At 63.1% G+C, this 56203-nt stretch carries 53 protein-coding genes and 1 pseudogene (2 of these 54 running past the window's edge); 31 read left to right on the forward strand and 23 right to left on the reverse strand.

The genetic code is table 11. The features are described from left to right. Window positions 1-148: 148 nt before the first annotated feature. A complete protein-coding gene (locus tag ACIPZ8_RS20110) occupies window positions 149-1369 on the reverse strand; it encodes a CaiB/BaiF CoA transferase family protein (RefSeq protein ID WP_400726668.1) in 1221 nt (406 codons plus the stop codon). A 14-nt stretch (window positions 1370-1383) separates the two neighbouring features. Then, complete coding sequence (locus ACIPZ8_RS20115; RefSeq protein ID WP_085676655.1) at window positions 1384-2565, reverse strand: acyl-CoA dehydrogenase; 1182 nt, start codon at window positions 2563-2565, stop codon at window positions 1384-1386. 162 nt (window positions 2566-2727) lie between these two features. Between ACIPZ8_RS20115 and ACIPZ8_RS20120 the strand changes: the two genes are divergently transcribed. The 10 genes from ACIPZ8_RS20120 to ACIPZ8_RS20165 all read left to right on the forward strand — a co-directional run bounded on the left by ACIPZ8_RS20120 (window position 2728) and on the right by ACIPZ8_RS20165 (window position 12511). Further along, window positions 2728-3654, forward strand: coding sequence for a LysR family transcriptional regulator (locus ACIPZ8_RS20120; protein ID WP_400726672.1), 927 nt, complete (start codon window positions 2728-2730; stop codon window positions 3652-3654). 410 nt (window positions 3655-4064) lie between these two features. Continuing rightward, window positions 4065-5186: a Re/Si-specific NAD(P)(+) transhydrogenase subunit alpha gene (locus tag ACIPZ8_RS20125; protein ID WP_015268506.1), complete on the forward strand. Its 1122-nt coding sequence runs from the start codon at window positions 4065-4067 to the stop codon at window positions 5184-5186. An 11-nt stretch (window positions 5187-5197) separates the two neighbouring features. Beyond that, complete coding sequence (locus tag ACIPZ8_RS20130; RefSeq protein WP_003256966.1) at window positions 5198-5512, forward strand: NAD(P) transhydrogenase subunit alpha; 315 nt, start codon at window positions 5198-5200, stop codon at window positions 5510-5512. Window positions 5513-5514: 2 nt separating this feature from the next. Next, on the forward strand, window positions 5515-6951 hold the full coding sequence (locus ACIPZ8_RS20135) for an NAD(P)(+) transhydrogenase (Re/Si-specific) subunit beta (RefSeq protein WP_103448296.1): 1437 nt from the start codon (window positions 5515-5517) through the stop codon (window positions 6949-6951). Window positions 6952-7137: 186 nt separating this feature from the next. Beyond that, entirely contained in the window at window positions 7138-8631 is a 1494-nt protein-coding gene (locus tag ACIPZ8_RS20140) for an acetyl-CoA hydrolase/transferase family protein (RefSeq protein ID WP_346646476.1), read from the forward strand. Between the two features lie 352 nt (window positions 8632-8983). Beyond that, the gene (locus tag ACIPZ8_RS20145; protein WP_054884336.1) at window positions 8984-9199 is read left to right on the forward strand and encodes a DUF1127 domain-containing protein; all 216 of its coding nucleotides are present in this window, start codon (window positions 8984-8986) and stop codon (window positions 9197-9199) included. Between the two features lie 299 nt (window positions 9200-9498). Further along, window positions 9499-9816 (forward strand): DUF2388 domain-containing protein, encoded by a 318-nt coding sequence (locus tag ACIPZ8_RS20150; RefSeq protein WP_400726676.1) that lies wholly within the window; start codon window positions 9499-9501, stop codon window positions 9814-9816. An 89-nt stretch (window positions 9817-9905) separates the two neighbouring features. Then, window positions 9906-10199: a DUF2388 domain-containing protein gene (locus ACIPZ8_RS20155; RefSeq protein WP_400726679.1), complete on the forward strand. Its 294-nt coding sequence runs from the start codon at window positions 9906-9908 to the stop codon at window positions 10197-10199. A 36-nt stretch (window positions 10200-10235) separates the two neighbouring features. Beyond that, window positions 10236-10556 (forward strand): DUF2388 domain-containing protein, encoded by a 321-nt coding sequence (locus ACIPZ8_RS20160; protein WP_103448300.1) that lies wholly within the window; start codon window positions 10236-10238, stop codon window positions 10554-10556. Continuing rightward, window positions 10553-12511, forward strand: coding sequence for a DUF4105 domain-containing protein (locus tag ACIPZ8_RS20165; protein ID WP_400726681.1), 1959 nt, complete (start codon window positions 10553-10555; stop codon window positions 12509-12511). The genes ACIPZ8_RS20160 and ACIPZ8_RS20165 overlap by 4 nt, the downstream gene beginning before the upstream one ends. 103 nt (window positions 12512-12614) lie before the next feature. Here the strand turns inward: ACIPZ8_RS20165 and ACIPZ8_RS20170 are convergent, their stop codons facing one another. Next, entirely contained in the window at window positions 12615-13016 is a 402-nt protein-coding gene (locus tag ACIPZ8_RS20170) for a GFA family protein (RefSeq protein WP_400726684.1), read from the reverse strand. A 265-nt stretch (window positions 13017-13281) separates the two neighbouring features. Here ACIPZ8_RS20170 and ACIPZ8_RS20175 point away from each other — a divergent pair, with 265 nt between their 5' ends. The 9 genes from ACIPZ8_RS20175 (at window position 13282) to ACIPZ8_RS20215 (ending at window position 23423) form a co-directional block, all read left to right on the forward strand. Further along, window positions 13282-14589 (forward strand): CitMHS family transporter, encoded by a 1308-nt coding sequence (locus ACIPZ8_RS20175; RefSeq protein WP_400726687.1) that lies wholly within the window; start codon window positions 13282-13284, stop codon window positions 14587-14589. A 70-nt stretch (window positions 14590-14659) separates the two neighbouring features. Continuing rightward, complete coding sequence (locus tag ACIPZ8_RS20180) at window positions 14660-15430, forward strand: TerC family protein (protein ID WP_400726689.1); 771 nt, start codon at window positions 14660-14662, stop codon at window positions 15428-15430. Window positions 15431-15658: 228 nt separating this feature from the next. Further along, window positions 15659-17317 carry a Na/Pi cotransporter family protein gene (locus ACIPZ8_RS20185; protein WP_400726692.1) on the forward strand — a complete coding sequence of 553 codons (1659 nt, stop codon included), beginning with the start codon at window positions 15659-15661 and terminating at the stop codon, window positions 17315-17317. A gap of 30 nt (window positions 17318-17347) precedes the next feature. Then, on the forward strand, window positions 17348-18754 hold the full coding sequence (locus tag ACIPZ8_RS20190) for a M16 family metallopeptidase (protein WP_400726695.1): 1407 nt from the start codon (window positions 17348-17350) through the stop codon (window positions 18752-18754). A 76-nt stretch (window positions 18755-18830) separates the two neighbouring features. Continuing rightward, on the forward strand, window positions 18831-19853 hold the full coding sequence (locus tag ACIPZ8_RS20195) for a DUF5924 family protein (RefSeq protein WP_400726696.1): 1023 nt from the start codon (window positions 18831-18833) through the stop codon (window positions 19851-19853). 80 nt (window positions 19854-19933) lie between these two features. Beyond that, the gene (locus tag ACIPZ8_RS20200) at window positions 19934-21067 is read left to right on the forward strand and encodes an ABC transporter permease (RefSeq protein ID WP_400726699.1); all 1134 of its coding nucleotides are present in this window, start codon (window positions 19934-19936) and stop codon (window positions 21065-21067) included. Next, on the forward strand, window positions 21064-21855 hold the full coding sequence (locus tag ACIPZ8_RS20205; protein WP_400726702.1) for an ABC transporter ATP-binding protein: 792 nt from the start codon (window positions 21064-21066) through the stop codon (window positions 21853-21855). The genes ACIPZ8_RS20200 and ACIPZ8_RS20205 overlap by 4 nt, the downstream gene beginning before the upstream one ends. A 3-nt stretch (window positions 21856-21858) precedes the next feature. Continuing rightward, a complete protein-coding gene (locus tag ACIPZ8_RS20210) occupies window positions 21859-22797 on the forward strand; it encodes an MlaD family protein (protein WP_400726705.1) in 939 nt (312 codons plus the stop codon). Next, the gene (locus ACIPZ8_RS20215) at window positions 22794-23423 is read left to right on the forward strand and encodes an ABC-type transport auxiliary lipoprotein family protein (RefSeq protein WP_400726708.1); all 630 of its coding nucleotides are present in this window, start codon (window positions 22794-22796) and stop codon (window positions 23421-23423) included. Before ACIPZ8_RS20210 ends, ACIPZ8_RS20215 begins: the two co-directional genes overlap by 4 nt. On the opposite strand, the gene ACIPZ8_RS20220 is transcribed toward ACIPZ8_RS20215, so the two are convergent. The 5 genes from ACIPZ8_RS20220 to ACIPZ8_RS20240 form a co-directional block, all read right to left on the reverse strand. Beyond that, a complete protein-coding gene (locus ACIPZ8_RS20220) occupies window positions 23405-24634 on the reverse strand; it encodes a nucleoside recognition domain-containing protein (protein ID WP_400726711.1) in 1230 nt (409 codons plus the stop codon). The two genes, ACIPZ8_RS20215 and ACIPZ8_RS20220, sit on opposite strands and share 19 nt — an antisense overlap. A gap of 224 nt (window positions 24635-24858) precedes the next feature. Continuing rightward, window positions 24859-26187, reverse strand: a complete 1329-nt coding sequence (gltP, locus tag ACIPZ8_RS20225; RefSeq protein ID WP_400726714.1) for a glutamate/aspartate:proton symporter GltP — start codon at window positions 26185-26187, stop codon at window positions 24859-24861. A gap of 729 nt (window positions 26188-26916) precedes the next feature. After that, the gene (locus tag ACIPZ8_RS20230) at window positions 26917-27390 is read right to left on the reverse strand and encodes an inhibitor of vertebrate lysozyme family protein (protein ID WP_400726717.1); all 474 of its coding nucleotides are present in this window, start codon (window positions 27388-27390) and stop codon (window positions 26917-26919) included. A gap of 2 nt (window positions 27391-27392) precedes the next feature. After that, window positions 27393-27554 carry a DUF1328 domain-containing protein gene (locus tag ACIPZ8_RS20235; RefSeq protein ID WP_003252966.1) on the reverse strand — a complete coding sequence of 54 codons (162 nt, stop codon included), beginning with the start codon at window positions 27552-27554 and terminating at the stop codon, window positions 27393-27395. Window positions 27555-27596: 42 nt separating this feature from the next. After that, on the reverse strand, window positions 27597-27890 hold the full coding sequence (locus ACIPZ8_RS20240) for a hypothetical protein (protein WP_400726720.1): 294 nt from the start codon (window positions 27888-27890) through the stop codon (window positions 27597-27599). Window positions 27891-28322: 432 nt separating this feature from the next. Here ACIPZ8_RS20240 and algB point away from each other — a divergent pair, with 432 nt between their 5' ends. Both algB and ACIPZ8_RS20250 read left to right on the forward strand, forming a co-directional pair. Then, window positions 28323-29669: a sigma-54-dependent response regulator transcription factor AlgB gene (gene algB, locus ACIPZ8_RS20245; protein WP_400726723.1), complete on the forward strand. Its 1347-nt coding sequence runs from the start codon at window positions 28323-28325 to the stop codon at window positions 29667-29669. A gap of 8 nt (window positions 29670-29677) precedes the next feature. Next, complete coding sequence (locus ACIPZ8_RS20250; RefSeq protein ID WP_400727095.1) at window positions 29678-31444, forward strand: KinB sensor domain-containing domain; 1767 nt, start codon at window positions 29678-29680, stop codon at window positions 31442-31444. A gap of 12 nt (window positions 31445-31456) precedes the next feature. On the opposite strand, the gene ACIPZ8_RS20255 is transcribed toward ACIPZ8_RS20250, so the two are convergent. From ACIPZ8_RS20255 to ACIPZ8_RS20285, 7 genes and pseudogenes are all read right to left on the reverse strand, one after another. Then, a complete protein-coding gene (locus ACIPZ8_RS20255) occupies window positions 31457-33076 on the reverse strand; it encodes an EAL domain-containing protein (protein WP_400726726.1) in 1620 nt (539 codons plus the stop codon). 82 nt (window positions 33077-33158) lie between these two features. Then, entirely contained in the window at window positions 33159-33935 is a 777-nt protein-coding gene (locus tag ACIPZ8_RS20260; protein ID WP_400726728.1) for an N-acetylmuramoyl-L-alanine amidase, read from the reverse strand. A gap of 59 nt (window positions 33936-33994) precedes the next feature. Further along, entirely contained in the window at window positions 33995-35941 is a 1947-nt protein-coding gene (locus ACIPZ8_RS20265; RefSeq protein ID WP_400726731.1) for a diguanylate cyclase, read from the reverse strand. A gap of 98 nt (window positions 35942-36039) precedes the next feature. After that, window positions 36040-36872 (reverse strand): annotated as a pseudogene (locus tag ACIPZ8_RS20270) (endonuclease/exonuclease/phosphatase family protein). A gap of 34 nt (window positions 36873-36906) precedes the next feature. Beyond that, complete coding sequence (dsbA, locus tag ACIPZ8_RS20275; RefSeq protein ID WP_400726733.1) at window positions 36907-37542, reverse strand: thiol:disulfide interchange protein DsbA; 636 nt, start codon at window positions 37540-37542, stop codon at window positions 36907-36909. Window positions 37543-37695: 153 nt separating this feature from the next. Beyond that, entirely contained in the window at window positions 37696-38313 is a 618-nt protein-coding gene (locus ACIPZ8_RS20280) for a cytochrome c (RefSeq protein WP_079230207.1), read from the reverse strand. A gap of 31 nt (window positions 38314-38344) precedes the next feature. Then, window positions 38345-38647 carry a cytochrome c5 family protein gene (locus ACIPZ8_RS20285; protein ID WP_027917189.1) on the reverse strand — a complete coding sequence of 101 codons (303 nt, stop codon included), beginning with the start codon at window positions 38645-38647 and terminating at the stop codon, window positions 38345-38347. 193 nt (window positions 38648-38840) lie between these two features. On the opposite strand from ACIPZ8_RS20285, the gene yihA reads away from it, so the two are divergent. Continuing rightward, complete coding sequence (yihA, locus tag ACIPZ8_RS20290) at window positions 38841-39473, forward strand: ribosome biogenesis GTP-binding protein YihA/YsxC (RefSeq protein WP_103448325.1); 633 nt, start codon at window positions 38841-38843, stop codon at window positions 39471-39473. 334 nt (window positions 39474-39807) lie between these two features. On the opposite strand, the gene polA is transcribed toward yihA, so the two are convergent. Continuing rightward, the gene (gene polA / locus ACIPZ8_RS20295; RefSeq protein WP_400726737.1) at window positions 39808-42555 is read right to left on the reverse strand and encodes a DNA polymerase I; all 2748 of its coding nucleotides are present in this window, start codon (window positions 42553-42555) and stop codon (window positions 39808-39810) included. A gap of 74 nt (window positions 42556-42629) precedes the next feature. On the opposite strand from polA, the gene ACIPZ8_RS20300 reads away from it, so the two are divergent. Together ACIPZ8_RS20300 and ACIPZ8_RS20305 are read left to right on the forward strand one after the other, a co-directional pair. Continuing rightward, complete coding sequence (locus tag ACIPZ8_RS20300; RefSeq protein WP_015268476.1) at window positions 42630-42917, forward strand: DUF2782 domain-containing protein; 288 nt, start codon at window positions 42630-42632, stop codon at window positions 42915-42917. Between the two features lie 71 nt (window positions 42918-42988). After that, window positions 42989-43939, forward strand: a complete 951-nt coding sequence (locus ACIPZ8_RS20305; protein ID WP_400726739.1) for a homoserine kinase — start codon at window positions 42989-42991, stop codon at window positions 43937-43939. A gap of 151 nt (window positions 43940-44090) precedes the next feature. On the opposite strand, the gene ACIPZ8_RS20310 is transcribed toward ACIPZ8_RS20305, so the two are convergent. Next, window positions 44091-45047 carry a zinc ABC transporter substrate-binding protein gene (locus tag ACIPZ8_RS20310; RefSeq protein ID WP_400726741.1) on the reverse strand — a complete coding sequence of 319 codons (957 nt, stop codon included), beginning with the start codon at window positions 45045-45047 and terminating at the stop codon, window positions 44091-44093. Between the two features lie 18 nt (window positions 45048-45065). On the opposite strand from ACIPZ8_RS20310, the gene zur reads away from it, so the two are divergent. The 4 genes from zur to ACIPZ8_RS20330 all read left to right on the forward strand — a co-directional run bounded on the left by zur (window position 45066) and on the right by ACIPZ8_RS20330 (window position 47931). Then, window positions 45066-45551: a zinc uptake transcriptional repressor Zur gene (gene zur / locus ACIPZ8_RS20315; protein ID WP_400726744.1), complete on the forward strand. Its 486-nt coding sequence runs from the start codon at window positions 45066-45068 to the stop codon at window positions 45549-45551. Beyond that, on the forward strand, window positions 45548-46321 hold the full coding sequence (gene znuC / locus ACIPZ8_RS20320; protein ID WP_085676619.1) for a zinc ABC transporter ATP-binding protein ZnuC: 774 nt from the start codon (window positions 45548-45550) through the stop codon (window positions 46319-46321). The genes zur and znuC overlap by 4 nt, the downstream gene beginning before the upstream one ends. Beyond that, entirely contained in the window at window positions 46314-47096 is a 783-nt protein-coding gene (znuB, locus tag ACIPZ8_RS20325; protein WP_400726748.1) for a zinc ABC transporter permease subunit ZnuB, read from the forward strand. The genes znuC and znuB overlap by 8 nt, the downstream gene beginning before the upstream one ends. Before the next feature lie 127 nt (window positions 47097-47223). Continuing rightward, window positions 47224-47931 carry a PA5502 family lipoprotein gene (locus tag ACIPZ8_RS20330; RefSeq protein WP_400726751.1) on the forward strand — a complete coding sequence of 236 codons (708 nt, stop codon included), beginning with the start codon at window positions 47224-47226 and terminating at the stop codon, window positions 47929-47931. 110 nt (window positions 47932-48041) lie between these two features. Here ACIPZ8_RS20330 and katE read toward each other — a convergent pair whose 3' ends face one another. Beyond that, window positions 48042-50171 carry a catalase HPII gene (gene katE, locus ACIPZ8_RS20335; RefSeq protein WP_400726754.1) on the reverse strand — a complete coding sequence of 710 codons (2130 nt, stop codon included), beginning with the start codon at window positions 50169-50171 and terminating at the stop codon, window positions 48042-48044. A gap of 226 nt (window positions 50172-50397) precedes the next feature. Here katE and ACIPZ8_RS20340 point away from each other — a divergent pair, with 226 nt between their 5' ends. The 3 genes from ACIPZ8_RS20340 to ACIPZ8_RS20350 all read left to right on the forward strand — a co-directional run bounded on the left by ACIPZ8_RS20340 (window position 50398) and on the right by ACIPZ8_RS20350 (window position 52914). Beyond that, on the forward strand, window positions 50398-51405 hold the full coding sequence (locus tag ACIPZ8_RS20340; RefSeq protein ID WP_400726757.1) for a methionine ABC transporter ATP-binding protein: 1008 nt from the start codon (window positions 50398-50400) through the stop codon (window positions 51403-51405). Further along, the gene (locus tag ACIPZ8_RS20345) at window positions 51405-52076 is read left to right on the forward strand and encodes a methionine ABC transporter permease (protein WP_010951513.1); all 672 of its coding nucleotides are present in this window, start codon (window positions 51405-51407) and stop codon (window positions 52074-52076) included. The genes ACIPZ8_RS20340 and ACIPZ8_RS20345 overlap by 1 nt, the downstream gene beginning before the upstream one ends. Window positions 52077-52140: 64 nt before the next feature. After that, on the forward strand, window positions 52141-52914 hold the full coding sequence (locus tag ACIPZ8_RS20350; RefSeq protein WP_400726760.1) for a MetQ/NlpA family ABC transporter substrate-binding protein: 774 nt from the start codon (window positions 52141-52143) through the stop codon (window positions 52912-52914). Between the two features lie 124 nt (window positions 52915-53038). On the opposite strand, the gene ACIPZ8_RS20355 is transcribed toward ACIPZ8_RS20350, so the two are convergent. Then, window positions 53039-53671: an SCO family protein gene (locus tag ACIPZ8_RS20355; RefSeq protein WP_400726763.1), complete on the reverse strand. Its 633-nt coding sequence runs from the start codon at window positions 53669-53671 to the stop codon at window positions 53039-53041. Next, window positions 53668-54561: a heme o synthase gene (cyoE, locus tag ACIPZ8_RS20360; RefSeq protein ID WP_400726766.1), complete on the reverse strand. Its 894-nt coding sequence runs from the start codon at window positions 54559-54561 to the stop codon at window positions 53668-53670. Before cyoE ends, ACIPZ8_RS20355 begins: the two co-directional genes overlap by 4 nt. After that, complete coding sequence (locus tag ACIPZ8_RS20365) at window positions 54546-55625, reverse strand: heme A synthase (RefSeq protein ID WP_400726769.1); 1080 nt, start codon at window positions 55623-55625, stop codon at window positions 54546-54548. Before ACIPZ8_RS20365 ends, cyoE begins: the two co-directional genes overlap by 16 nt. Before the next feature lie 9 nt (window positions 55626-55634). Continuing rightward, window positions 55635-56203, reverse strand: the 3' portion of a protein-coding gene (locus ACIPZ8_RS20370) for a hypothetical protein (RefSeq protein ID WP_400726771.1). 13 nt of this gene lie beyond the right edge of the window; only the last 569 of its 582 coding nucleotides appear in the window; its start codon lies beyond the right edge, outside the window; its stop codon occupies window positions 55635-55637. After that, on the reverse strand, window positions 56185-56203 hold the final stretch of the coding sequence (locus ACIPZ8_RS20375) for an SURF1 family protein (protein ID WP_400726774.1). It continues 719 nt past the right edge of the window; the window shows 19 of its 738 coding nt (coding positions 720-738); its start codon lies beyond the right edge, outside the window; it ends in the stop codon at window positions 56185-56187. The genes ACIPZ8_RS20370 and ACIPZ8_RS20375 overlap by 32 nt, the downstream gene beginning before the upstream one ends.

A 56203-nucleotide genomic window follows, 5' to 3' on the forward strand; every position in this document is an offset into this window, starting at 1 on the left:
TTGTCGTTCCGATGTCGCTGGAAGTGGGGCGCATTATAAGGGGATTCGAAAGCGCGTCAACCCTTAATTTCAAGAAACTTTAATATCGCTGAAAAGCAAAGCGGGGAGGCCTGACGGCCTCCCCGCTTTTCAATTGCTCTATATAGCATCAAAGAACGCCAGCGCTGCGCAGCCGCCCTATAGCATCGGCATCCAGCCCCAGGACATCGCCCAGCACCGCCTCGGTATGCTCGCCCAACAGCGGCGGCGCCCGCCGATACTCCACAGGCGTTTCGGACAGCCGAATCGGGCTGGCCACCTGCGGCACACTTCCCGCCAGCCCATGGGGCATGGTTACCGCCAACCCCCGAGCCAGCACCTGTGGATCCTGGAACATCTGCGCCAGATCGTTGATCGGCCCGCACGGCACCCCGGCAGCCTCCAGCTGGCTCACCCATTCAGCAGTGGTCTTGAATACCGTCGCCTGGCGAATCAACGGGATCAGCTCGGCGCGGTTCGCCACCCGCTGCTTGTTAGTAGCGAAACGTGGGTCATCCGCCCACTGCGGCTGCCCAGCCACCTCCGCGAACTTGCGGAACTGGCCATCGTTACCCACGGTAAGGATGAAATCGCCATCCGCCGTCGGGAAGTCCTGGTAGGGGACGATATTCGGGTGAGCATTGCCCAGCCGCCGCGGTGGATTACCCGTAGTCAGGTAGTTCATTGCCTGGTTGGCCAGGCAAGCCACCTGCACATCGAGCAGCGCCATGTCGATGTGCTGACCAACGCCATGCTGATCGCGGTAGGCGAGGGCAGCCAGAATCGCTACGGTCGAGTAGAGCCCGGTGAGAATGTCGGTCAGGGCAACACCTACCTTCACCGGCCCGGCACCTTCTTCTCCATCCGGGCGCCCCGTCAGGCTCATCAGCCCACCCAAGCCCTGGATCATGAAGTCATACCCCGCGCGCTTGGCGTACGGCCCCGTCTGGCCGAAGCCAGTTATCGAGCAATAGATAAGCTTGGGGTTGATCGCCTTCAGGCTCAGGTAATCCAGCCCATAAGCCGCCAGCCCACCGACCTTGAAGTTCTCGATGACAATATCCGACCTGGCCGCCAGCTCGCGCACCAGGCGCTGGCCTTCAGGCTGGGTGAAGTCGATGGTCACCGAGCGCTTGTTGCGGTTTGCCGACAGGTAATAAGCCGCTTCGCTGGTGTTCTCACCCTCGGCATCCCTGAGGAAGGGCGGCCCCCAGGAGCGTGTGTCGTCGCCGCTGCCAGGGCGCTCGACCTTGATCACGTCAGCCCCCAGGTCCGCCAGGATCTGGCCCGACCAAGGCCCCGCCAGCACACGGGAGAGGTCCAGCACCCGCAGATGAGATAGCGCGCCCATGGACTGGCTCCTTATCAGTAGAAGGCCTGGATGCCGGTTTGTGCACGCCCGAGGATCAGCGCATGCACGTCATGGGTACCCTCATAGGTGTTGACCACCTCAAGGTTGACCAGGTGGCGCGCCACGCCGAACTCGTCGGAGATGCCGTTGCCACCCAGCATGTCGCGGGCCATGCGGGCAATATCGAGGGCCTTGCCGCAGGAGTTGCGCTTCATGATCGAGGTGATTTCCACCGCCGCAGTGCCTTCATCCTTCATGCGGCCCAGGCGCAGGCAGCCTTGCAGGGCCAGGGTGATCTCGGTCTGCATGTCTGCCAGTTTCTTCTGGATCAGCTGATTGGCAGCCAGTGGGCGACCGAACTGCTGACGATCCAGGGTGTACTGGCGAGCGGTGTGCCAGCAGGCTTCGGCCGCACCCAGCGCACCCCAGGAGATGCCATAACGCGCCGAGTTCAGGCAGGTGAACGGGCCCTTGAGGCCACGCACATCCGGGAAGATGTTCTCTTCCGGGACGAACACGTTGTCCATGACGATTTCACCGGTGATGGATGCCCGCAGGCCAACCTTGCCGTGGATCGCCGGGGCGCTGAGGCCTTGCCAGCCTTTCTCCAGCACAAACCCGCGGATATCGCCGGCATCATCCTTGGCCCAGACCACGAACACATCGGCGATCGGGCTGTTGGTGATCCACATCTTGCTGCCGCTCAGGCGGTAGCCGCCATCGACCTTCCTGGCACGGGTGATCATCGAGCCCGGGTCGGAGCCATGGTTAGGCTCGGTCAGGCCAAAGCAGCCAATCCACTCACCAGAAGCCAGCTTGGGCAGGTATTTCTGCTTCTGCGCTTCGGTACCGAATTCGTTGATCGGCACCATCACCAGCGAAGACTGCACGCTCATCATCGAACGGTAGCCGGAGTCGATGCGCTCCACTTCACGAGCAATCAGGCCGTAGCACACATAGTTCAGGCCACTGCCACCGTATTGCTCGGGGATGGTCGCACCGAGCAGGCCGACTTCACCCATCTCGCGGAAGATCGCCGGGTCGGTCTGTTCGTGACGGAAAGCTTCCAGCACGCGCGGGGCCAGCTTGTCCTGGGCGAACTGATAAGCGCTGTCACGCACCATGCGCTCTTCTTCAGTGAGCTGCTGATCCAGCAGCAGCGGGTCGATCCAGTTGAAGCTTGCTTTACCGGCCATGAGCGAAATCCTCGAAATAGGGGAGCGGTTTCTTGTGCCATTGATCCTAGGCCTGATCTGGCACCACGACAAACGAGGATTGCGCACGCATCAGTGATATTTTATCACTTCGATATGCTCGAAAACGCCATATTCAAGCCACCATCAGTGAGGTTGCCGTACATGCGCCGCAAGATCCCCAGCACCACCGCACTGGTCTGCTTCGAAGCGGCCGCACGCCACGAGAGCTTTACCAAGGCCGCCCAGGAGCTGGCCCTGACCCAGGGCGCCGTCTGTCGCCAGATCGGTGGGCTGGAAGCCTTCCTCAACGTCGAACTGTTCAGGCGCTCACGTCGCGGCGTGAAGCTTACTGAGGCCGGACTGTCCTATAGCCGCCAGGTGGCCACGCAACTGGATGCGGTGGAGCGCGACACGCTGTCGGTGATGCGCCAGCAGGGCGCCAACGTAATCGAACTCGCCGTGGTGCCGACCTTCGGCACTCAATGGCTGTTGCCACGGCTCAAGGACTTCCAGCAACGTCACCCCGAGGTCACCGTCAACCTGACCAACCGCACCCGCCCATTCCTGTTCGCCGACACCCCGTTCGATGCCGCCATCTACTTTGGTGATGCCGACTGGTCCGGCACCCAGTCCCATCGCCTGATGGGCGAGAACCCCGTGCCGGTGTGCAGCCCGGTGTTGCTGGACGGGCAGGGCATGCTCGATGCCCAGCGCATCGCCAGCCTGCCATTGCTACAGCAGACCACCCGGCCTTATGCCTGGCGCCAGTGGTTCAATGGCCTGGGCCTGAATATCGCGGGCGACATGACAGGCCCGCGCTATGAACTATTCTCCATGCTGGCTCAGGCGGCCATGCACGAGATGGGCATCGCGCTGATCCCGCCATTCCTGATCCAGCGCGAGCTGGAGGAGGGGAGGCTGGTAGTCGCTAACAGGTACGCGCTCTCCAGCGACAAGGCCTACTATCTGATGATTCCCGAACGCAAGGTGGAATCCGCCTCGCTCCGGGCCTTCCGTGACTGGCTGGTGGGGCAGGCGCAGCTCTATACCGCCTCACACAAGGGCGAAAGCGCTGACCTACCCTTGTAGTCAATTATTTTAAACACCTACAGATGTAAGTTTTTGTCGCCTCAACGAAAACTGTTCAGGTGAATCGAAAAACCCCATCGAGACCGCTAAACACGCGGCTTTCAGAGGGTTTTACGACATTCACGAGCCCATCCGCGAAATCATCGCAAAAAATTTCGATTTTTCCCCTAATCTGCGAATAGCCCATGGTTGACGGGCTGTAGCCCACTGCTTGCGACATACGGTCACAGGGTGACTTGTAGTTTTAACTTCGTTTCGCTCCAGAACCGGTTGAAGGCCCCTGGGTTCGTCTGCAAAATGCTTCGCCCGCCCTGGATTCGGCGGGCCCGGCGCTCAACAGCCGCCCCAGCGCGCCATCCGCAGTGTGCTGGCTCTTACAAAGACAAAAGGTCACCGCAGGAGAAATAGTCGTGCACATTGGTGTTCCTCTCGAGACGCAGACCGGTGAGACAAGGGTCGCTGCGACCCCGGAAACCATCAAGAAACTGATTGGCCAGGGCCATCAGGTCACCGTCCAACGGGGGGCAGGGCTCAACGCCAGCATTCCGGACAGTGCCTATGAGGCTGTGGGGGCTTCCCTGGGAAGCGCAGCCGATGCCTACGGCGCCCAATTGGTGCTAAAGGTGGTCGCTCCCAACGACCAGGAACTGGCCCTGATCAACAGTGGCAGCCTCCTGGTAGGCATGCTCAACCCCTTCAACAGCGAGCTCATCGGCAAGATGGCCGAACGCGGTATCACCGCATTCGCCCTGGAAGCCGCGCCACGTACCTCGCGGGCCCAGAGCCTGGACGTGCTGTCGTCGCAGGCCAACATCGCCGGTTACAAAGCCGTGCTGCTGGCGGCCCACCACTATCCTCGCTTCATGCCCATGCTGATGACCGCCGCCGGTACCGTCAAAGCCGCGCGCGTACTGATCCTGGGGGCGGGCGTTGCCGGCCTGCAGGCCATCGCCACGGCCAAGCGCCTGGGTGCGGTGATCGAGGCGTCCGACGTACGCCCGGCAGTGAAGGAGCAGATCGAGTCGCTGGGCGCCAAGTTCATCGACGTGCCCTACGAGACCGACGAAGAGCGTGAGTGCGCCGAAGGTGTCGGCGGCTATGCCCGGCCAATGCCAGCCAGCTGGATGCAACGCCAGGCCCAGGCCGTGCACGAGCGCGCCAAGCAGGCGGATATCGTCATCACCACCGCGCTGATCCCCGGCCGCAAGGCACCGACCCTGCTCAGCGCCGAGACCGTGGCGCAGATGAAGCCCGGCTCGGTGGTCATCGACCTCGCGGCAGCCCAGGGCGGCAACTGCCCGCTGACCGTGGCCGACCAGGTGGTACAGGAGAACGGCGTGATCATCGTCGGCCCGACCAACCTGCCAGCCCAGGTGGGTGCCGATGCCTCGGCGCTGTATGCACGCAACCTGCTGGACTTCATGAAGCTGCTGTTCGACAAGGACGGCGCGCTGGTCATCAACCTCGAAGACGACATCGTCGCGGCCTGCCTGATGTGCCGCGACGGCCAGGTCGTCCGCAAGAACGGCTAAGGAGCACGACAATGGAAGACATGCTGATTTCCCATGGCATCTACAACCTGATCATCTTCGTGCTGGCCATCTATGTGGGCTACCACGTGGTGTGGAACGTCACCCCGGCGCTGCACACGCCGCTGATGGCGGTTACCAACGCCATTTCGGCGATCGTCATCGTCGGCGCCATGCTGGCGGCGGCCCTGACCGTGACCCCGGCCGGCAAGCTGATGGGCACCCTGGCGGTGGCCCTGGCTGCGGTCAACGTGTTCGGTGGCTTCCTGGTCACCCGTCGCATGCTTGAGATGTTCAAGAAGAAAACCAAGAACGAGGCGCAGAAGTAAGCATGAGCATGAATCTGGTAACGCTCCTCTACCTCGTCGCCTCGGTGTGTTTCATCCAGGCGCTCAAGGGCCTGTCGCACCCGACCACCTCGCGGCGCGGCAACCTGTTCGGCATGATCGGCATGGGGATCGCCATCCTCACCACGGTTGGCCTCATCTATAAGCTGGGGGCTGAGCTGGCCACGGCCGGTATCGGCTATGTGATCGTCGGCCTGCTGGTCGGTGGTACCGCTGGCTCGATCATGGCCAAGCGCGTCGAGATGACCAAGATGCCCGAGCTGGTCGCCTTCATGCACAGCATGATCGGCCTGGCAGCGGTGTTCATCGCCATTGCCGCCGTGCTCGAGCCGCAGTCGATGGGCATCGTCGCCGCCATCAGCGACCCGATCCCCACCGGCAACCGCCTGGAACTGTTCCTGGGTGCAGCCATCGGCGCCATCACCTTCTCCGGTTCCGTGATCGCCTTCGGCAAGCTGTCGGGCAAGTACAAGTTCCGCCTGTTCCAGGGAGCACCGGTACAGTTTGCCGGTCAGCACAAGCTGAACCTGATCCTCGGCCTGACCACCATCGCCCTGGGCCTGCTGTTCACCTTCACCGGCCACTACAGTGCCTTCACCCTGATGCTGGTCCTGGCCTTCATCATGGGCGTGCTGATCATTATTCCGATCGGGGGGGCCGACATGCCGGTGGTGGTGTCGATGCTCAACAGCTATTCGGGCTGGGCAGCGGCCGGTATCGGCTTCTCGCTGAACAACTCGATGCTGATCATTGCAGGCTCCCTGGTCGGTTCGTCCGGTGCCATCCTCTCGTACATCATGTGCAAGGCGATGAACCGCTCGTTCTTCAATGTGATCCTCGGCGGCTTCGGCGGCGACACCGATGCCGGCGCAGCACAAGGCTCTAAAGAGCAGCGCCCGGTGAAGTCCGGCTCGGCCGACGACGCCACCTTCCTGCTGAGCAACGCCGACAGCGTGATCATCGTCCCGGGTTACGGCCTGGCGGTGGCTCGTGCCCAGCACGCGCTGAAGGAACTGACCGAGAAGCTGAGCCACAACGGCGTGACCGTGAAGTACGCGATCCACCCGGTGGCAGGGCGCATGCCTGGCCACATGAACGTACTGCTGGCCGAAGCCGAAGTGCCGTACGACCAGGTGTTCGAGATGGAAGACATCAACGCCGAGTTCGGCCAGGCTGACGTGGTGCTGGTGCTGGGTGCCAACGACGTGGTCAACCCGGCGGCGAAGAACGATCCGAAGTCGCCCATCGCCGGCATGCCGATCCTCGAAGCCTTCAAGGCCAAGACCATCATCGTCAACAAGCGCTCGATGGCCAGCGGCTATGCCGGCCTGGACAACGAACTGTTCTACCTGGACAAGACCATGATGGTGTTCGGTGACGCGAAGAAGGTCATCGAAGACATGGTGAAGGCGGTGGAGTGACAACCGCCGCTGCAAACCCGCTGATATAAAGGAAGCCCCGGTCAGAATCTGCCGGGGCTTTTCTTTTGTTGATCCGGATCAACGGCTCTATTTCAGTGCTTCTCATACGACCATGGTCGTGGGACGGCAATGGGCGAAATCTCTAGACTGCGCTTCAGTAGTTTCAGTAGCCCGAGATAACAATCCATGTACCGTGATCGTATCCGCTTGTCCTCCCTGCACAGCAAGGTAATGAGTGCGGCTGATGCCGCTGGCCTGATCGAGGACGGCATGACCGTCGGCATGAGCGGTTTCACCCGCGCCGGCGAAGCCAAGGCTGTGCCGCATGCCCTGGCCGAACGCGCCAAGCAGTCGCCACTGAAAATCAGCCTGATGACCGGCGCCAGCCTGGGCAACGACCTCGACAAGCAGCTGACCGAAGCCGGCGTGCTGGCCCGCCGCATGCCGTTCCAGGTCGACAGCACCCTGCGCAAGGCCATCAACGACGGCCAGGTGATGTTCATCGACCAGCACCTGTCGGAAACCGTCGAGCAGCTGCGCAACCAGCAGCTCAAGCTGCCGGATATCGCGGTCATCGAAGCCGTGGCCATCACCGAGCAGGGCCACATCGTGCCAACCACCTCGGTAGGTAACTCGGCCAGCTTTGCGATCTTCGCCAAACAAGTGATCGTCGAGATCAACCTGTCGCACAACGCCAACCTCGAAGGCCTGCACGACATCTATATCCCGACCTATCGCCCAACCCGCACGCCAATCCCGCTGGTCAAGGTCGACGACCGCATTGGCAGCACCGCGATCCCGATCGACCCGGCCAAAATCGTCGGTATCGTCATCAGCGACCAGCCGGATTCGCCATCCACCGTGCTGCCGCCGGATGACGAAACCCAGGGCATCGCCGACCACCTGATCAACTTCCTGAAGCAGGAAGTGGAAGCTGGCCGCATGACCAACAAGCTCGGCCCGCTGCAGGCAGGTATCGGCAGCATCGCCAACGCGGTGATGTGTGGCCTGATCGAGTCGCCGTTCGAAGACCTGACCATGTACTCCGAAGTGCTGCAGGACTCGACCTTCGACCTGATCGACGCCGGCAAGCTGAGCTTTGCCTCGGGCAGCTCGATCACCCTGTCGACCCGTCGCAATGCCGACGTGTTCGGCAACCTGGAGCGCTACAAGGACAAGTTGGTCCTGCGCCCGCAGGAGATCTCCAACCACCCCGAAGTGGTCCGCCGCCTGGGCATCATCGGCATCAACACGGCGCTGGAGTTCGACATCTACGGCAACGTCAACTCGACCCACGTCTGTGGCACCAAGATGATGAACGGCATCGGCGGTTCGGGTGACTTCGCCCGCAACGCCCACCTGGCGGTATTCGTCACCAAGTCGATCGCCAAAGGCGGTGCGATTTCCAGCGTGGTGCCAATGGTCAGCCACGTTGACCATACCGAACACGACGTCGACATCCTGGTCACCGAGCAAGGCCTGGCCGACTTGCGTGGCCTGGCACCGCGTGAGCGGGCGCGGGCGATCATCGACAACTGTGTGCACCCGGACTACCGCGCAGCGCTGAACGATTACTTCGATCGCGCCTGCCAGCGTGGTGGCCACACCCCGCACATCCTGCGTGAAGCCCTGAGCTGGCACGAAAATCTCGAAGAAACCGGGCGCATGCTCGCCAGCTGATCCTGCCGCCTCAACTGTTCTGGCCCGGTCGTCGCCACGCCGCCGACCGGGCCAGAACAGTCAAACCACCCCGCCTGAACACTTCTCTCAATTTGCCGATTAAAACTGTACTACTGTACTGCTAGTTTCAGACCTTCCTGACCTTCAAATCTCCGAAGCCGAGCAAAAATGCACCACCACAGTGCAGACCGGTACAGTTGTGCCGATTTCGAGTGCAACAGTAGGGTTAAACAGTTAACTGGCCTATCGCATTACTGTTGAACTGTATCTACTGTTATGGACAGCAGAGGAGGATCATTGGCATCAGTTAAATCACTACCTAATCCCGCCATAAGCGGAAGGATGAAGCATCATGGAACGTACCCTCAGTTCCGGTCTGGTTTTTGAAAGCAACGCCCAGCAGTCCCAGGCTTCCCTGCCACTGCGCGCTATCTCCACCCTGCTGCTGTGGCAGCGTCGCATGGCCAGCCGCCGTCAACTGGCTCGCCTGGATGCCCGCCTGCTGGCCGACGCCGGTATCAGCGAGTCGCAGCGTTACGAAGAGCTGAGCAAGCCGTTCTGGCGCTAAGCTCCGGTTCGCCGGCTGCGGCCGGCACCGCGAATTCCCAACCCGTTGCGGGCGACTGCAGCGGGTTTTTTATTGCCTGCAAGGTGCGTCCCAGAGCCGCTTCACGAAAGACCTGTACAGTTATTTAAAATCAAATATCGACCACAACAGTTACCCGCTTCCGCTCTCATTAACATCCAGAAACAGCAGCGCGTGATACGCTTCGCTCAGCAGTCTGGTAGAACCCGTTGTCAAATACGTACCGCGACGAACTGTGCAAGCGTCCGATAAAGCAGAACCCTATCCAGGAGTCCAAGAACATGTCCCGTAAATACCTGATTGGTGCCGCCCTGCTGCTCGGCCTGGCCAGCACCGCCCAAGCGAGCAGTTTTGTTGTCACTACCGATGCCGTGGTACGCGCCTTCGCCGCCTCCACCGACGCCACCTCCGACCTGACCTCATCGTTCCGCGATGACAAGATCGTACAGGCCGCACGTGATGACGCCGCCAGCTTCGTCGGCACCCAAGGCGCCATTCGTGGTGCGCGACTGGAAAGTGCCTTCCTGCACATCCGTTCGAACATGCCGCAGCTGCAAGCCAGTGATGCACAGCTGGCCCAGGCCATTCTGGCAATCTGATCAAGGCCATGCACAGCAGGTGCGTTGGCTAGCGGCCTCGCACCTGAGGTAGCCTTCGCCGTTCACTTCCCCTGCCGTCAAGAAAGCTCATGCGTTATCTGTTGCCGTTGCTGTTCAGCGCCACTGCCATGGCCAGTGCCCACGCCATGGACACCACCACACAAGGCCTGGTCATCACGGGCTACGTTACCAGCCAGGTCACCGCCGCCCCCTTCGACCGCAAACTGGTCAGGCAGGCCCGCGACGATGCGGCGGCATACGTTGCCAGCGATGGCGTGATTCGCGGTGCACGCCTGGAAGCGGCACTCGACTCGCTGCGCCACAACTGCGCACGGCACTCCGTCGGCGACCTTGAACTGGCAGAAGCAATTCTCGTCCAATAACTACATCTGACTCCCTGTATTTTTCGGAGATGCTCCATGCGTAAACCGCTGATTGCCGCTTCCCTCGGCATGTTGCTGCTGGCCGACCTGGCCCATGCACAGACCCTGGTGGCCACCAGCAACATCATCGTGCGCGCCTTTGGCCGTTCGATCGATTTCACCTCTGACACCACCACTTCGATCCGCGACGCCAAAGTGGTGCGCGAAGCCCATGACGACGCCGCCAGCTTCGTCGCCAGCAATGGCGATATCCGTGGCGCGCAACTCGAAGCCGCGTTCAGCACCCTGCGCGAGCGCGTACCCGAAGCGCGTGACGCCAGCGACCAAGTACTGGCCGAAGCCATCCTCGCGCTGTGAACCACGTGCGTGCCTGGCTGCTCGGCTGCGCCCTGACGCTGCTGGGTACGCCCGCCCTGGCCGACCTGCAGCTCGAACTGCAGGCGGCAGGCCTCGACCCGCAACAGACCCAAGCCAGCCAGGCCCTGCTCGACGAGGCCATGGCCAAGCTGCCGCCACGCTTCAAGCAACGGCTGGACCGGCGCGTCACGGTCAGCTGGAGCGACAAGATGCCGGCCGATGCCTATGGCCAGGCTTCGCTGGTATCGACCCTCGAACTCAACCGTCGCCTGCTGCCCAGCCTGGCTGACGGCAGTGCTGCCAACGAGCGCACCAACCGCCCCCATGGCACGGTGCGAGAAGAGCTGCTGGCCACCGTCCTGCACGAGCTCACCCATATTTATGACCGTGCCCGCCTGTGGCCCAGCACCGAGCGCTCGCTGATTGCCCGCTGCGCGCGCCAGCAGGGCACGCTGGGCAAGATCGGCCAGCTGGAAGCGTGCCGCGGTCAAACCGAACGCCGCTTTACCCTCAGCGACGACCCGCGCCTGCTCGACCTGGCTGGCTGGCCACAATACGTCGGTCGCCGCGGCGAACGTGAGCAACACAACGCCCAACTCATGCGCAGCCCCGACAGTTACGAGCTGAGCAGTCCCAAGGAATACATCGCGGTCAACATGGAGTATTTCCTCCTCGACCCGAGCTACGGCTGCCGTCGACCGGCGCTCAACCAGTACCTGCGCGACCATTTCGGCTGGGCGCCGCCGCAGAACACCTGCGCCAAAGGCCTGCCATTCATCAATGCCGGCAGCGACTTCGCCCGCCAGCCACTGGGCGAGATCGACCCCGAACGGGTCTACGAAGTCGACTTCCTGCTGGCTGAGGCCAACCAGAACCTGGTCAGCCGCTGGGGCCACAGCATGCTGCGCCTGGTGATCTGCAAACCCGGCCGTCCACGAGGCCCGGACTGCCGCCTGGACCTCGACCAGAGCCTGGTGCTGTCTTACCGTGCGTTCGTCAACGACGTGCAGCTGTCCAGCTGGGACGGCCTGGTCGGCGTCTACCCCTCACGGCTGTTCGTGCTGCCGCTGGGCCAGGTGATCGATGAATACACCAAGACCGAACTGCGCAGCCTGGCCTCGGTGCCGCTCAAGCTCAACCGCGACGAAATTGAAAACCTGGTGCGCCAGGCCGCCGAGATGCACTGGAGCTACGACGGCAACTATTGGTTCCTGTCCAACAACTGCGCGGTGGAATCGTTGAAGCTGCTGCGCAGCGGCACTGCCAACCCACGCCTGAATGACCTCGACAGCATCATGCCCAATGGTTTGCTGGCTGTGCTCAAGGGCAGGGGGCTGGCCGATACCAGCGTGCTCGACGACCCGCGAGAGGCCCTGCGCCTGGGTTACCGCTTCGACTCCTATCGCGACCGTTACCAGGCCATGTTCGATGTACTGAGGAAGCAACTGCCGATCAAGCAGACCGCGGTCGAGGACTGGCTGGCGCTGGATGCAGAGCAAAGGCGCCCCTGGTTCGACAAGGCCGACCTGCGCACCAGCGCGGCCTTGCTGCTGCTCGAGCAGGCCAGCCTGCGCCGGCAGTTGCTGCTGGCTCAGGACGAAGTGAAACAGCGCTACCTGAACGCTGCCGCGCTGAAGGACGGTAGCATCAACAAAGCCGACGAAACCCTGAAGCAGATGCTCGCCAACAGCGGCTTCCTCAGCCGCCCGGCCGAGTTGCTCGACGCCAAGGGCTATGGGCTACCACAGCCAGAGGAGCGCAAGCAGCTGGAGCAGGTCAGTACCGAGCGGCAGGCCAAGCTGCTGCGTCTGAGCAGCGACCTGGACAAGGAGGTGAGGGCACTGCTGGAGCCGTCGCGGGCCAGGGAAATTGCGGCGGTCGAGGCCAACGTGAAGCAGATTGGTGTGCATTTGCGGGCCCTGCACAAGGCAGCGGGCGGCCTGCAATTGCCTTGATACCTGCACCGGCCTCATCGCGGCTAAAGCCGCTCCTACAGACGGCGCGATCCCTGTAGGAGCGGCTTCAGCCGCGATGAGGCCGGTACAGGCAACACAAGGCTTACAGACTTTCCTCCGCCTCCCCAGGCAACTCCTCATCCAGATGCAACCAAGGCAACCGGCTGCCAATCCAGATATGCCGCCTGGCCGGCACCCGTTCCGGGTGGTCCAGCGTCGCCACGGTCACATCGATGCTTCCCGGGCTATGTTCGGTCACCAGTGCCACATGCGCCCCGCATTCCCCACAGAAATACCGCTTGCAACTGGCCGGTGCCACATAGCACTGAGGCCTTCCAGCCATCCAGCGGAAACCCGAACGCGGCAGCGTGACCCAGGTCACCACCAGCCCGCCGCTGACCCGCCGGCAGATCGAACAATGGCAATGGGCGACATCCGTCAGGTCACCCTGCAGCCGATAGCGCAGGGCGCCGCAATGGCAGCCACCCTCGATTACATCCTGCATCACCTACCTCCCGTCGCCGTTTTTCCGGCGAAAGCTGGCTGAAAGCTTGCCCCACTAGGATAGCCGCCACTACCGGCACAAGACCGGTCAGCCAGGGCACCCGGAAATCTCCGCGCCCGGCCCATCAACAACAACAATGGTGATTCTGATGTATTCCTGCGCCCGCCTTTCCGTACCCCCGTTCCGCATGCTCCCCGTGCAGCGCCCCACGCGCTGATCCGCCGAATAGTCATTCCTTTCGCTGCGCCACGCCTGGAGTATTGCCATGCTGACCTTCCTCGGCTTTGCCATGGTCATCACCTTCATGTACCTGATCATGACCAAGCGCCTGTCGGCCTTGATCGCGCTGATCCTGGTACCGATCCTGTTCGCCCTGTTCGGCGGTTTTTCCGCCAAGATCGGCCCAATGATGCTCGAAGGCATCAGCAAGCTCGCGCCCACCGGCGTGATGCTGATGTTCGCCATCCTCTACTTCGCCCTGATGATCGACTCCGGCCTGTTCGACCCGGCCGTGCGCAAGATCCTCAAGCTGGTCAAGGGCGACCCGCTGAAAGTCTCGGTGGGTACCGCGGTGCTGGCCCTGGTGGTCTCGCTCGACGGTGACGGCGCCACCACCTACATGATCTGCTGCGCCGCCATGCTGCCGCTGTACAGCCGCCTGGGCATGAGCCCGCGGATCATGGCCGGCCTGATCATCCTCGCCGGCGGGGTGATGAACATGACCCCGTGGGGTGGCCCGACCGCTCGTGCTGCCAGCGCCCTGCACGTAGACCCGTCGGACATCTTCGTGCCGATGATCCCGGCCATGGCCATCGGCGTGCTGGCGATCCTCGCCATTGCCTATATGTACGGCAAGCGCGAACGTGCCCGACTGGGCGAACTGCACCTGCCGACCGATGACATCGACCACAGCGAAATCAGCGTTTCGCAGTTCCCAGAAGCACGCCGCCCCAAGCTGATCTACTTCAACGGTGCCCTGACCGCCGGCCTGATGGTCGCGCTGATCGCCGGCGTGCTGCCGCTGCCGGTACTGTTCATGATCGCCTTCAGCATCGCCATGATCGTCAACTACCCCTGCCTGCAGCAGCAGAAAGACCGCATCGCCGCTCACGCCGGCAGCGTGCTGGCCGTAACCGGGCTGATCTTCGCCGCGGGCATCTTCACCGGCATCCTGTCCGGCACCGGCATGGTCGAAGCCATGTCCAAGAGCCTGCTGGCGGTCATCCCGGAAGCATTGGGCCCGTACCTTGCGGTAATCACTGCGATCGTGAGCATGCCGTTCACTTTCTTCATGTCCAACGACGCCTTCTACTACGGCGTGCTGCCGGTGCTGTCGGAAGCGGCCAGCCATTACGGCATCAGCCCAGTGGAAATGGCCCGTGCCTCGATCGTCGGGCAGCCGGTACACCTGCTCAGCCCGCTGGTACCTTCGACCTACCTGCTGGTGGCCCTGGCCGGAATCGAGTTCGGCGATCATCAGCGCTTCACGCTCAGGTGGGCAGTGCTGGTATGCCTATGCATAATGCTCGCCGCGCTGCTGATGGGCATTTTCCCGCTGTTCAGTAGTCTTTAATTAACACGCATCACCCAACGCGATGCGCCCCTGCAGGGGTGCATCGCCTTTATCGTTTGAAGGAATACACATGGAATGGCTGACCAGCCCGGAAATCTGGGTTGCCTTTTTTACCCTCACAGCGCTTGAGATTGTCCTCGGGATCGACAACATCATCATGATCTCGATCCTGGTCAGCCGCATGCCCAAGCACATGCAGCCACGCACCCGGATCTTCGGCCTGGCCCTGGCCATGGTCACCCGCATCATGCTGCTGCTGTCGATCACCTGGGTCATGCGCCTGACCGCCGACCTGTTCGTGGTGTTCGGCCAGGGTATCTCCGGCCGCGACCTGATCCTGTTCTGCGGTGGCCTGTTCCTGCTGTGGAAAAGCTCGCAAGAGATCTACCACGGCCTGGAAGGCGAGGACGAAAGCGCAGACGAACCCAAGGGCGCTGGCGGCAAGTTCTTCTACACCATCATCCAGATCGCCATCATCGACATCGTGTTCTCGCTGGACTCGGTAATCACTGCCGTCGGCATGGTCTCGCACGTGCCGGTGATGATTGCCGCCATCGTCGTCGCAGTGCTGGTGATGATGGCCTGCGCCGGGGCCATCAGCGACTTCATCGACAAACACCCGTCGCTGAAGATGCTTGCACTTTCCTTCCTGATCGTCGTCGGTACCGTGCTGATCGCCGAATCTTTCGATGTGCACGTGCCGAAGGGCTATGTCTACTTCGCCATGGCCTTCTCGCTGGCCGTGGAGGCGATCAACATCCGCATGCGCACCGCCATGGCGCGCAAGCAGGGCAAGGAACATGAGCCGGTGAAACTGCGCAAGGACATTCCGGGTCAATAACATCAGGACGCGCAGCAGAAAGGGCCCTCCGGGGCCCTTTTTCATGTGCAAGCTTTCATGACACAAACATTTCAAATGCCTGCAGAGCGTGCCAAGCTGGCGCGAGGTCCGCAAAACAACTAAAGCTTGAGTAAGCACTGGATCAAAACACCCACCCCCGGGCCAGGCTTACGGCTTCACACAATTTGGCTCCGCTGCTGGAGCCCGAGAACAAAGGGGGGCTCGACCATGCTGACCCTGCTCAACCTGCTTTCCGCCGTGGCCTTGCTGGTGTGGGGCACGCATATCGTCCGTACCGGCATCCTCAGGGTGTTCGGCTCCAACCTGCGCCGCGTGCTCAGCCAGAACATGAACCGCCGCCCGCTGGCATTCATTGCCGGTATCGTAGTGACTGCCGTGGTGCAAAGCAGCAACGCCACCGCCATGCTGGTCACCTCCTTCGTCGGCCAGGGCCTGATGGCCATGACGCCGGCGCTGGCGATCATGCTCGGTGCCGACGTGGGTACAGCGCTGATGGCCAGGGTGCTGACCTTCGACCTGTCGTGGCTGTCGCCACTGCTGCTGTTCCTCGGCGTGATCTTCTTCCTCTCACGCAAGCAGACCCGCGCCGGGCAACTGGGCCGCGTGGCAATCGGCCTGGGCCTGATCATCCTGGCCCTGCAACTGATCGTGCAGGCGGCAGCGCCGATCACCCACGCACAAGGCGTGAAGGTGCTGTTCGCATCCTTGACCGGCGACATCATGCTCGACGCGCTGGTCGGCGCGCTGTTCGCCATGGTTTCGTATTCCAGCCTGGCTGCCGTGCTGCTCACTGCCACCCTGGCCGGCGCCGAAGTGATCAGCCTGCCGGTGGCCATCGGCCTGGTGGTTGGCGCCAACATCGGCAGCGGCCTGCTGGCCTTCATCAGCACCAGCATGCAGAACTCCGCAGGGCGCCGCGTGGCCCTGGGCAGCCTGCTGTACAAGCTGATCGGCCTGGTGCTGATCATCCCTGTGCTGCACCCACTGGTGGAGTGGATGGACAGCCTGAGCTTCAGCCCACAGGAGCTGGTGATCGGTTTCCACCTGCTCTACAACACCCTGCGTTGCCTGATCATGCTGCCGACGGTCAAACCCATGGGCCGCCTGTGCAATACGCTGCTGCCCGAACGCGAAACGGGCAATGGCCAGGTACGCCCGCGTCATCTCGATGCCTCGGCGCTGACCACGCCCAGCCTGGCCCTGGCCAATGCTGCCCGTGAAACCCTGCGCCTGGGCGACATCGTCGACAGCCTGCTGGAAGCCATGCTCGGCGCCCTGCGCGGCACCCAGGCCGCCATGCCACAGCAGGTGCGGGCCTTGAGCGAGGATGCCGAAGCACTGTACAGCGCGATCAAGCTGTACCTGGCGCAGATGCCACGGGAAGACCTCAGCGACCAGGACAACCGGCGCTGGGCCGAAATCATCGAACTGGCGATCAACCTGAAGCTGGCCAGCGACCTGATCGAGCGCATGCTGCGCAAGGTGCAGCAACAGAAAACCAGCCAGCGCCGGGAGTTTTCCCAGGTCGGCCTGGAAGAACTCACCGGGCTGCAGGAGCAGCTGCTGGCCAACCTGCGCCTGGGGCTGTCGGTGTTCCTCAGTGCCGATCCGGAAAGCGCGCGCCTGCTACTGCGCGAAAAGCGTCGCTTCCGCGCCCAGGAACGGCGCCTGGCGCATGCCCATGTCAGCCGTTTGCAGCGTAAGGTTGTGCAAAGTATCGAGACGAGTTCGCTACACTTGGAGCTGATCGCCGACATGAAGCGGTTGAACTCTTTGTTCTGCAGCAGTGCCTATGTGGTACTGGGTGGCTCGGACACTGGCGGGCTGCTGCTCGACAGCGTCCCGGAAGACGCCCACCTGTCCTGATCTCGCACACCTGGAGACCGTCGCTCGCCCATGCGTTGCCTGATGTTCGTTTGCCTGCTGATCTGCAGCCTGCCCTCATTTGCCCTCGATCGCTCGCGGGTCGAGGGTTACCTGTTGCCCAACGGCCTGCAGGTGATCCTGAAGTCCGGTTACGAGCGCGACCATGTGGCGATCCGCCTGGTGGTGGGCGTGGGCCTGGATGACTTCGACTGCGATCAGAAGGAGTTGCCGCACCTGCTCGAACACCTGCTGTTCACCGGGATCGACGAGACCGGTGAAGGCGGCCTTGAAGAACGCCTGCAGAGCCTGGGGGGCGAGTGGAATGCCTTCACCAGCAGCGCCGACACCACCTTTGTCATCGAGGCCCCGGCACGCAACCAGCGCAAGGTGCTCGACCTGTTGCTGGCAATCGTCCGCGACACGCGCATCGACGCCAAGGCCCTGGCCACGGCCAAGCGCATCATCGAGCGCGAGGATGGCGGCCACTATGGCCACCTGCAGCGCTGGCTCGACCGCCAGGACATCGGCCACCCGGCCAGCGACCAGCTGGCCACCGAGCTGGGCTTGAAATGCCCCGAACGCTCCAATGTCGCGGCGATGACCCTGGAGCAGGTGAAAACCCTGCGCGATCACTGGTACGCCGCCAACAACATGACCCTGATCGTCGTCGGCGGCCTGGATCGCCTGCTGCCGGCCTATCTGGAGCGCACCTTCGGCGAACTGCCTGCCACCGAGCCGGAAGAACGGCGCACCCTCGAAAGCATCAGCCAACAGGCCGAGCAGCGCCGTGACCTGACCCGCGGCCTGCTGGGCGACAGCGTCAAGTTGCACTGGCTGTTCATCGAGCCGGTGCTGGACAGTGAACATCAGCAGACCCTTGACCTGCTGTCGCGCTACCTCGACTGGGCCGTATACGACCAGCTGCGCCTGCGCAACGGCCTGTCGTACGGGCCATCGGTACAACGCGAGAGCTTTGGCGACAGCGGCATGCTCAGCCTCAATGCCGACCTTGAGCGCGATGACATCGACCAAGCCGTGAAGGTGATGCAGCAGCTGTTCGATCATTTGCGCAAGGAAGGCCTCGATCCGGATACCTTCGCCCGCATCAAGGATGCCGCCGTTGCCAAGGAAAGCTGGAGCACCCAGGGCAACAGTGCGCTGGCCGATTTTTATTGGGGGGCGCTGAACGATTACAACAACGGCCGCTTTGCCGACCCGGCGCGCACGTTGCGCCAGGTGACGCTGGAAGAGGCCAACGCGGCCCTGAAGGAATTGCTCAAGGATCAGGGCTACCTGCGGATCGAGAAGCCGTTCCTCGGGTATGACGAGCTTTATGGCCTGGTTGCCTTGCTGCTGGGGCTGATACTGGCGCTGGGGCTGCTGCGCTGGCGGCGACATAAGCCACAACGGCCCGGTGGTGCTACACGGCAGCAGTGAATCGGCGGTATCCTTTTGCCAGTACCGGCCCCGCGAAGAGGCTGGCACAGCCACTTCATATTCTCGTTGCAGACCCATGCCCCCAATACCCCACTTCGTCCAGCGCGTCATCGAGCTGCTCAAACGCTACCCCGGCGTCATTGCACTCGGTGGTTTCCTTTCCGGCATCGGCAGCTTCATCCTGGTCGACCGCCAGGCCAGCCTGGCCAGCTGGATCGCCATCCTCATGCTGGTCAGCTGGGTCTGGCTGATGCTGGAAAACACCCTGACCGGCCTGTTCGCGCGCACCTTCAACCGCGAGATCCCGCAGCCGCTGCTGCGCTACGCGACACAGATGATCCACCAGGAAAGTCTGTTCTTCGTCTTGCCGTTCTTCTTCATCACCACCACCTGGAACAGCGGCCAGCTGGTGTTCACCGGCCTGCTTGGCGCCGCCGGGCTCATCTCGATCATCGACCCGCTTTACTACAAGTGGCTGGCGCCACGGCGCTGGCTGTTCCTCGCGCTGCACACCCTGACGCTGTTCGCCGCGCTGCTCACCGCGCTGCCGATCATCCTGCACCTGACCACCGCACAGAGCTTCAAGCTGGCGTTGATTGCCGCCATGGCGCTGTCGTTCCCAAGCCTGCTCAGCAGCTTCCCGGTCAATACCTGGCGCCGCGGCGTGGCACTGGTGCTGGTTACCCTGGCTGTAGGCGGTAGCGGCTGGTTGCTACGTTCCTGGGTGCCACCGGCAACGCTGTGGATGACGGACGTGGCAGTCAGCACCGAAGTACTCAATCGTCAGCCCGGCGAATCGCTGGAGGAGATTGCCGCCAGCCGCATTCGCAGCAATGGCCTGTACGCCTACACTGCGATCAACGCACCACGGGGCCTGGACGAGCGCATCTACCACGTATGGCAGAAGGACGGCCAGGAAGTCGATCGCATCGCCCTGGACATCCACGGCGGGCGCAAGGAAGGCTATCGTGCCTGGACCCACAAGCAGAACTTCCCGCCCAACCCGGTGGGCAAGTGGCAGGTCCGGGTGCTGACCGAGGATGGCCAGGTGATCGGTGTGCTGCGCTTCAAGGTGGTGGACGACGCGCCTGCGCCGTGACATCGGCGCAGGACAGCACATATTCAACAAACCGCTCCAGGCCTGCTGCGCTATGATCAGCCTCTAGCCCAGCCGGATGCATGGAGCCTATGACCACCCCCAGCGCCACCCTGGACACCAACTGCCAGCCGGCCTGCCTGCGGATCGCCGGTGACTGGACCCTGGCTCACTACGCCAGCCTCAGGCGCGACAGCGAGCGCCTGCGCACACAGTACGGCGCCGATACCGCCGTCGACCTCAGCCAGCTGGGCCGCCTGGACACCGCCGGCGCCTCGCTGCTGGCCGAACTGCTCGGCTCCGAGCGCCTCTCGCACTGCACCAACGGCCTGCCTGAAGCCAGCCGCGCCCTGCTCAAGAATGTCTACTGTTCGGTGCAGGACTACTGCATCCCGGTCAAGGAGCCCGAGCGCAACGTGTTGCTGGTGCTGCTGGAGCGCATCGGTTGCGCGGTCGGCACGCTGTGGCAGGACACCATGCAGCTGCTCGGCTTCCTCGGCCTGATCATCGAGACCCTGCTGCGCCGCCTGCTACAGCCACACCGCTGGCGCGTCACCCCGGTGATCGCGCACATCGAGCAGACCGGGCTGGACGCCGCCCCCATCATCGCCTTGCTGACCTTCCTGGTGGGCGCCGTGGTGGCCTTTCTCGGTGCCACGGTGCTGGCCAATTTTGGTGCAACGGTGTTCACCGTCGACCTGGTGGCCTTCTCGTTCCTGCGCGAATTCGCAGTGCTGCTGACCGCCATTCTCATGGCCGGGCGCACCGCCAGTGCCTTCACCGCGCAGATCGGCTCGATGAAGGCCAATGAAGAGATCGACGCCATCCGCACCCTTGGCCTCAACCCGATCGAACTGCTGGTGGTGCCGCGGGTACTGGCGCTGCTGATCTCACTGCCGCTGCTGACCTTCGTCGCGATGATCTGCGGCATCGTCGGCGGTGCGGTGGTTTGCGCCCTGACACTGGGCATCTCGCCGGCGATGTTCCTGTCGCTGCTGCAAAGCGACATCGGTGTGCAGCACTTTCTGGTCGGCCTGGCCAAGGCGCCGGTTTTTGCCTTCCTGATCGCCGCCATCGGCTGCCTCGAAGGCTTCAAGGTCAGTGGCAGCGCCGAATCGGTCGGCGCCCACACCACCTCCAGCGTGGTGCAATCGATTTTCGTGGTCATCGTGCTGGATGCGGTGGCGGCGCTGTTCTGCATGGAGATGGGCTGGTGAGTGGCCGGGGAGCGGTGATCGAGGCGCGGGGCATCTGCAATCGCTTCGGCAGCCAGGTGGTGCACAAGGACCTCGACCTCGACCTGTACCGCGGCGAAATCCTCGCGGTGGTCGGTGGGTCGGGCAGCGGCAAGTCGGTACTGCTGCGCAGCATCATCGGCCTACGCCGCCCCAACGAGGGGCAGATCAAAGTGTTTGGCGAAGACCTGGCCGGTTTGGCCGAGGAACAGCGTTCGCGGGTCGAACGCCGCTTTGGCGTGCTGTTTCAGAAAGGCGCGCTGTTTTCGTCACTGACCGTCACCGAAAACGTCGCCCTGCCGCTGATCGAGCATGCCGGCCTGTCGCGCGCCGATGCCGAGCACCTGGCCGGGGTCAAGCTGGCCTTGGCCGGCCTGCCGATCTCCGCCGCCGACAAATACCCGGCCTCGCTCTCCGGCGGCATGATCAAGCGCGCAGCCCTGGCGCGCGCCTTGGCGCTGGACCCGGACATCCTGTTTCTCGACGAACCCACAGCCGGCCTCGACCCGATCGGTGCCGCCGCCTTCGACCAGCTGATCCTGACCCTGCGCGATGCCCTGGGCCTGAGCGTGTTCCTGATCACCCACGATCTCGACACCCTCTACACCATCACCGATCGCATCGCTGTGTTGTCACAGAAGAAGGTACTGGTCGCCGGCCCCCTGGCCGAGGTCGAGCAGACCAACGACCCGTGGATCCACGAATACTTTCACGGCCCACGCGGGCGCGCAGCCGAACAGGCCGCCGCCAGCGCCGGGCAGGAGCGCTGAACAATGGAAACCCGAGCTCATCACGTCCTGATTGGCCTGGTCACCGTCCTGGTGGTGGCCGGCGCCATGCTGTTCGGCCTGTGGCTGACCAAGTCCAGCGTCGACGACGCCTTCAAGGATTACGAAGTGATCTTCAACGAAGCGGTCTCGGGCCTGTCCCGCGGCAGCCCGGTGCAATACAACGGCATCAAGGTCGGCGATGTCACCAGCCTGCGCCTGGACCCGAAGGACCCACGCCGGGTGCTGGCCCGGGTGCGCCTGAGCGGTGACACCCCGGTCAAGGAAGACACCCAGGCCAAACTGACCCTGGCCGGGGTCACCGGCAACTCGTTCATCCAGCTCACCGGCGGCACGCCCCACAGCCCCGAACTCAAGGGCAAGGACGGCAAGCTGCCGGTGATCGTCGCTTCACCGTCGCCGATCTCACGCCTGCTCAACGACAGCAGCGACCTGGTGACCAACATCAACCTGCTGCTGCACAACGCCACGCAGATGTTCTCGGACAGCAACATCGAGCACCTGAGCAACACCCTGGCCAACCTCGACCAGACCACGAGCGCCTTCGCCAACCAGAATGGCGGTATCAGCGAGGCGATCGCCCAGCTGGCCCAGGTCGGCAAACAGGCCAACGCCACCCTGGCCGAAACCCAGGCACTGATGCGCAATGCCAACGGCCTGCTCGGCACCCAGGGCAAACAGGCCATCGGCAGCGCCGAGCAGGCCATGCAGTCGCTGGCCGAAAGCGCCACGACCCTCAACAGCCTGCTGCAGGACAACCGCCAGTCCATCGACGACGGCGCCCAAGGGCTCAACCAGCTGTCTCCGGCCATCCGCGAGCTGCGCGAAACCCTCAACTCGCTCAAGGGTATTTCCCGGCGCCTGGAGGCCGACCCGAGCGGCTACCTGCTGGGCCGTGACAACAACAAGGAGTTCCAGCCATGACCCCATCGCTGCGCCTGCTGGCCCTGGCAGCCACCCTGAGCCTGGCCAGCGCCTGCTCGATCCTGCCGCAGAGCGAGCCGGTGGATACCTACCGCCTGCCAGTCAACCAGGCCAGCCACAGCGTCACCCCGGTGGACTGGTCGTTGCGCCTGAACAAGCCGCTGGCCAGCGAAGTGCTGGCCGGGCCACGTATCGCCGTGATTCCTCAAGGCGATGTGATCAGCAGCTACAAGGGCGCCCGCTGGAGCGACCCGGCGCCATTGCTGGTGCGCAACCGCCTGCTCGATGGTTTCCAGCGTGACGGCCGGGTACAGCGGCTGAGCGCTGACGACAGCAACCTGCAGGCCGACTACGAGCTGAGCGGCGAGCTCCAGGCGTTCCAGAGTGAATACCAGCCGGGGGGCAAGGTGGAAGTGGTGATCCGCTACGACGCACGCCTGGTGCAAGGCCGCAGCCAGCGCATCCTCAGCAGCAAGCGCTTCGAAGTGCGCCAGCCACTGGCAGATACCCAGGTGTCAGCCGTGGTCGCCGGCTTTGGCGCGGCCAGCGATCAGCTGGCCGGGCAGGTGGTGAACTGGACCGTGGCGCAAAGCGGCCAGGCTCAGGCTCAGGCGAAGAACCAGTAGCAGACGCAAATGGCGGCGATCACACCGGCCAGTTCAGCCAGCAGGGCGCAACCAACGGCGTGGCGCACCCGCTGGATGCCGACTGCGCCGAAATACACCGCCACCACGTAGAAGGTGGTTTCGGTGCTGCCCTGAATGGTCGCGGCCACCAAGGCTGGGAAACTGTCGACGCCATGGGTCTGCATGGTCTCGATCAGCATGGCCCGTGCCGCGCTGCCGGAGAACGGCTTGACCAGCGCGGTGGGCAGGCCCTCGACGAAGCGGGTATCCAGGCCCATCCAGTTGACCGCGTGGCGAATGCCGTCCAGGGCCAGTTCGAGTGCGCCCGAAGCGCGCAGCACGCCTACCGCCACCAGCATCGCCACCAGGTAGGGCAGCAGGCTCTTGGCCACATCGAAACCTTCCTTGGCCCCTTCGACGAAGGTTTCGTACACCTGCACCCGCTTCAGCGCGCCGATCACCAGGAACAGGATGATCACCCCGAACAACGTCAGGTTGCCGAGGATCGACGACAGGCTGGCCAGTGCAGCGGCCGACAGGGTGCCCAGGAAGGCCATGAAGCCGCCCAGCAGCAGCGCACCGGGGATCAGGTAGGCAAGCACCACCGGGTCCCACAGGCGCAGGCGCTGCATCACCGCCACCGACAGCAGGCCGACCAGGGTCGAGGCGCTGGTCGCCAGCAGGATCGGCAGGAACACCAGGGTCGGGTCGGTGGCACCTTGCTGGGCGCGGTACATGAAGATGGTCACCGGCAGCAGGGTCAGCGACGAGGCGTTGAGCACCAGGAACAGGATCTGCGCGTTGCTGGCGGTGGTGCTGCTGGGGTTGAGTTCCTGCAGCGCGCGCATGGCCTTGAGGCCGATCGGCGTGGCGGCGTTGTCCAGGCCCAGGCCGTTGGCGGCAAAGTTCATGGTGATCAGGCCCAGGGCCGGGTGGCCGGGCGGCACTTCCGGCATCAGGCGGGCGAAAAGCGGGCCGAGCACTTTGGCCAGCCATTCGACGATACCGGCCTTTTCAGCAATCTTGAGGAAACCCAGCCACAGGGTCAGGGTGCCGAACAGCAGGACCATGACCTCCACCGACAGCTTGGCCATGGCGAAGATGCTCTCGACCATCGCGGCGAAGATGCCGGCATTGCCACCGACCAGCCATTGGGCCAGGGCAGAGACGGCCGCCACCAGGAAAAAGCCGAGCCAAAGGCCGTTAAGCATCCGAGAGTACCCCCTGAAAATTGCCCGAATCATAGCGTATCGCGGCCACTTACTGGCGACCGAGGTCCCTGTAGGAGCGGCATTAGCCGCGAACACCGGCGAAGCCGGTGCCATGCACCGCGTTGCCTGCTTCGCGGCTAAAGCCGCTCCCACAGGGACCGCAGTAACTCACAGACAACAAAAAGCCCCGACAAGTCGGGGCTTTCTGGTTCAGCCGTTCAGGCTCAGCGCTTGGCGGCTTCGCCAACCAAGGCAGTTTCCTGCTTGTCCGCCATCAGCGAGGCGTAATACTTCTCGCCCTTGGCCGCGTCGTACATGCCTTCCCAACGCGCAATCACCAGGGCTGCCAGGGCGTTGCCGATCACGTTCAGGGCGGTACGTGCCATGTCCATGATGCGGTCGACACCGGCGATGAAGGCCAGGCCTTCCAGCGGGATACCGACGCTGCCCAGGGTCGCCAGCAGCACCACGAAGGACACGCCCGGTACGCCGGCGATGCCTTTGGAGGTGACCATCAGGGTCAGCACCAGCAGCAGCTGCTGGCTCCAGGACAGGTCGATGCCGTACAGCTGGGCGATGAAGATGGCCGCGATGCTCTGGTACAGGGTCGAACCGTCGAGGTTGAACGAGTAGCCGGTCGGTACCACGAACGAGCAGATCGACTTCGGCGCACCATACTTCTCCATCTTCTCGATCACGCGCGGCAGCACGGTCTCGGAGCTGGAGGTGGAGTAGGCGAGGATCAGCTCATCTTTCATGATGCGCATGATCTTGATCACCGAGAAGCCGAACAGGCGCGCCACCAGGCCCAGCACCATGAAGGCGAAGAAGGCGATGGCGAAGTACACCAGCAGCACCAGCTTGGCCAGCGGCAGCAGCGAGCTGAAGCCGAAGTTGGCAACGGTCACGGCAATCAGGGCGAACACGCCGATCGGGGCGTAGTTCATGATCATGTGGGTGACCTTGAACATGGTTTCCGACACGGCCTGGAAGGTCCGCACCAGCGGTTCGCGCAGGTCGGCCTGCAGGCTCGACAGGCCGAGGCCGAACATCACCGAGAAGAAGATGATCGGCAGCATTTCGCCACGCATCAGCGCTGCGAAGATGTTCGACGGGATCAGGTTGAGCAGGGTCTCGATGAACGCGTGCTCATGCTGCACTTCGGCCGCGGTGGCCTGGTACTTGGAGATGTCGACGGTACCCAGGGTGCTCATGTCGATGCCGGCGCCCGGGTGGAACAGGTTGGCCAGCACCAGGCCGACAACGATGGCGATGGTGGTCACCACCTCGAAGTAGAGGATGGTCTTCAGGCCGATGCTGCCCAGTTTCTTCGCATCGCCAACCCCGGCGATACCCACGATCAGCGACGAAATCACGATCGGGACGACGATCATCTTGATCAGGCGAATGAAGATGTCACCGGCGGGCTGGAGGACGTTACTGATCCACCAGGCCTTTTCTGCGCTGAAGTGATTCAGCAGCGCGCCGACTGCAACGCCCAGGAGCAGACCGATGACGATCTGCCAGGCGAGGCTCAGTTTTGCCTTCTTCATGTCTTTACCCTTTGTTCTAGTGGTCACGGGCACCGACCGGAAAAGCGCGTAACAGAGCCGTTGGCAACGTCACGGGGAGCTTTTGGCTTCCGTCCGGAGACCTCATGTAAGGACACCGCGAGCGAGCGACTGGGCGCTCGGGCCAGCGAAAAAGGCGGCAACTATTGCGATGGGGAAGGCTGAAATCTAATGCCGGAAACGCATACCCCATACCGATACGGCATAGCTATTCAGGTCAGAATGCGCCGCATGTAAGTCATTGATTTATAACGTTCGGAAATCCGAACAAGACCAAACCGCCATATTTCGGCAGTTTTGGCGGTCTGTTGGTGGGGAGGAAAACGGCTTGTTCGACAATCCGAATGACCGAAATGCCACTTGCAAGGCACCCTTGGCGACCGAAAAAAAATTGATGTACGGTCACTACAAAATGTGTCTCGTAAGTCAATTCCTGAAAGGAATCAGCAAATGAGGATATGGCGCCTCGGAAGCCAGGCCTGGTTCAGCTGATTGTCAGACACGCCTGACCTGAAACTTCCGATTCTGCCTTTTCCTGACCCGGCCCAATGCTGGAGGTACTCCCTGTACCCCTAGGCCACTCCGATCCTGCAACAATCAGAACAGCCCGGCCCCCTGGTCATGCGCTACCCCTCCTCGGGGCGGCGCATCATAGAAGCGAGAAAGATAGAAAGGTTCCGCTTCCATTACATGACAGCGCGTGACCACTGGTCAGTACCAGTTTGGATCACGCTTGAGTTGCTCCTGCAACATCGCCTTCATGCCGTCGTCCGGCTTACCCAGCCAGCGGTACTGCGCATGGCGGGTTGGCGACTTGTCGCTCGGCAAGCCCTCGGGTACTTCCACCAGCATCCCGTAGGCATCGTCCTTGTCCCAGCTGAAGGCCACGATCAGGCGCTTGTAGGTACAGTTCTGCGCTGACTCGCACAGCGGGCCGACCAGATACTTGTCGCCGTCTTCAGTCACCGCAGACATCTGCTGCTGGCCGCTGCCGCTCAGGTTTATCACCCAATCAGGCAAGCGTTCCTCGCCTTTGATCGTGTCTTGCCAGGTTTCCCGGTATTCGGGGTCCGAGCCGAGCAGCTGCTCGACCCGGACCTGGCCGTCATTGGCCGCCAGCACCGCTGCACTGCCGCCCGACATCAAGGCAGCAGCAGCCAGGGCTGCGCATAGCTTCCTGCTCATCTTCAACCTCGACCACGTCCAAAGAAGAAGGAAGCTACGAACAGGACCAGGAAGACAATGAACAGGATCTTCGCGATACCCGTAGCGGCGCCAGCGATACCACCGAAGCCAAGCACTGCGGCAACAATGGCGATGATGAGGAAAGTGATAGCCCAACTCAGCATGATGCTTCTCCTTTCTTTTTTGAAATCAAGTCAGCCAACGTCTCAGAACACCCAGCGCTGCTGGGGCACGAGGTTATCCACAGTGGCCGGCGAGGTGTTGGCGGCAGGCCGCTGCCCGACAGGTTCGGCGGCTTTTACCAGGGTGTTGGCGCGGCTTGCCTGTATCTGCGTCAGCAGCGCGGTTTGCGCTGCCACCTGATCGGCCAGGCGCGCGGTCTGCCAGCTGTAGTAGAAGAGGCCGGCGGCCAAGGTCAGCAGCAACGCCATGCCAAGGATCAGGAACTGACGCACAGGCAGTGCGGCATTCAGCGAGCGGTTGACGGATGGGCGGTTCATGCCGGCTTCTCCTGCGGTAATTTTTATTCAAACCTGAACAGGTAATTGCAGCCTGCATGCCAGCCCATCAATTCAAATAAAATCCTTATAAATCAATACTTTAAATGAATCGCGCAACAGCGTTGAGGACGTATCCTGCACGATGCCCCTGCTGACGTCGTGCGAAATGCACGATTCAGCCCTCGACCCTGGTCGCCACTCCAACACGGCCATTCGGTTGACAGGGGACACGGGTGTACCTCCTTTTAGTTGGCAAAAGCCGAAAATCGTCGCAACCAATGTGCCAGCGCGCTGCTCTAAGAAAATCATCGAGGTATCCGGCTTCACGGGCCATTGGCTAGCATGCAAAGGACAGAATCCTTCACAATTGACCGTGCAACTTGCCCGATTTTCCCCACACTAATTGAAGATCTACCCGAAGGAGCGCAGGAAATGGAATCAGCCCAGGACAACCAAGGCCGCATTCTGCTGGTGGATGACGAGTCCGCGATCCTGCGCACCTTCCGCTACTGCCTGGAAGACGAAGGCTACAGCGTGGCCACGGCCAACAGCGCCGCACAGGCTGACGCCTTGCTGCAGCGCCAGGTGTTCGACCTGTGCTTCCTCGACCTGCGCCTGGGCGAGGACAACGGTCTCGATGTGCTGGCGCAGATGCGTATTCAGGCACCCTGGATGCGCGTGGTGATCGTCACCGCGCATTCGGCGATCGACACCGCCGTCGATGCCATCCAGGCCGGCGCCGCCGATTACCTGGTCAAACCCTGCAGCCCCGACCAGTTGCGCCTGGCCACCGCCAAGCAGCTGGAAGTCCGTCAGCTTTCGGCGCGACTGGAGGCCCTCGAAGGTGAAGTGCGCAAACCCAAGGACGGCCTCGACTCGCATAGCCCGGCGATGATGGCCGTGCTGGAAACCGCCCGCCAGGTCGCCACTACCGATGCCAACATTCTCATTCTTGGTGAGTCGGGCACCGGCAAGGGCGAGCTGGCCCGCGCCATCCACGGCTGGAGCAAGCGGGCACGCAAGGCCTGCGTGACCATCAACTGCCCGTCGCTGAACGCCGAACTGATGGAGAGTGAATTGTTCGGCCATACCCGCGGAGCATTTACCGGGGCCAGCGAAAGCACCCTGGGTCGCGTCAACCAGGCGGACGGCGGCACGCTGTTCCTCGATGAAATCGGCGATTTCCCCCTGACCTTGCAGCCCAAGCTGCTGCGTTTCATCCAGGACAAGGAATACGAGCGGGTAGGCGACCCGGTCACCCGCCGCGCCGACGTGCGCATTCTCGCCGCGACCAACCTCAACCTTGACGACATGGTCCGCGAAAACCGCTTCCGCGAAGACCTGCTGTACCGCCTCAACGTCATTACCCTGCACCTGCCGCCGCTGCGCGAGCGCAGCGAGGACATCCTGACCCTGGCCGACCGTTTCCTGGCCCGCTTCGTCAAGGAATACTCCCGTCCGGCCCGTGGCTTCAGCGACGAGGCGCGCAGCGCGTTGCTCAACTACCGCTGGCCGGGCAACATCCGCGAACTGCGCAATGTGATCGAGCGCGCCAGCATCATCTGCCCTCAGGAGCGCGTGGAAATCAGCCACCTCGGAATGGGCGAACAACCGGCAGGCAATGCGCCTCGGGTAGGCGCAGCCATGAGCCTGGATGAACTGGAACGCGCGCACATCGGCGCCGTGCTGGCCACCAGCGACACCCTCGACCAGGCCGCCAAGACCCTCGGCATCGACGCTTCCACGCTCTACCGCAAGCGCAAGCAGTACAACCTGTGAAGCTGACGATGAAGCTGCGCACGCGGCTGTTCCTCAGCATCTCGGCCCTGGTGACCGTGGCCCTGCTGGGTCTGTTGCTGGGGTTGGTGAGCGTGCTGCAGATGGCCACGGTGCAGCAACAGTCGGTGCGCGAAACCACCCATGCGCTGGAAGTGAGCTTGAAACTGCGGCAGAACCTCGGCGAGCAACTGACACTGCTGCTGGATGAAGACACCACCCCGGACAGCCTGCGACCCCTGCAGGACAATTTCCAGGCGCTGCTTAACCAGGGGCTTGCGCAAGGCGGTGAACGCACCGGTTTCAGCAAGGCCAGCAGCAACTACCAGGCTTTCCTCCAGGCTTACCGCGACAGCCCGGCTCCGGCCCGCAGCATGGGTGTGGAACAACCACTGGGCGCGGCATTCAACCAGGTCCGCACCGACCTGATCGATTCGCACAAGCAAGCCCTCGATTTCATGACCCGCAGCGAAGAGCACACCCGTGACCGCGCCTTGCTGGTCAGCGGGGTACTTGGCCTGATGGGGCTGGTGGTGCTGGTGCTTGGTTTCGTCACCGCGCACAACATCGCCCGCCGTTTCGGTCAGCCGATCGAAGCGCTGGCCAAGGCCGCCGACCAGCTCGGCCAGGGTGATTTCGAAATCACCTTGCCGGTCACCCAGGCCATCGAGCTGAACCAGCTGACCCGCCGCTTCGGGCTGATGGCCGACGCCATGCGCAAGCACCAGGAAACCAATGTCGATGAACTGCTGGCTGGCCAGCAACGTTTGCAGGCCGTACTCGACAGCATCGACGATGGTTTGCTGATCATCGACCGCCAAGGGCACCTCGAGCACCTCAACCCGGTTGCCCAGCGGCAGCTGGGCTGGAACAACAGCCGGGTCGGCAGTGGCCTGGCCGACGCCCTGCAGCGCCCGGAGCTGAAGCAACAGCTGCGCCAGGTATTGCATGGCGGCAGCCTGGACCGACCACCGGACGACCTGAGCATCGAGGTCGATGAAGAGTCTCGCCTGCTAACCTACAGCCTGACTCCGGTCAGCCATCCGCAAGGGCCGATTCTGGGTGCGGTGATGGTCTTGCACGACGTCACCGAGCAACGCGCCTTCGAACGTGTGCGCAGTGAGTTCGTGCTACGTGCTTCCCACGAATTGCGCACACCCGTCACGGGCATGCACATGGCATTCGGCCTGCTGCGCGAGCGGTTGAAGTTCCCGCCCGAGGCTCGCGAGAGCGATCTGCTGGAGACTATCGGCGAAGAAATGCAGCGCCTGACCCAACTGATCAACGACCTGCTCAACTTCTCGCGCTACCAGAGCGGCCTGCAGAAGCTCGAGCTTGCCCCCTGCGCCATCGACGAGCTGCTCGACAGGGCGCAAGCACGCTTCAGCGAACAGGCCGCCAACAAGCAGATCGAACTGATCAAGGCCCTGGAACCACCGCTGCCACGCATCCAGGCCGACCTGGCGCAACTCGACCGGGTGCTGGACAACCTGCTGCACAACGCCATTCGCCATACCGCCAGTGGCGGGCGCATCCGCCTGCATGCACGGCGCCACGCGGAGCGGGTGATCATCAGTGTCGAGGACAATGGTGAAGGCATTGCCTATGGGCAGCAGGGGCGGATCTTCGAACCGTTCGTACAGGTGGGGCGCAAGAAAGGTGGCGCCGGGTTGGGGCTGGCACTGTGCAAGGAGATCGTGCAGTTGCATGGCGGGCGTATGGGGGTGTTTTCCCGGCCAGGGCAGGGCACACAGTTCTACATGGCCCTGCCAGTCTGACTGTATCCGCGCTCAGGGCTCATCATCGATCCGCGCCCGCCGTGGTTGCCGGCCACGGGTCACCAGCTCGGCGAACTGCCGGGCATTGAGCGGATGGGCAAACAACCAGCCCTGCCCGTAATTCACCCCCTCGCTGTTGAGCAGCACCGCCTGCGCCTCACACTCGATGCCCTCGGCAATCACCCGCAGGTGCAGGTCATGGGCCATGCGAATGATGTGCGGCGCCACACCGCTGCTGGCGGCATCGTGCCCCAAGGCATCGATGAACGCCTTGTCGATCTTCAGGCAGTCCACCGGCAAGGTCTGCAGGTAGGCCAGGCTGCAATAGCCCGTGCCGAAATCGTCGATCAGCACTTGATGCCCGACCGCTCGCAGGGCTTGCAGGTTATCCCGTGCCACCACCACGTCGATCAGCCCGCGCTCGGTAACTTCAAAGGCAATCTGGCTGGCCGCGACGCGGTGCAGCGCCAGCAGCCGCGCCGCAACCCGGCCAATGCGCGGCACCATCACATCGCAGGCCGCCAGGTTCACCGAGATATACAGATTGCGGTGTGAGCGCAGCAGCTGGCCCAGTTGCTCAAGCACGCGTTGCAGCACGAAATCGGTGATCTGGCGGATCTGCCCGGTGTTTTCCGCCAGTGGAATGAACAAGTCCGGGCTGGTCAGCGAACCGTCCGGGCGACGCCAGCGCACCAGGGCCTCGGCACCGACACAGCGACGGCTGTCGAGCTCGATGATCGGCTGATACAGCACCTGCAGTTCGCCCCGGCGCAGGGCATTCTGCAGTTCGGAACTCATCGAGCGCCGCTGCAGGATCAGCTGCAGCACCAGCCAGCCGATACAGCAGGCCGCCAGCACACTGCCCGGGAACAACAGCCAGAGCATGCCGTTCATCCGCAATGGCAGGCTGGCCCGTGGTGCGATCAGCACCAGCTGGTAGTCCGGCGACTTGGTCGGCATGCGGTAGACCAGCCGATCGCGCAGCTCGAACAAGGATTTCTGGGTGGGCGGTGGCCAGCCACTGGTCGGTGGCCAGGCCTGGGGCGGGCCAAGTACCGGGATTGCGCGGGTGCCATTATCCAGCACCACCAGCAAGCTGCCGCCCGGTGGCAGGTCGACCACGTCGGTCAGGTGGCCGCGTGAGGTGGAAACCAGGAAGTTGCCCCGCGCCAGCATCAAGGCCGCGAGGTTTTCGTTGGGTTCAGTGGTGGTATTGAGCCAGTAGCTGTAGGTCGGGCCCTGGATATCCGGCGCACGCGTTGGCACGAAAGCCCTTGCCCCACCCCGGTTGGAGCAGGCGACATTGGCATCCACATAAGCCGCTTCATAGATGAAGCGCGAACCCAGCCCGACTTGCTGCAACACCGAGATCATCGCCGGGCTGCAGCCGCGCAGCGACTGCGCCTGCAGTTCGTCGACGCCCTCGCGCAACTGGCCGAACACCTGCTCCAGGCGGTCGAGAAAGCGCTCGCCCTGGGCGTTCATCTGCGCGCTCTCGCTTTCCTTCATCTGCTGCAGCGCAATACCAATGCTGGCGGTCAGCAATACCGCGGCGCTGGCCAACGCTGCCAGGGAGGCCAGCATCCAGGGGCGGTAAAAAAATTGGCGCAGCGCAGAAATCAGGGCAGACATGGGCAGCATCCAGTTGATAAACAAGGTATAGCAACTGGAATGAGAATCGGCTTTGCCGTTTGGCGCCCGAATGCAATTCGCCTTAACGCATGCGGTTGAGCACCGACAGCATGGCCGCGGTCTGCGCGTCCGGCATGCCGTCGAAACGCTGCGGGCGGAAGTGCATCTGGAAGGCGGCGATGACGTTCCGCGTGGCTACGTCCAGCTGCCCGGTCTGCTCGATGGCATAGCCAAAGCGCGCCAGTTCCTGCTGGTACCAGCCGACGGTCGGTGGGTTGACGTTGAAATAGGCCTGCTGGCGCGCCACGGCATTGGCTTCGGGCCAGATGCCGAGGCCTGCATCCGCCAGGCGCTTCCAGGGGAACAAAGGGCCTGGGTCGAGCTTGCGCGCAGGGGCGATGTCGCTGTGGCCGATGATGTGCCGCGGCTCGATATTGTTGCGCTTGACGATGTCCTTGAGCAAAGCGATCAACGACTGGATCTGCGCTTCGCTGTAGGGGTACCAGACGCGGCCATTGGCGGTATCGTCGAAGCCCGGATTGACGATCTCGATACCGATGGAGCTGGAATTAAGCCAGGTGCGCCCCTGCCACTGGCTATCACCGGCATGCCAGGCGCGGCGGTTCTCGTCGACCAGCTGGTAGATCGTGGCCGGACCATCGCCGATCAGGTAATGGGCGCTGACTTCACCATGGGTCAGCAACGCCAGCGAACGCTCCAGCGAGGCGTTGGTGTAGTGCAGGACGACGAACTGGACACGGTTGTCCTGGTTGGCGGAAGGGTGGCTGCGGTCGATGCGCAGGCCGGTCGAGCAACCGGCTAGCGCCAGAAGCAGCAATGCGGATAGCAACGCTTTCATGGGAAAAGCCAAGGCAAAGTTGGTAATGCAATAGGATAACGGATACTGGCGTATCAGACTTATCCTTGCTCCACCCGGTTTCTTCCCGAATCCTTGGCCCGATAAAGTGCTGCGTCGGCGCGCTTGAGCACCTGATCGCCACGTTCGCCGGAGCGGAAGGCGCTCAAGCCGATGGATGTGGTGATGACCACACGCTCACCCTTGAAATGGAACGGGCAGGCCTCGATCGCCGCACGTAGCACTTCGGCAACCTGAGCTGCGGCTGCAGGAGACGTCTGCGGCAACAAAAGCACGAACTCTTCGCCGCCGAACCGGGCAATGAAATCACGCGCGCGCAGGCGCTTGCGCAGCTGGTCGGCAACGATCTTCAACACCTTGTCACCGGCCAGGTGGCCGTAGCTGTCATTGATGCGCTTGAAGTGGTCCAGGTCGAGGATTGCCATGGCCAGGTGACCGCCGCTTTCCTGCCAGTCAAGCATTTCGCGCTCGACCTGCTCGGTCCAGGCGGCGCGATTGGGCAAGCCCGTCAGCGGGTCGATCAACGCCTTCTGCCGCTGTTCCTCCAGGTGTTCGCGATAGCCAAGCGCTTCCTGCTCCATGCTGGCAACCCGCTCGGCCAGGCCTTGAAGGCGCCCGGCAAGCTCCTGCTCGCGGCGATCACGCTCGTGCTGGTGCTCGTCCATGGTGCCAAGCAGTGTTTCCAGGCGGTTTTCCAGGATGTGCTTGAGGCTGTCCACATCCACGGCGCCCTGCACGCTGCTTTGCAGGCCATCGACCTGTTCGCGCAGCTGGCTGTCCAGCTCGCGCGCGGCGGAACTGTTGTCGGCATGGCCGGCGCTGGCTTCGTGCAGGTGGCTCTGGAAGCTGTCGAGGCGCTCATTGAGCTGCTGCAGGTAGGTCTCGAACTCGTGCTGGCCGCTGTCGGTGATCGCCAGCATGAGCACGGCCAGGTCATCGAGGACCGGAATCAGTTCGTACCAGTTCAGCCCGCGTGCCACCCGCTCGCGCATTTCCAGAGCCTGGGCCTTGTGACGCTCCGGCAGGCTTAGGTCGTCCAGCAGGCCGATCAGCGTCTGTTCGATGTGCGCGGCGACCTGGCTGTACGGCGGTTCGACCGCATCGGGAAGGGAGTAGGGGCCGTCTTCACCGAATACTTCTTCGAGTGTCGCCGGCACTGGGGCCGTGGGCTGCTCGGACGGCTCCTGCAGGTCGGGAGCTTCATCTGCCTGCGACTCGGCTTCAGGCTGGGCCACTACCGGTTGTTCAACGGTGTGTGGCTCTGAAATCAACTCCGCCTGGGCTGCATGGGCAGCTTCCTCAGGTACCGGGGCAGGCGCGGTGGCAGCCAGGGGTTGCAGCTCGTCCGCATCACGCGGCGGCAAGTCCACCAGCACAGGCCCCTCCGGTTGCGGCTGGGCTTCGGCTGGCGCAATTTCAGGCGCAGGTTGCGCAGACTGAGCGGCCTCTGGCTGGAGTTCGCTGTCGCGGTTACCGAACAGGCGCTGCAGGAAGCCCGGCCGGGCCTCGTCATCCGGCTTGCTCAGGGATGAAAGGGCTCGACCTTGTAGGCCACTGAGCTCACCCAACAGGGGCGGAAGTTCACGTGACTGGGCGACCCCTCCATCGAGCTTCTTCGCCAGCTTTTTCAGCGGCCGGGCAACGTCACCGGGCAGCGGCAAGCCCTGAAGCTGGGTAACCAGCGCGTTCAGGGCATCACTGACCTGATTCATACGGGTTTCCCGGCGCTGTTCGGAGTCCAGCACCGCCTTTTCCAGACGCGGGATCAACCCGGCCAGGCCGGCGTCCATGTTGTCGCTGCGGATGACCTCGCGCATTTCCTTCATGCACTGGTCGACGACCTTGTCGCTGCCTTCGGCCGCCAGGGTGCTGCGCACCAGGCCACGGCGCAGCAGGTCGAGGCGCGCGTCCCAGCGGCGTTCGAGCTTTTCCTGCTGTTCGATGCTTTTAAGGTATTTTTCTTTCCAGCGCTCGGCTTCTTCGGTCATGCCTGGATCCGCGACGGGTAATGCATCTGTGGGCTGTGTAATTACACGCTGTCGGCGCGTCCCTCGAACACTTGAGGGCTTGCCGCGCTTTTGCTGATCTAGCTCAAGACCGGCAGCGTATCCACAGTCAGTGCATCAGGCAATCGGATCTCTACCGCAACGGGAAGATGGTCGGAAATTGGCTGTGCCAGCACCTCGACCCGCTCCAGGGTCAGGCTCGGGCTGAGAAGGATGTGGTCCAGGCAGCGCTGCGGGCGCCAGCTGGGGAAGGTGGCTTCGACCTGAGGTGCGATCAGGCCCAGATCGCGCAGGGGCGAATGCTCGAGCAGGTCGGTGGCGTGGGTGTTCATGTCGCCCATGAGGACCTGGTGGCGATAGCCGCCGATCAATTCGCGAATGTAGCCCAGTTGAAGGGCGCGAGTCTTGGCACCCAGGGCCAGGTGCATCATGACCACGATCAGCGCATCCTCACCCTCGCCGAAACGCACCAGGATCGCACCACGGCCGGCCGGGCCGGGCAGCGGGTGGTCTTCGAGGAGTTGCGGCCTGAGGCGGCTGAGCACGCCATTGCTGTGCTGGGCAAAACGCCCGAGGTTGCGATTGAGCTGCTGGTACCAGTAAGGGAAGGAACCCAGCTGGGCCAGATGCTCCACCTGGTTGACGTAGCCTGAGCGCAGGCTACCGCCATCGGCTTCCTGCAAGGCCACCAGGTCGAAGTCGTTGAGCAGCTGACCGATTTTTTGCAGGTTGCCGGCCCGCCCGGTGTGCGGCAGCAGGTGCTGCCAGCTGCGGGTCAGGTAATGCCGATAGCGCTCGGTACTGATACCCACCTGGATGTTGAAGCTGAGCAGCCGCAGACGACCATCCTCGGGCAGGCCAGGGGCCTGCAGGTGATGCTCGTTGACCTGCGGCTGGTGCAGGCCAATGCCACGCGCGGTTCTGAAGCGGCGCATGGGGTACGCCGCTTACTTAGCGGCGCGCTCCTTGGCGATCAGCTGGTCGGCGACGTTCAGCACGCCGTCCGGCCCGCCGGCGGTACCCAGGTCGAAGCGGTACTTGCCGTTGACCACCATGCTCGGTACGCCGGTGATTTCGTACTTCTTCGCCAGTTCCTTGGCCTGGTTGACCTGGCCCTTGATGGCGAACGAGTTGAAGGTGGCGAGGAACTTGTCCTTGTCGACGCCCTGGGTGGCGAGGAAGTCGGCCATGTCTTTCGGGTCGGTCAGGCGCTTGCGCTGGTTCTGGATGGCGTCGAAGACTGCGGCGTGAACCTTGTGCTCGACGCCCATGGCTTCGAGGGTCAGGAACATCTGGCCGTGGGCGTCCCACGGGCCGCCAAACATGGCCGGTACGCGCTTGAAGTTGACGTCCTTGGGCAGTTTCTCGACCCATGGGTTGATGGTTGGCTCGAAGTGGTAGCAGTGAGGGCAGCCATACCAGAACAGCTCGACCACTTCGATCTTGCCTGGCTGGGATACCGGAACAGGGTTGCTCAGCTCGATATATTCCTTGCCGGCAGTGGCAGGCTCTGCGGCCTGGACGGCAGTCATACCGAAGACGCTGGCAGCGACCAGCGCAGCGCTGAGAATCAGTTTACGCATGCTTTACTCCTGAGCATTCATTGGTCGCCTCGACGCGACCTGTGCTGTGACCGGTGGCGAAGGGCCCGAGTTCTGTAGTGTAACGGCTGCGGACAGAAAAAAGGGCGGTCTGCGCCGCCCTTTCATCTTTAGCGTTGCAGCATTAACCGAATGTTAATGCAGGCCCTGGATGTAGCTGGCCAGCGCTTCGATCTCATGGTTGCTCAGCTTGCCGGCGATGGTGCGCATGGTCATCGCATCGCCGTCATTGGTGCGGTTGCCCTCACGGAAGTCGGTGAGCTGCTTGGTCACGTACTGCGAATGCTGGCCACCCAGGTGCGGGAAGCCGGCGAGGGCGATACCTGCGCCGTTGGGCGAGTGGCAGCCGGTACAGGCAGGCATGCCTTTTTCCAGGTTGCCGCCATTGAACAGCGCGCGGCCGCGTTCGACCAGCTTGGGATCGGCAGCACCAACGCTGCCTTTCTGGCTGGAGAACCAGGCGGCGATATCGGCGAGGTCCTGGTCACTGAAGTTGGCCAGCATGCCGGTCATTTCCAGCACGGTGCGCTTGCCCGACTTGATATCGTGCAGTTGCTTCTCCAGATAGCGCTGGCCCTGGCCAGCCAGTTTCGGGAAGTTCGGCGCCAGGCTATTGCCGTCAGGGTTGTGGCAGGCACCACAGACGGCTGTCTTGGCCTGGCCGGCGGCGGCATCGCCTTTGATGGGTTCCGCAGCAGTGGCCGCACCTGCGACACCCAGGGTCAACAGCAGACTCACGACTAGTTTGTTCATCAGCTAATCCAACACGGCTAAGGGTGAAATGTTATGTATCGGGACTGCCGCTCATCCAAAGGATGACCAAACGGTAGTCCTCGGCACTGCAGTCCATGCACAATCCACGCGGCGGCATAGCCTTGAAACCCTGGGTAACATGCACCACCAGTTGCTCCATGCCTTGCGCCAGCCTTGGCTCCCAAGCTGCCGGGTCACCCTTCTTGGGTGCCTGTGGCAACTGCCCGGCGTGACAGGCCGCACACGTGCGGTTGTACAACGCCTCGGGATCCTGTGTAGCCTGTGCGCTGAAAAACGGCAGGAACATACCGACAGCTAGCAGCCATTTCGCCATGCGAAACGACCTGACAGGGTTGGGGGACGCGCTGCGTTCTGATGCGCGAGCTATTGTTCGACACCCCATGCACATTCCCCTTCGCTGGGAGAATGAGCACACAAAAACTGGGGCATTATATACTTCCGCCATCCAAACGGAAACGACACCGCTTGCCGGCCTCGGCTTTGGCAACACCCACATCGGATATCCCATGCAAGTCAATAACCCCATCCTCGGCCTCTGCCAGAGAGCCAAATTCGCCCTCAGCGCTGCCAAGGTCGAACAATGCCCGGACGACCAGGGTTACGAGGTGGCTTTCGCCGGCCGTTCCAACGCCGGCAAATCCAGCGCCCTCAATACCCTGACTCATGCCAGCCTGGCGCGTACCTCGAAAACCCCAGGGCGCACCCAGCTGTTGAATTTCTTCAGTCTGGACGATGAACGGCGTTTGGTCGACCTGCCGGGCTACGGATATGCAAAAGTCCCGATTCCGCTGAAGCAACACTGGCAGAAGCACCTGGAGGCCTATCTGGGCAGCCGTGATTGCCTGAAAGGCATCATCTTGATGATGGATGTGCGTCACCCGATGACCGACTTCGACAAGATGATGCTCGACTGGGCCAAGGCCAGCGGCATGCCGATGCATATCCTGCTGACCAAGGCCGACAAGCTGACCCACGGTGCGGGCAAGAACACCCTGCTCAAGGTGCAGTCGGAGATTCGCAAGGGGTGGGGTGACGCGGCGACCATCCAGCTGTTCTCAGCACCCAAGCGCCTGGGCCTGGAAGAGGCCTACCGGGTGCTGGCGGACTGGATGGAGCTGGAAGACAAGCCGGTAGCCTGACCGGTAATCCGGTCCCTGGGGGCTGCCCACAGGGGCCGATACTTGAATTCCAGGCAAAAAAAACCCCGGACTTCGTATGGGGAGGGGGAAGTTCGGGGTTCAAGTCTGGACCGCTAGGGCGGGGTCCAGGTATCTGCCAACACTTAACACAACATAGGAGCATCGAAAGGCTTCACCAGCCATTCAGTTACTCTGAGTTCCACTTCACCGGTTTAGTTCCGGAGCCCTCAAAACTATTTGCGATAGTTTCATGAAACTCCCGAACTAATGGCACTGAGCCATGCCAGGATCCGCGTCACCACGTCGCAGATCCTACACACCTTTCCCCGCTCAATCAGTGAGCTTCGTCCCAATTTGAACCAACTCCTGCTTCGACCACCAGCGGAACATCCAGCTGCGCGGCGTTGCTCATGTGCGTGCGAATTTCAGCTTTCACCTGCTCGACCAGGTCTTCACGTACTTCCAGCACCAGTTCGTCATGCACCTGCAGGATCACCCGTGCGTCGAGGCCGCTCTCGCTCAGCCAGTTGTCGACATTGACCATGGCGCGCTTGATGATGTCGGCGGCGGTGCCCTGCATCGGCGCGTTGATCGCGGTGCGCTCGGCGCCCTTGCGCAGGGCCGGGTTCTTGGCGTTGATGTCCGGCAGGTACAAACGGCGACCGAACAGGGTTTCGACGAAGCCTTGCTCGGCTGCCTGGGCGCGGGTGCGCTCCATGTAGGCCAGCACGCCCGGGTAGCGGGCGAAGTAGCGGTCGATGTAGTCCTGCGACTGCTTGCGGTCGACGCCAATCTGCTTGGCCAGGCCGAACGCACTCATGCCGTAGATCAGGCCGAAATTGATGGCCTTGGCGCTGCGGCGCTGGTCGGTGGTGACGTCTTCCAGCGCCACGTTGAACACTTCCGCTGCCGTCGCGCGGTGCACGTCCAGATCGTGGCGGAAGGCATGCAGCAGGCCTTCGTCCTTGGCCAGGTGGGCCATGATGCGCAGCTCGATCTGCGAATAGTCCGCTGCCAGCAGCTTGTAGCCGGGGCTGGCAACGAAGGCCTGGCGAATACGCCGGCCCTCGGCGGTGCGGATCGGGATGTTCTGCAGGTTCGGGTCGCTGGACGACAGGCGCCCGGTGGCGGCCACGGCCTGCTGGTAAGACGTGTGGATACGCCCGGTGCGCGGGTTGATCTGCCCTGGCAGCTTGTCGGTGTAGGTACTCTTGAGCTTGCTCAGGCTGCGGTACTGCATTAGCACCTCGGGCAGCGGGTAGCCTTGCTCGGCCAGCTCGTCGAGCACCGCTTCGGCGGTGGAGGGCTGGCCCTTGGCGGTCTTGCTCAGTACCGGCATGCCCAGCTTGTCGTAGAGGATTGCACCAAGCTGCTTGGGTGAACCGAGGTTGAACGCTTCGCCGGCCAGCGCATAGGCACGCTGCTCCAGTTCGGCCATCTTCACGCCCAGCTCGCCGCTTTGCACCTGCAGCAACGCGGCATCGACCAGCGCACCCTGGCGCTCGATCTTGGCCAGCACCGGTACCAGCGGCATCTCGATGTCCATCAGCACCGGCTGCACGCTCGGCGTCTGCGCCAGGCGCGCCTGCAGCGCATGGTGCAGACGCAGGGTGATATCGGCGTCCTCGGCGGCGTAAGGGCCGGCTTTGTCCAGGTTGATCTGGTTGAAGGTCAGCTGCTTGGCGCCTTTGCCAGCGATGTCCTCGAAGGCGATGGTGGTGTGGTCGAGGTACTTCAGCGCCAGGCTGTCCATGTCATGACGGGTGGCGGTGGAATTGAGCACGTACGACTCGAGCATCGTGTCGTAGGCCACGCCGCGCATCTCGATGGCGGGCGAGTTGTTGGCGAGGATGTTGATGTCGTACTTGGCGTTCTGCCCGACCTTGGCCTTGGCCGGGTCTTCCAGCAGCGGCTTCAGCGCCAGCAGCACAGCCTCGCGGTCCAGCTGGGCCGGGGCGCCTTCGTAGTCGTGGGCCAGGGGCACATAGGCCGCTTCATGGGGCGCAACGGCGAACGATAGCCCCACCAGCTGCGCCTGCTGGGCGTCCAGGCTGGTGGTTTCGGTGTCGAAGGCGAACAGCGGCGCCTGGCGCAGCTTCTCCAGCCAGGCATCGAAGCGGGCCTGGTCGAGGATGGTTTCGTACTGGGGCTCGACCTTGGCGGCCGGCGCTTCGACCGCTGCAACGGCTGCACCGGCCCTGGCCGCATCGCGCTGCACATCGGCAATCCAGCTCTTGAACTCCATCTCGGTGTACAGCGCCAGCAGCGCCTCGCGGTCAGGCTCGCCGCAGACCAGCGCTTCAACTTCGACGTCCAGCGGCACATCACACTTGATGGTGGCCAGCTCATAGGACAGGAACGCCGCGTCGCGGTGCTCCTCAAGCTTGGCGGGCAGGGTCTTGGCACCACGAATGGCCAGGGCCGACACCTTGTCGAGGTTGGCGTACAGATCGCTGAGGCCACCGCCGATCCCGGTCAGCAGGCCAACAGCGGTTTTTTCACCGACGCCAGGCACGCCCGGGATGTTGTCGACCTTGTCCCCCATCAGGGCGAGGAAGTCGATGATGTGTTCCGGGCCAACGCCGAATTTTTCGTGCACGCCGGCCACGTCCAGGACACTGCCGGTCATGGTGTTGACCAGGGTCACGTGGCCGTCCACCAGCTGCGCCATGTCCTTGTCACCCGTCGAGATGATCACCGGCCGGCCCTGGGTCGCGCTGCTGCGGGCGAGGGTGCCGATCACGTCATCGGCCTCGACGCCTTCGACGCACAGCAATGGGTAGCCCAGCGCCCGGACGCTGGCGTGCAGCGGCTCGACCTGCACCCGCAGGTCATCAGGCATGCTCGGGCGGTTGGCCTTGTACTCGGCGAACATGGCATCGCGGAAGGTCCCACCCTTGGCGTCGAAGACCACCGCGAACAGGCTGTCGGGGTATTGCTTGCGCAGGCTCTTGAGCATGTTCAGCACACCCTTGACCGCGCCGGTCGGCATGCCCTTGGAAGTGGTCAGCGGCGGCAGCGCATGGAAGGCGCGGTAGAGGTAGGAGGAACCGTCCACCAGGACGAGGGGCGCTTGGCTCATGAGCAGAATCAACCTTTTCGGCGGGTCCGGAGCTAGAATAGCCGGATCAATGACGACAAAGGGACTAGGTTATCATGCGTACACTCAATCGCCTGTTACTGCTCGGCCTGTTGGCAACCATGCCGGTCGTCACCCTGGCGGCGGAAGACGCCCCCTCGGCCGATCCCGAGGTGACCATTCGCACGGAAGGCGATAAAACCATCCAGGAATACCGCCAGAACGGCTTCCTGTATGCGATCAAGATCACGCCGAAAAACGGCAAGCCGTATTTCCTGGTCCGCGCCGATGGCTCTGATGGCAATTTCATTCGTTCCGACCAGCCGGACATGCTGATCCCGTCCTGGAAGATCTTCGAGTGGTAATCTGACGCGCGCACCGTTCACATCAACCCGGCACTTCCCGGCGGAAGTGCCCGTATGGGCATTTTTTCATCATGTCAGTCTTCACCCCCGTGACCCGGCCTGAGCTGGAAACCTTTCTGGCGCCGTACGAGCTGGGCCGTCTGCTCGACTTCCAGGGCATTGCCGCCGGTACCGAGAACAGCAACTTCTTCGTCAGCCTCGAACAGGGGGAGTTCGTCCTGACGCTGGTCGAACGCGGCCCGGTCGAGGACATGCCGTTCTTCATCGACCTGCTCGACGTGCTGCACGACGCCGACATGCCGGTGCCCTACGCCCTGCGTGACCGTGACGGCAACGCCCTGCGCGAGCTGTGCGGCAAGCCGGCCTTGCTGCAACCGCGACTGTCGGGCAAGCACATCAAGGCGCCGAACCCCCAGCACTGCGCACAGGTTGGCGAGCTGCTGGCGCACATTCACCTGGCCACCCGCGAGCGCATCATCGAGCGCCGCACCGACCGTGGCCTGGACTGGATGCTGGCATCGGGTGCCGAACTGCTGCCGCGCCTGACCCCCGAGCAGGCTGCGCTGCTGCAACCGGCGCTGGACGAGATCACCGCGCACAAGGCGCAGATCCTGGCCTTGCCGCGTGCCAACCTGCATGCCGACCTGTTCCGCGACAACGTGATGTTCGAAGGTACCCACCTGACCGGTGTGATCGACTTCTACAACGCCTGTTCCGGGCCGATGCTGTATGACATCGCCATCACCGTGAACGACTGGTGCCTGGATGAACACGGTGCGATCGATGTGCCGCGCGCTCAGGCACTGCTGGGGGCCTACGCGGCGTTGCGGCCGTTTACCGCTGCCGAAGCCGAACTGTGGCCGGAGATGTTGCGGGTAGGCTGCGTGCGCTTCTGGCTGTCGCGCCTGATTGCGGCGGAATCGTTTGCCGGGATGGATGTGATGATCCACGACCCGAGCGAGTTCGAGGTGCGTCTGGCACAGCGCCAGCAAGTGGCATTGCACCTGCCGTTCGCACTTTGAACCCAGCTGCGGTCGCTTTGTAGGAGCGGCCTTGTGTCGCGAAAGGGCTGCGAAGCAGCCCCGGCAATCTATGCCTTGACGCTAAAAACCTGGGGCCGCTGCGCGGCCCTTTCGCGACACTAGGCCGCTCCTACAAGGGCCGTGCCTCGCCTTAAAGTTGTTCCAGGCAGCCTGCAAGGTCACCACCGAGCTTTTCGAGCAGGCGCTCATAGCCCTTGGCATCCACCGGATCGGTGCCACCCAGGGCATCCAGCTCGGCCAACCGCACCGGCAACCCTGCCGTCAGTGTCTCGGCCAGACGCGGCCGCAGTGGTGGCTCGCTGAACACACAGGTCTTGCCCACTTCCTGCAAGCGCTTGCGCATCGCGGCCACATGTTGCGCGCCCGGCTGCACCTCGGACGCCACACTGAACACACCGGTGTGCTGCAGGCCATAGGCCGACTCGAAGTAGTCGAACGCTTCGTGGAACACGAAATAAGGCTTGCTGGCGATCCCGGCCACCCGCGCCTTGATCCGTGCATCCATGGCATCCAGGCGCTCGGTGAAGGCTTTCAGGTTGCTCTGGTAGCGCGCCGCATTGGCCGGGTCGGCCGCCGCCAGGTCAGCCGCCATCTTTGCCGCGATCACCCTGGCGTTGACCGAAGACAACCACAGGTGCGCATCCAGGCTGCCCGGGCGGTGATCATGGTCGTGGTCGTCCTGGTCCGCCTCCTCGTGGGAATGGCTGTCCTCGCCAAAATGGCGCAGCTTCATGCCTGAAAGCGACTGCACGGCCACCGTCGGTTTGCTGCGGCTGCCCAGCACCCGCGGCAGGAAGTTCTCCATGTCCGGGCCGATCCAGTACAGCAGGTCGGCATCGCCCACCCGCCGTACATCGGAGGGGCGCAAGGCGTAGTGGTGCGGCGAAGCGCCCGGCGGCAGCAGCACGTCCGGGTTGCCCACGCCATCCTGCACAGCGGCGGCAATCTGCTGCAGGGGTTTGATGCTGGTCAGCACACGCACGTCGGCCTGCGCCGAGCAGGCGATGAAAGCGACAAATAGCACAAGGAATCGGGACACGATGAATACTCGACTCGTCAGAAACAGGTAACATAATAACGTCTCCATCCAGAACCGTCGCTGCCCATGTCCATCACGCCGCTGGCTCACCGTCCCCACGATCATTCCCATTGCGTGCACAGCGCCTTGTCCGAAGCCGATGCCTTGTGCACGCGCCAGGGCCTGCGCCTGACCGCACTGCGCCGGCGGGTGCTGGAGCTGGTGTGGCAGAGCCACAAGCCGCTGGGTGCCTACGACATCCTTGCCGTGCTCAGCGAGCAGGATGGCCGCCGCGCAGCCCCACCCACCGTGTATCGCGCGCTGGACTTCCTCCTGGAAAACGGCCTGGTGCACCGCATCGCCTCGCTCAACGCCTTCATTGGCTGCAGCCACCCTGAGCACGCGCACCAGGGCCAGTTCCTGATCTGCCGCGAATGCCACGTGGCCATCGAGCTGGAGCAGGACAGCATCAGCGACGCCATCATCCAGAGCGCCAAGGGCGTAGGTTTCAGCGTTGAAACCCAGACGGTGGAAATCGTCGGCCTGTGCGCCAACTGCCGGAGCGCAGCATGAGCGACGCCCTGATCCGCCTCGAGCAGGTCGGCGTCAGCTTTGCCGGCGAGGCCGTGCTCGACAGCATCGACCTGTCGGTGGCACCCGGCCAGATCGTCACCCTGATCGGCCCCAACGGCGCCGGCAAGACCACCCTGGTGCGTGCCGTACTCGGGTTGCTCAAGCCGCACCGCGGCAAGGTCTGGCGCAAGCCGAAGCTGCGTATCGGCTACATGCCGCAAAAGATCCAGGTAGACGCCACACTGCCGCTGTCGGTGCTGCGCTTCTTGCGCCTGGTGCCCGGCGTAGACCGTGCGGCTGCCTTGTCGGCACTGCAGGAAGTGGGCGCCGAACAGGTCATCGACAGCCCGATCCAGACCATTTCCGGCGGTGAGATGCAGCGCGTGCTGCTGGCCCGGGCACTGCTGCGCGAGCCGCAGCTGCTGGTGCTCGACGAGCCGGTTCAAGGTGTCGACGTGGTCGGCCAGACCGAGCTGTACAACCTCATCACCCGCCTGCGCGACCGCCACGGCTGCGGCGTGCTGATGGTCTCCCACGACTTGCACCTGGTCATGAGTGCCACCGACCAGGTGGTCTGCCTGAACCGCCACGTGTGCTGCTCGGGCCACCCCGAGCAGGTCAGCAACGACCCGGCCTTTGTCGAGCTGTTTGGCCAGAATGCCCCGAGCCTGGCCGTCTACCACCACCATCACGACCACAGCCACGACCTGCACGGCTCGGTCGTCGCCCCTGGCGCCCATGTTCACGGAGAGCACTGCAAGCATGGCTGATTTTCTTCTTTACGCCTTGCTTGCCGGTCTTTCCCTGGCAGTGGTAGCGGGCCCGCTCGGCTCGTTCGTGGTGTGGCGGCGCATGGCGTACTTCGGCGACACCCTGTCCCATGCCGCGCTACTGGGCGTGGCCATGGGCTTCGTGCTGGATGTCAGCCCGGCATTGGCGGTGACCGTAGGCTGCCTGCTGCTGGCAATCCTGCTGGTGACCTTGCAGCAACGCCAGCCGCTGGCCTCCGACACCCTGCTCGGCATCCTCGCCCCCAGCACCCTGTCGCTGGGCCTGGTGGTGCTGAGTTTCATGCACGACGTGCGCATCGACCTGATGGCCTACCTGTTCGGCGACCTGTTGGCCATCAGCACCACCGACCTGGCCTGGATCCTGGGCGGCAGCGTGCTGGTCCTGTTGCTGCTCGCCGTGCTGTGGCGGCCGTTGCTGGCCATCACCGTGCACGAAGAACTGGCCATGGTCGAAGGGCTGCCGGTAGCGGGCCTGCGCATGGCCCTGATGCTGCTGATTGCCGTGGTCATTGCCGTGGCCATGAAGATCGTCGGCGTGCTGCTGATCACCTCGCTGCTGATCATTCCTGCCGCCGCCGCCCAGCGCCACGCCCGCTCGCCAGAGCAGATGGCACTGGGCGCCAGCCTGCTCGGCATTACCGCCGTGTGCGGCGGCCTGGCCATGTCCTGGTTCAAGGACACCCCGGCCGGGCCATCGATCGTGGTCTGCGCGGCAGTGCTATTCTTGCTGAGCCTGGCCCTGCCAAAACGCTGAAATCCGGGGTGCACACAGGTGCACCCTGCAACCTTTTCACGGGTAAAGGGTCTGTAAGACTTATTTTCGAGCGTGCACACCTGGGTGTAGACTTGCTCGCTTTTTGCGCAAATAGAGAGTCGCAGGAATGAAGCCGTTCGCATCCCGTTATCTGCTTGTTGCCGCGTTTTCCCTGTTCCTGGCTGCGTGTTCCAGCGCGCCGGTCGAGCAGGCCGATGCACCTGCCCAAGCCGATGCCTGGCAGCAGCTGCAACAGAGTATCGCCAGCAACGAGCTGGCCACCGCCGAAGACCAGCTGACTGCCCTGCAGGCGCAGTCGCCGGATGATGCGCGCCTGGAGCAATACCAGCGCCAGCTGGCCGAGGCCTACCTTAAACGCAGCCAGATCGTGCTGCAGAAGGGCGACGTCAATGCTGCCGCCACCGCACTGGCCCGGGCCCGGGCATTGATGCCGCAGGCACCGGCCGTGACCGGCGGCGATGCCGTGACCCAGGCGCGCAAGGCCGAGCTGGAGAAGGCCGAAGCGGCCTTGAAGGCTGCCGAGGCCAAGCCCCAGGCGCGTGTGATCGACCCTACGGCACCGAGCACGGTGATCGCGCTGAAGACCACCGACATCCGGGCGATGCGTCGTCAGCTCGACGAGATTGCCAAGGACGTGGTCAATTACCAGTGCGAGGTGGTGTTCCAGGTGCCGCGCACTCAGGATGCGCCTTGGCTGAAGAACCTGCTGGAAAAGCGCGTGCACAAGCTCGACAGTAATTTCCAGCTGAAGCAGAAGCATGAGATCCAGCGGTCGATGCCGGCGCAGGTGGTTCTGGTCCCGCATCAGCGCTGAGAACCTAGGGGCGTTTTGCGCCCCTTTCGCGACACAAGGCAGCTCCTACAAGAGCACGTATTCTCCTGTAGGAGCGGCCTTGTGTCGCGAAAGGGCTGCAAAGCAGGTACCTAGGCCGGCACAGCCTCCGCAGCCGCTTCCCGCTCCCACACCCGATGCCCCTCAACCGCTTTGACAAAGGCATCCACCGCCTTCTGTTCATCCCCCAGCAGCAACCCCTTGTCCTCCTTGACCCCAAGTACCTTCGCCAACTCCTTGGTCAGCACCATCGCCTTGAGATGCTTGTAACCCTCCAGCAAGAAGTGCTTGGCCAACCCGCTTGCAGCCAAGGCCTTGTCCACCCCCTTGGGCGCGACAATCCCGTCGAACATGATCGACGGCATCCCCTCCATCGACGCACCCACCGTTAGCTGTTTGCCATCGGCCGTCTTCACCGGCGCCGAAGTCGGCCCTAGCAGCATCGGCCTGGCGCTCTGCGCCTCCAGTGCCTTGACCAGCTTGTCGACGCTGCCGTCCACCACACCATCGGCGACCAGCACGGCGATCTTGCGTCCCTTGATCCCCACATCACCGGGGTGGTTCATCTGGCTCAACGCCTTTGACTGCACGGGTTTGCTGCCTTTCACCTGCACCGTGCCCCGCTTCGGCGCCGGCAGCCCGAGGTTGGCCGCCACCGCCGCCGCCAGTTTCAGGTCGATGTTGGCGAGGATCTCGTTCACCTCACGCTGGCGGATGCTCTCGCGCTCAACCTTGCCCAGCTCGAAACTGTAGGCCTTGATGATGTGCTGCTGCTCGGTCGGGCTCATGCTCTGGAAGAACAGCCGCGCCTGGGAAAAATGGTCGCCGAACGATTCGCTGCGCTGGCGGATCTTGTGCGCATCGATGCGCTCCTGATAACTCTCGAAGCCGCCGTCCTGCGCGGCGGGCGGCGTCTCTCTGGGCCAGCCGCCATCGATGGAATTGGGCTCATATGAAGCACGGCCCTTGTCGATGGTCATGCGGTGCATGGCGTCGCGCTGGCTGCTGTGGTTCGGCGCCACCGGGCGGTTGATCGGGATCTCATGGAAGTTGGGGCCACCAAGCCGGCTGATCTGGGTGTCGGTGTAGGAGAACAACCGGCCCTGCAGCAACGGGTCGTTGCTGAAGTCGATGCCGGGCACGATATGCCCCGGGCAGAAGGCCACTTGCTCGGTCTCGGCGAAAAAGTTGTCCGGGTTGCGGTTTAGCACCATTTTGCCCAGTTTGGTCACCGGCACCAGCTCCTCGGGAATCAGCTTGGTCGGGTCGAGCAGGTCGAAGTCGAACGTGTGCTCATCGGCTTCCGGCACGATCTGCACGCCCAGTTCCCATTCGGGGTAGTCACCGGTCTCGATCGCATCCCAGAGGTCGCGGCGGTGGTAGTCAGTGTCCTTGCCTGCGAGCTTCTGCGCTTCGTCCCACAGCACCGAGTGCACGCCCTGGCGCGGTTTCCAGTGGAACTTGACGAAACTGGCCACGCCCTGGGCATTGATCATGCGGAAGGTGTGCACGCCAAAACCCTCCATCATCCGCAGGCTGCGCGGGATGGCGCGGTCAGACATGGCCCAGATCACCATGTGCGCAGACTCCGGCACCAGCGAGACAAAGTCCCAGAAGGTATCGTGGGCCGAACCACCGGTAGGCATTTCGTTGTGCGGCTCAGGTTTGACCGCATGCACGAAGTCGGGGAACTTGATCGCGTCCTGGATGAAAAACACCGGCATGTTGTTGCCAACCAGGTCGAAATTACCCTCATCGGTATAGAACTTGACGGCAAAGCCGCGAACGTCGCGCACCGTGTCGCCAGAGCCCCGTGGCCCCTGCACCGTGGAAAAGCGCACGAACACCGGGGTGATCTGCTCCGGGTCCTGCAGGAAACCGGCCTTGGTCAGCTCGGCATGGCAACCATAGCTCTGGAAGTAGCCATGGGCTCCGGTACCGCGAGCGTGGACGATACGCTCGGGAATCCGCTCATGGTCGAAGTGGGTGATCTTCTCGCGCAGGATGAAGTCTTCGAGCAGCGAGGCCCCGCGTGCGCCGGCTTTGAGGCTGTTCTGGTTGTCGGCGATCTTCACCCCCTGGTTGGTGCGCAGTGCCTGGCCGGTGGCGTCACTGCGGAACGTTTCCAGGCTCTGCAGCTTGGCATTGGTGTTGGCCCGGTCAGGGGTCTGGGTACCGGCGGCCTCGGTGTGCTTGGGGGCGTTCGTCTTCTTGCTGGGCATGGTCGGCTCTCCTCGTCAGTCTTCAGGCGTGCCCTTGTCGGGCTTGTGCAAGTAGTGACTGGAGGGCTTTGTCGAGCGTTCAATCAGGATTACCGGTTGTCGCCATATGCCCGAAGGATTGGTGCGTTACGAAATAAATGCTAAGAACAGCTATGGGAAAAGGCTAAAATGCGCGACCCCAGCTAACCGCTGACCCAAATTCCATGCGCCCCACAAGGTTCGCTACGTGATCGAGTTCCAACAGGTACACAAGACCTACCGCGTTGCCGGTAGGGAAATCCCCGCACTGAATCCGACCAGCCTGACCATTGAAAATGGCCAGGTGTTCGGCCTGATCGGCCATTCCGGCGCAGGCAAGAGCACCATGCTGCGCCTGATCAACCGCCTCGAAGAGCCTTCCGGCGGCACGATCATCGTCGACGGCGAAGACGTCACCGCGTTCAACGCCAGCCAGCTGCGCGGCTTCCGCCAGCAGGTCGGGATGATCTTCCAGCACTTCAACCTGCTGGCGTCCAAGACGGTCGCCGACAACGTCGCCCTGCCGCTGACCCTGGCCGGTGAGCTGTCACGCAGCGAGATCGACAAGCGTGTCACCGAACTGCTGGCCCGTGTCGGCCTGCAGGACCACGCCAAGAAGTACCCGGCGCAGTTGTCCGGCGGCCAAAAGCAGCGTGTCGGCATCGCCCGCGCCCTGTCGACCAACCCGAAGATCCTGCTGTGCGACGAGGCCACCAGCGCCCTCGACCCGCAGACCACCGCTTCGGTGCTGCAGCTGCTGGCCGAGATCAACCGTGAGCTGAAGCTGACCATCGTGCTGATCACCCACGAGATGGACGTGATCCGTCGTGTCTGCGACCGCGTGGCGGTGATGGATGCCGGCCAGATCGTCGAGCAAGGCCCGGTGGCCGATGTGTTCCTGCACCCGCAGCATCCGACCACCAAGCGTTTCGTCCAGGAAGATGAACAGGTCGACGAAGGCGAGCAACGCGACGACTTCGCCCACGTGCCAGGCCGTATCGTGCGCCTGACCTTCCAGGGCGATGCCACCTACGCCCCGCTGCTGGGCACCGTGGCCCGCGAAACCGGAGTGGACTACAGCATCCTCGCCGGGCGTATCGACCGCATCAAGGATGTCCCCTATGGCCAGCTCACCCTCGCCCTGATCGGCGGGGACATGGAAGCGGCGTTCGCCCGCTTCAAGGCAGCTGACGTACATATGGAGGTACTGCGTTGATGGACGCCCTGAATTTCTTCGCCAACGTCGACTGGGCCGAAATCTGGCTGGCCACCGTCGATACCATGATCATGCTGTTCGGCTCGCTGTTCTTCACCGTGCTGCTCGGCCTGCCGCTGGGCGTGCTGCTGTTCCTCTGCGGGCCGAAGCAGATGTTCGAACAGAAGGGCGTGTATGCGCTGCTGTCGCTGGTAGTCAACATCCTGCGCTCGCTGCCGTTCATCATCCTGCTGATCGTGATGATCCCGTTCACCGTGCTGATCACCGGCACTTCGCTGGGTGTTGCCGGCGCCATCCCACCGCTGGTGGTGGGTGCCACGCCGTTCTTCGCGCGCCTGGTGGAAACCGCCCTGCGCGAAGTGGACCGCGGCATCATCGAGGCCACCCAGTCGATGGGCGCCACCACCCGCCAGATCATCACCAGTGCACTGCTGCCGGAGGCCCGCCCGGGCATCTTCGCGGCGATTACCGTCACCGCCATCACCCTGGTGTCGTACACCGCCATGGCCGGTGTGGTCGGCGCTGGCGGCCTGGGCGACCTGGCCATCCGCTTCGGTTACCAGCGTTTCCAGACCGACGTCATGGTCGTGACCGTGGTGCTGTTGCTGGTGCTGGTTCAAGTCCTGCAGAGCGTGGGCGACAAACTGGTCGTGCATTTTTCCCGTAAGTAACCCCAATGGGGTCGGCCCGGCCGACCCGTTCGGGGGCCGTCGTGGCCCTCACAAGGAGTGATTCATGAAGAAGCTGCTTGCTGTTGTCGCCGCTGTGGCGGCCTTCTCGGCCAACGCCGCCGAAACCCTCACCGTCGCCGCCACCCCGGTGCCGCACGCTGAGATCCTCAACTTCGTCAAACCCCAGCTGGCGAAAGAGGGCGTGGACCTGAAGGTCAAGGAATTCACCGACTACATCCAGCCGAACGTGCAGGTGGCCGAGAAGCGCCTGGACGCCAACTTCTTCCAGCACCAGCCGTACCTGGATGAGTTCAACAAGGCCAAGGGCACCAACCTGGTCAGCGTTGCCGGCGTGCACATCGAGCCGCTGGGCGTGTACTCGACCAAGATCAAGAAGCTCGACGAACTGTCCTCCGGCGCCACCGTGGTCATCCCAAACGACGCCACCAACGGCGGCCGCGCCCTGCTGCTGCTGGACAAGGCCGGCGTGATCAAGCTCAAGGACAACAGCAACATCCTGTCGACCGTGAAGGACGTTGCCGAAAACCCGAAAAGCCTGAAGTTCCGTGAGCTGGAAGCGGCCACCATCCCGCGCGTGCTGACCCAGGTCGATATCGCCCTGATCAACACCAACTACGCGCTGGAAGCCAAGCTGAACCCGGAGAAAGACGCCCTGGCCATCGAAGGCAAAGACTCGCCTTACGTGAACATCCTGGTTGCCCGCCCGGACAACAAGGACTCGGACGCGATGAAGAAGCTGGCCGCTGCCCTGCACTCGCCTGAGGTGAAGCAGTTCATCAACGAGAAGTACAAAGGCGCTGTAGTTCCGGCGTTCTGATCTCGCATCCTTGGGGCCGCTTTGCGGTCCTTTCGCGACACAAGGCCGCTCCTACAGGGATGTGAGTTCCCCTGTAGGAGCCGGCCTTGTGTCGCGAAAGGCCTGCGCAGCAGGCCCAGCAATCTCAATCCCGCTTGACCAGCCCAGGCAGTTGCGCCACCAGCTTCTGGTTGTTGAACGGCGCACGAATGAACCCGCGCTGACGCCCATCCGGCCCGACGATCGCCAGGTTGCCGCTGTGATCCACGGTGTACCCCGGCTTGCTGGTATCCGCCGGAATGAACGGAATGCTCAAGGCATTGGCCAGCTTCTGGGTATCTTCGATCGACCCCGCCACCCCGACGAAATCCTTGTCGAAATAGCCCAGGTACTGCTTCAGCTGGTTCGGCGTATCGCGGTTCGGGTCCACGCTCACCAACACCACCTGCAGCCGGTCCACGGCCTCCTTGGGCAGCTCGCTCTTCACCTGACGCAGCTGGGCCAGGGTGGTCGGGCAGATGTCCGGGCAGTACGTGTAGCCAAAGAACAGCAGCGACCACTTGCCCTTCAGGTCGTCCAGCTGAACCGGCTGGCCATCCTGGTTGGTCATGGTCACGTCGGCCACCGTGCGGCTCTGCGGCAGCAGGATGATGCCGGCGTCGATCAGCTCGGTCGGGTTGAGTTGGCCCCGTTCACTGAGCACCTTGTTGACGGTAAGGCCCAGGATCAGCGCGACCAGGGCGACGAGGATGAAGACGGTTTTCTGGGTTCGGGTCATAGATTCAGCAACAGGTAGTGGTCAACGAGCAACGCGATGAACAGCGCGAACAGGTAGCCGATGGAGTACTTGAAGGTGCCGATCGCCGCATGCGGCTGGCTGCCACGGTACAACACCCAGGCCCATTGCAGGAAGCGCAGGCCCAGTACCAGGGCGCAGGCCAGGTACAACAGGCCGCTCATGTGGATGGCAAACGGCAGCAGGCTCACCGCCAGCAGTATCAGGCTGTACAGCAGGATGTGCAGCTTGGTGTAACGCTCGCCGTGGGTCACCGGCAGCATCGGGATATCGGCCCTGGCGTACTCTTCCTTGCGGTGGATGGCCAAGGCCCAGAAGTGCGGTGGCGTCCAGGCGAAGATGATCAGCACCAGCAGCAGGGGCTCGGCGCTGACATGGCCGCTCACTGCGACCCAGCCCAGCAACGGCGGCGCGGCGCCGGCCAGGCCGCCAATGACGATGTTCTGCGGCGTGGCACGCTTGAGAAAGCCGGTGTAGAGCACCGCGTAGCCGAGCAAGGAGGCCAGGGTCAGCCAGGCGGTGAGGGCGTTGGTGAAGAGCAGCAGCAGGGCCATGCCAAGCATCGCCAGGGCCAGGGCGAACAGCAACGCCGGCAACGGCTCGACCCGGCCCTGGGCCAATGGGCGCTTGCGGGTACGCGCCATCAGCGCGTCGATGCGCCGGTCCACCACGTGGTTGACCACGGCCGCGCTGCCCGCGCACAGGGCGATGCCCAGGTTGCCGAACAACAGCACGCTCCAGCTGACCCCGGCGCGGGTCGCCAGGAACATGCCCGCCAGCGAGGTGATCAGCATCAGCACCACCACCTTGGGCTTGGTCAGCTCCAGGTAATCGCGCCAGCCGGTACGCCGTGCGCTCAGAAGCGTCGCCACGAATCGTTCCTCATGTGATGGTTGATGCTCACCCCGGCCACAGGGCGCAGGCGCCAACCCTGTCCGACGCCGACGCGGACCTTGTCCACCACGCGGATGCGGTAGTTCACCAGCACCATACTCAGCAGCAGCAATGCACCGCCAGCGTTATGCGCGACGGCCACGGCCAGCGGCAGGTGGAACAGCACATTGCTGATACCCAGGCCGACTTGCATGGCCAACGCCAGCAGCACCAGCCGCGACAGGCCAGTCAGGCCACAGCGGTGGAGCTTCCAGCTGAGCATCAGCAGCACACAGGTCACCAACAGCGCGCCCAGGCGATGGCTGATGTGGATGGCCGTGCGCGCATCGCTGTCGAGTTGCCCACCCAGGTAGTTGGGGCCGACGTGCTGGCTGAGGTGGAAACCGTTGCTGAAGTCGGCCGCCGGCCACCATTGGCCATGGCAGGTGGGCAGGTCGATGCAGGCGACCGCCGCATAGTTGGCACTGACCCAGCCACCCAGGGCGATCTGGCCGATCACCACCAGCAAGGCCAACGCGGCTATCCGCCGTAGGCTGAGCGGCAATTTTGGCAAGGGCGCAAAAGCCCGGGACAGACGCAGGGACAGCAGGAACAGCAGGCTCAGGGTGGTGAAGCCACCCAGCAGGTGCGCGGTGACCACTTGTGGCCACAGCTTGAGGGTGACGGTCCACATGCCGAACGCTGCCTGCGCCAGCACCACGCCCAGCAACAGCAGGGGCAGGCGATAAGGCTGGCCATCACGGGCATGTCGGCGCAGCGTCTGCAAGGCGAGCAGGGCGATCACCACGGCGAGGGTGCCGGCGAAATAGCGATGGACCATCTCGGCCCAGCCCTTGGCCTCTTCCACCGGGTGGTCCGGGAAGTGCAGTCCGGCATGGGCCAGCTGCGCTTCGCTGCTGGGCACGCTGATGAAGCCATAGCAACCCGGCCAGTCAGGGCAGCCGAGCCCGGCGTGGGTCAGGCGGGTGTAGGCACCGAGCAGGACGACCAGCAGTGCCAGCAGGGTGGCAAACACAGCGATGCGGAATCCGGGTCTGGCCATGGCAGGCTCCTAGCCGATGTTGGACAGCTTGAGCAGGTGACGCAGGTCGTCGAGCACGTGCTTGCCGTTGACCTTGGCGTCGTAGCGCAGCACCAGGTTGCCGTGCGGGTCGACGATCCACAGTTGCGGGCCGGTTTCGCCGACCTTCTGCAGATAGCGCTGGGCATCCAGTGGGTAGCGTTGCAGCTGTGGATACTCACGCCCCAGCAGCGCCTGATAGTCGCTGGTCAATGGCTGGGCGGCAGCCAAGGCGTGGCTGGCACGGCTGGCGTCGCGGCCCAGGCCGACCTGGATCTGTCGCACCAGGTACACCAGGCGCTGGCATTCCTCGGCGCAGGCCTCAGGCGCGCTCACCAGCAGTTGCCAGCGCTCGTCCTCGCCAGCAATGCCGATATCGGCCCGGCTCTCGCCGTTGCCGATCATCGCGCCGTGGTAACTACGGCCGTCTGGCACCCAGAACTGCAGCTTGTACATGCAGGTGGCCAGGATCATTGGCCCGAGTACCACCAACAGGATCAAGATCAGCTGCAAACGCCCGCGGGCTCTGGGCTTGCTACGTTCAGGCACGCTCAGTGGAG

Source organism: Pseudomonas sp. NPDC089422 (genome assembly GCF_044749405.1).
GTDB lineage: Bacteria > Pseudomonadota > Gammaproteobacteria > Pseudomonadales > Pseudomonadaceae > Aquipseudomonas.

Coding starts and splice junctions, on each gene's coding strand:
- ACIPZ8_RS20110 (WP_400726668.1), bottom strand. CDS start 1,369: ATGGGCGCGCTATCTCATCTGCGGGTGCTGGACCTCTCCCGTGTGCTG.
- ACIPZ8_RS20115 (WP_085676655.1), bottom strand. CDS start 2,565: ATGGCCGGTAAAGCAAGCTTCAACTGGATCGACCCGCTGCTGCTGGAT.
- ACIPZ8_RS20120 (WP_400726672.1), top strand. CDS start 2,728: ATGCGCCGCAAGATCCCCAGCACCACCGCACTGGTCTGCTTCGAAGCG.
- ACIPZ8_RS20130 (WP_003256966.1), top strand. CDS start 5,198: ATGGAAGACATGCTGATTTCCCATGGCATCTACAACCTGATCATCTTC.
- ACIPZ8_RS20135 (WP_103448296.1), top strand. CDS start 5,515: ATGAGCATGAATCTGGTAACGCTCCTCTACCTCGTCGCCTCGGTGTGT.
- ACIPZ8_RS20140 (WP_346646476.1), top strand. CDS start 7,138: ATGTACCGTGATCGTATCCGCTTGTCCTCCCTGCACAGCAAGGTAATG.
- ACIPZ8_RS20145 (WP_054884336.1), top strand. CDS start 8,984: ATGGAACGTACCCTCAGTTCCGGTCTGGTTTTTGAAAGCAACGCCCAG.
- ACIPZ8_RS20150 (WP_400726676.1), top strand. CDS start 9,499: ATGTCCCGTAAATACCTGATTGGTGCCGCCCTGCTGCTCGGCCTGGCC.
- ACIPZ8_RS20155 (WP_400726679.1), top strand. CDS start 9,906: ATGCGTTATCTGTTGCCGTTGCTGTTCAGCGCCACTGCCATGGCCAGT.
- ACIPZ8_RS20160 (WP_103448300.1), top strand. CDS start 10,236: ATGCGTAAACCGCTGATTGCCGCTTCCCTCGGCATGTTGCTGCTGGCC.
- ACIPZ8_RS20170 (WP_400726684.1), bottom strand. CDS start 13,016: ATGCAGGATGTAATCGAGGGTGGCTGCCATTGCGGCGCCCTGCGCTAT.
- ACIPZ8_RS20175 (WP_400726687.1), top strand. CDS start 13,282: ATGCTGACCTTCCTCGGCTTTGCCATGGTCATCACCTTCATGTACCTG.
- ACIPZ8_RS20180 (WP_400726689.1), top strand. CDS start 14,660: ATGGAATGGCTGACCAGCCCGGAAATCTGGGTTGCCTTTTTTACCCTC.
- ACIPZ8_RS20185 (WP_400726692.1), top strand. CDS start 15,659: ATGCTGACCCTGCTCAACCTGCTTTCCGCCGTGGCCTTGCTGGTGTGG.
- ACIPZ8_RS20190 (WP_400726695.1), top strand. CDS start 17,348: ATGCGTTGCCTGATGTTCGTTTGCCTGCTGATCTGCAGCCTGCCCTCA.
- ACIPZ8_RS20195 (WP_400726696.1), top strand. CDS start 18,831: ATGCCCCCAATACCCCACTTCGTCCAGCGCGTCATCGAGCTGCTCAAA.
- ACIPZ8_RS20200 (WP_400726699.1), top strand. CDS start 19,934: ATGGAGCCTATGACCACCCCCAGCGCCACCCTGGACACCAACTGCCAG.
- ACIPZ8_RS20210 (WP_400726705.1), top strand. CDS start 21,859: ATGGAAACCCGAGCTCATCACGTCCTGATTGGCCTGGTCACCGTCCTG.
- ACIPZ8_RS20215 (WP_400726708.1), top strand. CDS start 22,794: ATGACCCCATCGCTGCGCCTGCTGGCCCTGGCAGCCACCCTGAGCCTG.
- ACIPZ8_RS20220 (WP_400726711.1), bottom strand. CDS start 24,634: ATGCTTAACGGCCTTTGGCTCGGCTTTTTCCTGGTGGCGGCCGTCTCT.
- gltP (WP_400726714.1), bottom strand. CDS start 26,187: ATGAAGAAGGCAAAACTGAGCCTCGCCTGGCAGATCGTCATCGGTCTG.
- ACIPZ8_RS20230 (WP_400726717.1), bottom strand. CDS start 27,390: ATGAGCAGGAAGCTATGCGCAGCCCTGGCTGCTGCTGCCTTGATGTCG.
- ACIPZ8_RS20235 (WP_003252966.1), bottom strand. CDS start 27,554: ATGCTGAGTTGGGCTATCACTTTCCTCATCATCGCCATTGTTGCCGCA.
- ACIPZ8_RS20240 (WP_400726720.1), bottom strand. CDS start 27,890: ATGAACCGCCCATCCGTCAACCGCTCGCTGAATGCCGCACTGCCTGTG.
- algB (WP_400726723.1), top strand. CDS start 28,323: ATGGAATCAGCCCAGGACAACCAAGGCCGCATTCTGCTGGTGGATGAC.
- ACIPZ8_RS20250 (WP_400727095.1), top strand. CDS start 29,678: ATGAAGCTGCGCACGCGGCTGTTCCTCAGCATCTCGGCCCTGGTGACC.
- ACIPZ8_RS20255 (WP_400726726.1), bottom strand. CDS start 33,076: ATGTCTGCCCTGATTTCTGCGCTGCGCCAATTTTTTTACCGCCCCTGG.
- ACIPZ8_RS20260 (WP_400726728.1), bottom strand. CDS start 33,935: ATGAAAGCGTTGCTATCCGCATTGCTGCTTCTGGCGCTAGCCGGTTGC.
- ACIPZ8_RS20265 (WP_400726731.1), bottom strand. CDS start 35,941: ATGACCGAAGAAGCCGAGCGCTGGAAAGAAAAATACCTTAAAAGCATC.
- dsbA (WP_400726733.1), bottom strand. CDS start 37,542: ATGCGTAAACTGATTCTCAGCGCTGCGCTGGTCGCTGCCAGCGTCTTC.
- ACIPZ8_RS20280 (WP_079230207.1), bottom strand. CDS start 38,313: ATGAACAAACTAGTCGTGAGTCTGCTGTTGACCCTGGGTGTCGCAGGT.
- ACIPZ8_RS20285 (WP_027917189.1), bottom strand. CDS start 38,647: ATGGCGAAATGGCTGCTAGCTGTCGGTATGTTCCTGCCGTTTTTCAGC.
- yihA (WP_103448325.1), top strand. CDS start 38,841: ATGCAAGTCAATAACCCCATCCTCGGCCTCTGCCAGAGAGCCAAATTC.
- polA (WP_400726737.1), bottom strand. CDS start 42,555: ATGAGCCAAGCGCCCCTCGTCCTGGTGGACGGTTCCTCCTACCTCTAC.
- ACIPZ8_RS20300 (WP_015268476.1), top strand. CDS start 42,630: ATGCGTACACTCAATCGCCTGTTACTGCTCGGCCTGTTGGCAACCATG.
- ACIPZ8_RS20305 (WP_400726739.1), top strand. CDS start 42,989: ATGTCAGTCTTCACCCCCGTGACCCGGCCTGAGCTGGAAACCTTTCTG.
- ACIPZ8_RS20310 (WP_400726741.1), bottom strand. CDS start 45,047: ATGGAGACGTTATTATGTTACCTGTTTCTGACGAGTCGAGTATTCATC.
- zur (WP_400726744.1), top strand. CDS start 45,066: ATGTCCATCACGCCGCTGGCTCACCGTCCCCACGATCATTCCCATTGC.
- znuC (WP_085676619.1), top strand. CDS start 45,548: ATGAGCGACGCCCTGATCCGCCTCGAGCAGGTCGGCGTCAGCTTTGCC.
- znuB (WP_400726748.1), top strand. CDS start 46,314: ATGGCTGATTTTCTTCTTTACGCCTTGCTTGCCGGTCTTTCCCTGGCA.
- ACIPZ8_RS20330 (WP_400726751.1), top strand. CDS start 47,224: ATGAAGCCGTTCGCATCCCGTTATCTGCTTGTTGCCGCGTTTTCCCTG.
- katE (WP_400726754.1), bottom strand. CDS start 50,171: ATGCCCAGCAAGAAGACGAACGCCCCCAAGCACACCGAGGCCGCCGGT.
- ACIPZ8_RS20345 (WP_010951513.1), top strand. CDS start 51,405: ATGGACGCCCTGAATTTCTTCGCCAACGTCGACTGGGCCGAAATCTGG.
- ACIPZ8_RS20350 (WP_400726760.1), top strand. CDS start 52,141: ATGAAGAAGCTGCTTGCTGTTGTCGCCGCTGTGGCGGCCTTCTCGGCC.
- ACIPZ8_RS20355 (WP_400726763.1), bottom strand. CDS start 53,671: ATGACCCGAACCCAGAAAACCGTCTTCATCCTCGTCGCCCTGGTCGCG.
- ACIPZ8_RS20365 (WP_400726769.1), bottom strand. CDS start 55,625: ATGGCCAGACCCGGATTCCGCATCGCTGTGTTTGCCACCCTGCTGGCA.